This is a genomic window from Pedobacter cryoconitis, from assembly GCF_014207135.1.
GTDB classification, from domain to species: domain Bacteria; phylum Bacteroidota; class Bacteroidia; order Sphingobacteriales; family Sphingobacteriaceae; genus Pedobacter; species Pedobacter cryoconitis_D.
The window spans coordinates 41,124-98,794 of sequence record NZ_JACHCC010000006.1 but is presented as its reverse complement, the minus strand read 5'-3'; the positions used below and the strand labels follow the sequence as shown (position 1 = coordinate 98,794).

Here is a 57,671-nt window from a genome sequence, read left to right as displayed (position 1 = left end):
TTTGTTGAACAAACCTTTGTTAAGCACACGGATGCCGGTCAGTGAAATGCAGGCCTTACTTCCATCTCAAAAATTCATTCGTACCCACAGGGCATTTATTGTCGCAAAAAACGCCATTACCAAATTTGACCGGAACCAGATCTGGATTGGTGATCAGCTTATTCCGATTGGGCCGACTTACGCCCAATGTCTGCTGGATCTATAAAAAAGCAGGTTATTTGTGTACGAATCTTCACAGATGCATATTTATCAGTATTATTGTCTGGCATTTTCATTTATTTCGGGATGCTAAATTTTAACTATCTGAATTTAAAACACATATGTTTAAACTCACATTCAAACAGCAAGTCTTAACTGGCTTCGTTATTTCCTTGTTATTTGTTCTGATATCTGCAATTACTTCCAGCATCAGCATCAATAAAATGAATGAAGATTCTGCCTGGGAAAACCACACTTATGATGTCATAGATGTAGCACAGGACGTAGAATTAAAGGTACTCAACTCCGAAACCTCTTTAAGGGGATATATTCTTACGCAGCGTAGCTCCTATCTTGATATCTACAATAAGAACATACACAATATCCTGCCCAGGATCAGGGAAATGCAAAAAATGACCGTTGACAATCCATCTCAGCAGCAAAGACTTGATTCTCTGGAAATGTATGCCTCGGAGAAAGTTAAAGATATGGAAACAGTTCTTCAGGAAAATCAGACCAAAGGCAGGGAAGCCGCTGTTCAGATGATATTGACCGACAAGGGAAAAATCGCTAAAGAGAATATGCTCCGCACCAATAATAATGCGATTAAAGCAGAAAGCAAGCTCCTGAAATTAAGAACTGTGAAACGTGTTGACAGTGCAGTCCAGTGTACCGTCATTGTCATCGTCAGTTCGGTCATCATTTTTGGTTTGTTTTTATACTTGTTCAGCTTTATTAAAAGGACCTTTGATGCGCAGAAGTTAACAGAGATCACCATTCGCGAGAACAACGAGCAGCTGGAAATACTCTCTGAAGAGAACAAACAGAAAAACTGGCTGTTATCGGGTGCTTCAGTAGTGAATGAGTCGATGCGTGGCGAACAGGAAATAGAAGAATTGTCTACGCATATCATCACGGAGTTATGTAACTATTTATCTGCCCCCGTAGGTGCAATTTATCTGTTCAACCGGGTTAAACAGACTTTACAGTTCAGCGGCGGATATGCTTATCAGGAAAAGAAAGGTAAAATCAGAGAGATTGCCTTGGGCCAGGGTCTGGTCGGACAGGTAGCCTTAGAGCAGCGGATTAAACAGCTGGATGAAATACCGGCCGATTACATGAAAGTTACTTCCGGCCTGGGAGAGACAATACCTAGTACTATTGTCCTGTTACCCGTTCTTTTTGAAGAGGAGACTATAGCAGTGATTGAAATGGGTCTTGCAAAAGAACCCACAGAAATGGTTCATACTTTCTTTAGTACAATTACCGAAAGTATAGGCGTTGGGTTGAACAGCGCTATAGCCAGGGCCCAGTTGCGTGAACTGTTTATGCAGACACAGCAACAGGCCGAAGAGTTAGAAAGTCAGCAGGAAGAATTAAGAACTACCAATGAAGAACTGCTGCATAAATCTGAAGAGTTACAGGCATCGGAAGAAGAACTGAGGGTGCAGCAGGAAGAACTCCGCCAGACTAATGCAGAACTGGAAGAGAAAGCAAGTTTACTGGAAGAACGGAATATCTCTGTGAACGAAGCCAGGGAGGCTATGAGCCTGAAGGCAGAAGAACTGGAAGTATCCAGCAAATATAAATCTGAGTTCCTGGCTAATATGAGCCACGAACTACGGACCCCATTGAACAGTATATTAATCCTGGCCAGAATTTTAAAAGAAAACAGACCGGAAAACTTAAATGCTGAGCAGCTTAAATATGCCGGGGTAATTCATAACGCCGGAAGCGATCTGCTTACTTTGATTAATGATATCCTGGATCTCTCTAAAATTGAATCGGGTAAGGTTGACCTTGACTTTGAACCGGTAAGACCACAGGAGATCAAACAGAATATGGAATCGCTGTTTACCGAGATTGCCCGAAGTAAGAAAATAGATTACAAGATTCACCTGGGTGCTGATTTACCGGAACGTATCATTACCGATCTGTCAAGAGTGGAACAGATCATTAAAAACCTCCTCTCCAATGCCTTTAAGTTCACCCCCGAAAACGGAGAAATCACGCTGAACATCGATATAGCTGAAAGCACACTTAAATTTCATTCCGAAAACCTGAGAAACAATAAACAATCTGTCATTTCCTTCAGTGTGAAAGATTCGGGAATTGGTATTCCTGAAGATAAGCAGAAACTGATATTTGAAGCTTTTAAACAAGCAGATGGTACAACAAGCAGGAAATATGGGGGTACAGGTCTTGGGTTATCTATCAGTAAAGAACTGGCGAATATTCTGGGTGGTGAGATTCAGGTAAGCAGCGAGTCGAATGCAGGAAGCTGTTTTACGCTTTATCTGCCGGCCAACCATGCCATATCCGAATCGGTGATAAACCCAGAGGCTAAACCACAGCCAGAAACCCCGGTTATTCCTTTAATCCCCGAAGAGCCTATTCTGTTACCGGTAAATAAGAACAGGAAACAGACCTTATTAATCGTTGAAGACGACCTGGTATTTGCTGATGTACTGAAAGATTATGCTATAGATAAAGGATTTGATCCTATACTGGCACACAGTGGTGACACCGGATTGAAAATGGCAGAAACGAATCTCCCGGATGCTATTATTCTGGATATTATGCTTCCGGTAATGGATGGATGGAGCATTCTGAAAAGTTTAAAGGCAAATCCGAAAACCAAACATATCCCGGTTCATATGATGTCGGCTGGTGAGGTGAAAGGTGAACGCGCATTGAAAGAAGGTGCCATAGGTTTCTTAAAAAAACCCATTGAGAGTGATCAGCTTGATCATGCTTTCTCTATGTTGAATACGGGACACATCTTATATGATTTCCAGACAGTACTGATTATCGAAGATCATGAACTGCAAAGTCTTGCTGTAAAAGAGCAGCTGGTAGAAAAAGGTATTGAGGTTGCCCAGGCATTTACTGGTCAGGAAGCACTCGAAATGCTGGAAGATCAGTCCTTCGATTGTATCATACTGGACCTGAACCTTCCTGATATTTCAGGTTTCGACCTGCTGGATAAGATAAAAACACAGGACAGGTTTACCCATATCCCGGTTATCATCAATACGGCAATGGAACTTGACCAGGATAAGATTGCACATATCATGAAGTATTCTGAGGCGATGGTTTTGAAATCCAACAAATCGAATGACAGGCTGATTGATGAAGTAAGCCTGTTCATGAACAAATTGAAAAAACAGGAATCTTTTCAGACTCAGGCAAAGACCAAAACAATATCGACCATAGAGAAAGTACTGAAGGATAAAACAATTCTGATTACGGATGATGATATGAGAAATATCTTCGCCTTATCGAGTGCCCTGCAAGTCTATGACATTAATATTGTGATTGCCAATAATGGTCGTGAGGCTATAGAAAAACTGGAAGAAAAGGATACTATAGACCTCGTCCTGATGGATATTATGATGCCTGAAATGGATGGGTACGAGGCCATGCGGATCATCCGCGATCACAAGAAATATAAGAAACTGCCAATTATTGCGTTAACGGCTAAGGCGATGAAGAACGACCGCGAAAAATGTATTGAAGCAGGAGCAAATGATTACATTGCTAAACCTGTAGATATTGATCAGTTATTGTCTATGTTAAGAGTCTGGCTAAGTTAATATGAAACAACCAGACATAAATCCGGAGGAAGTGATCAGTTATGAGGAACTGGAAAGTCTGACTGCTTTTATTAATAATATACATGGTTTTGATTTCAGCAATTATTCTGCGGCCTCGCTCAAAAGAAGAGTAACCAGAATTATGCAGTTACAGAAACTGAGCCTGTTTGATTTACGTACTTTACTCACCAATGATAACGACTACTTCGAGTCATTTTTGATGGAGGTAACTGTAAATGTGACAGAGATGTTCAGAGATCCGGCTTTTTACACATCGGTCTGTGAACATATCATTCCTTACCTGAGATCTTATCAAAGGATAAAAGTTTGGAATGCCGGTTGTTCAACGGGAGAAGAACTTTATTCATTTGCGATCATGTTTGCAGAAGAAAATTTATATGACCGGAGCTTTTTTTATGGAACGGATATTAATTCGGATGTACTGGAATTTGCCAAAAATGGAATCTATGATCTGCAGAAGATGAAGCTGTATTCAGAGAATTATCAGAAGACCGGTGCAAGATATACGCTTTCCAACTATTACACAGCACGTTACGGAGCAGCTTCTATTAACCATTCGTTAAAGAAAAACATGCTGTTTTCCGCGCATAATTTAGCTTCGGATGGGGTCTTCAATGAGTTTCAGTTGATTTCATGCCGTAATGTGTTAATTTACTTTAATACAGACCTTCAAAAGAAGGTCATTGATCTTTTTTACAATAGTTTAGCTAACTTTGGTTTTCTTTGCCTGGGTTCTAAAGAGACACTGAGAAGTACAGAAATTGGTCGTTTCAGGATTGTAGATAAGAAGAATAATATATATCAAAAAATAGCTTAAGTCTTTTCAAAAAGATACCGCAGAAATTATGGAAAAGATTAACATCCTCATTGTTGATGACAGACCCGAAAATATAATTGCCTTAGAGGCTTTATTGGAACGTGATGATGTGAATCTTGTTTCGACAACACTTCCAAATGAAGCACTCAGAATGGCCTGGGAAATGGACATTGCAATTGCACTGGTAGATGTGCAGATGCCTGAGATGGATGGCTTTGAACTGGTGGAGATATTAAAAAGCAATCCCAGAACAAAAGACATCCTGGTCATCTTTGTAACGGCTATTTCAACGGATGCCAAATATGCGGTGAAAGGGCTGAATACTGGTGCAGTTGATTATCTGTATAAGCCATTAAACCCTTATGTAACGTCTGCTAAAGTTGATTCATTTTTACAATTTGTAAGAACGCAACGGGACATCGTCAAAAAGAATAAACAGCTTGAGGCTTATCAGAAAGAACTGATTAAGGCGAAAGAACTGGCAGAGCAGGGAAAGAAGATCAAAGAGAATTTCCTGGCCAATATGAGTCACGAAATCCGTACCCCGATCAACGGAATTATCGGCCTTGCCAACCTACTCGAAAAAACACCGCTTAGCCAGGAACAGATTGAGATGATTTCTCTTTTACAGATTTCTTCCAATTCCTTACTGGGCGTCATTAATGATATCCTCGATCTTTCAAAGATAGATGCAGGTAAATTTAAGATCAACCGTTCTGCAACAGATATTGCAGAAGTCTGCCATGCTGTAAATAACTTATTAAGTATAAGAGCCAAAGAAAAAGATCTTGAACTGATTACAGAATTTGATCCGGGCCTGCCCAAAAATGTGTCTGCAGACTCTTTAAGGTTAAATCAGATCCTGATGAACCTGATCGGGAATGCGATCAAATTTACCAATAAGGGCAGTGTAACCCTGAAAGTAGAAGTCATGGACCGCAAGGGAAATAACCTGCAGATTAGATTTTCGATTATTGATACAGGAATTGGTATCCCGGCAGATAAGATTGATAAAATATTTGAAACTTTTGAACAGGCGGATGATAACACAACGCTGAATTTCGGCGGCACCGGCCTGGGACTTTCAATTGTTAAGAATTTAGCCCGTTTGAAAGGTGGTGTACTTACTGTAGATAGCCTGGAAGGCAAAGGAAGTGTATTTTGCTTCACCAATTGGTATGAAGTTTTACAGGACCTCCCTGAAATTAAAGAAAAACGTACAGAGAAGCTTTTGCCATTTCACAACGTCCGGATACTGGTTGCCGAGGATAACCCGATCAACAAGTTTTTAATTGTCAAAATATTAAAGGACTGGGAAGTCATTGCCGATTTCGTGGATAACGGACAAGAAGCGCTGGATAAACTCAGGGAGAACAACTATGACCTGATCCTGATGGATACTTTCATGCCGGTAATGAATGGACTGGAGGCTACTAAACTGATCCGGACAGATTTCATACCGGGCAAAAAAGATATTCCGATTATCACGTTCTCAGCAGCAGTGATGGAAAATGATAAGAAAGCTGCTATTGATGCCGGAGCAAATGATGTGCTCAGCAAACCATTTGAGCTGAATATACTACACCAGAAAATTTCTCATTTTATAGATAAAAAGACCCTGATGCTTTAGCAAAATAAGCCTGATATTTTTATCGGGCTTATTTATTAAAAGCGGTCATTGTATGTGCGGGTCCAACAGTTACAAAACTCTGGATCAGGGCGACACTTCTGTCAATCAGCGCAGGCAATTCCGGCAGTTCATCGTTATCAAATACATCCAGAACATAGTCAGCCTGTCTGCCTTTGGGAAAATTATCACTGATTCCAAAACGTAAACGCGGATAGTCCTGCCCTCCGCAAAGTGCTTCTATACTTTTTAAACCATTATGTCCGGCACTGCTCCCTTTTAATTTGAGACGCAGTTTGCCTAACGGAAGGGCAAGGTCATCTACAATGACCAGTACATTCTCCAATGGAATATTTAATTCCTTCATCCAGTAGTTTACGGCCTTCCCACTCAGGTTCATAAAGGTAGTAGGTTTGATCACATGAAGTTTTCTGCCTTTCCATGAAACTTCTGCATAATAAGCCAGACGGATATTCGAAAATGAGCCACCCAGTTCCTTAACCAGTGCATCAGCAATATTAAAACCAATGTTATGTCTCGTATCGGCGTATTCTGGCCCGATATTTCCCAGGCCAACTATCAAGTACTTCATGTATTGTAAAAATTTCTTCCCGCAAAGATAACAGTTTCCGGCAAACCGGAATCGGGGAAATAAGACATAAAAAAAGCAGCACTGAAACCAGTGCTGCTCTTAAATCGGGCTGAAGATTCAGCTTATTTTTTACCAGCTTGTTGCTCAGCTTGTTTAAGCGCTCTTGACATACCAACAGAAACGATTGTATCTTCTGGAGTGTTTGTCACTGTGTAAGCACCTTTAGCAAGGTCACGTACGCGGAATAAATTACCTACTTCTAATTTAGAAATGCTTACTTCAACTACTTGTGGCATATCTTTAGGTAAAGATTTAACACGAAGTTTACGTAATTTCTGAACTAATTTACCACCCATTTTAACACCTGGAGAAGTACCGGTTAATTTAACTGGAATTTCCATAACGATATCCTTGTCATCAAATAACTGAAGGAAATCTACGTGTAATAACACGTCTGTTAATGGGTGAAACTGTAACTCTTTTATGATTGCTTTGGTTTTAGTACCATTCAACTCAATTTCTAAAAAGTTTGCTTCTGGAGTGTAAATAGCATCTTTCAATTCTGTAATAACTACAGCGAAATGTGCTTGTTCTTTACCACCATACAATACTGCAGGAACTTTACCTTCATAGCGAAGCTCTTTAGCATCGCGTTTCCCTACGTTCTCTCTTGGAGAACCGCTAATTGCGATTATTTTCATCTTGTTATATATTTATTTGTTATTAAAATTAAACTCTAAACAGGTCACTGATTGACCCATGCTCGTTTACATTGGCAATTGCCTTTGCAAATAAACTTGCAGTACTCAGCACCCTGATTTTCGGACTCTCCTGCTTCAAAGGAATAGTATCTGTTACAATCAGTTCGGTCAGCTGAGAATTTTCAACAGTCTCATAAGCTTTACCCGACAATACCGGATGCGTACAAACTGCTCTCACACTCTTCGCTCCTTTTTCCATGATTAAAGCCGCAGCTTTAGCCAGTGTACCTGCTGTATCACAAATATCATCAATCAAAACAATATCCATTCCGGTCACATCACCAATGATTGACATCGACTCAATCTCATTGGCACGTTTACGGCGTTTATCACAGATGACAACTTCAGCATTGAAGAACTTGGCAAAAGTACGTGCCCTGTATGACCCACCCATATCTGGTGAAGCAATAGTCAGGTTTTCCAGACCAAGGCTTTTGATATAAGGAACGAAAATCACAGAACCATCCAGATGGTCAACCGGGATATCAAAAAATCCCTGTATCTGTGCAGCATGCAAATCCATTGTCATAATCCGGTGGATACCGGCCGATTTCAACAGATTAGCTACCAGCTTCGCACCAATAGCAACTCTTGGTTTATCTTTTCTGTCCTGTCTGGCCAAACCATAATAAGGAACAACAGCAGTGATATAATGCGCAGAAGCTCTCTTCGCGGCATCAATCATCAACAAAAGTTCCATTAAATTATCAGAAGGCTGGTAGGTAGATTGGATAAGGAATACATCACATCCTCTTACTGTTTCATCATATGAAGGCTGAAACTCACCATCGCTAAACCTGCTTAAGGTTACATTACCGAGTGGTTTGCCGTAACTTTCGGCAATTTTGTGTGCTAATGCTTTTGTACCGGTGCCGGCAAAAAGTTTAACTGGGTTAAATTGCAATGGCATGATTAGACGGGTATCAATGCTGGGTTAATAAAAAAAATCGGATTGCGTTTTGAATCACAATCCGAATATTATTTAGTTGCCCGACCAGGATTCGAACCTAGACAAACGGTACCAAAAACCGTTGTACTACCTTTATACTATCGGGCAATCTTCCGACAAACCAAGTATGAGTTGTTTTGTTTGGGAATGCAAATCTACGTAGTTTTTTGATAATTGCAAATCTTAGTGAAAAAAAATTTAAAATATTTTTCAAAAGGGCCTTTAAAGCACTCTGGGAGGTTAAAATTTGTTAATGTGAATGGATATATGTACTATTATCAATCTATTTGATTATTTTCGGCTGCATTTTTAGAGCCTGTGTATAAGCAGGCCGATATAAGCCGAAATTTTATACTTAAAAAACGAAATGAACTATTCAAAAATTAACAACCTTACAGGATGGCTCTGTTTTATCTTGGCCAGCTTATCTTATATACTCACCTTAGAACCCTCGGTTAGTTTTTGGGATTGTGGTGAGTTTATAGCTTCCGCACTGAGAATGCAGGTAGTTCACCAACCTGGCGCGCCTTTATTTTTAATGATTCAGCGCTTCTTCTCCCTGTTTGCTTTTGGAGATATTCATAAAATAGCTTATTTCATGAACGTTGGATCGGCCCTGGCCAGTGGTGCAACAATCCTGTTTTTATTCTGGTCAATTACAGCCCTGGCTAAAAAGATGGTCATCAAAACTGATGCTGACCTGACCATTGGAAATATCATCACCGTAATGGGTGCCGGAGTTGTCGGAGCTATGGCCTATACTTATACAGACAGTTTCTGGTTCTCTGCTGTAGAATCTGAAGTATATGCACTTTCATCATTGTTTACCGCTATCGTATTCTGGGGTATCCTGAAATGGGAAGCCCACGCTGACGAGCCCCGTGCTGACAGATGGTTACTGTTCATTGCTTATATCATGGGATTATCAATTGGTATCCACTTATTGAACTTACTGACTATACCAGCTATTGCTTTTGTATATTATTTCAAGAAAACACCTAACCCAACTACTTTCGGTGTTTTCAAGACCTTTATCGTGGGTGTACTGATCCTTGCATTCGTGCAATACGGTATCATCCAGTATGTCGTTTCATTTGGTGCTTACTTTGACTTGTTCTTCGTGAACACACTGGGTATGGGATTCGGATCAGGTGTGATCTGTTTTGCTATCCTGCTGATTGGCGCACTGGTGTGGGGAATACGTTATTCCATCAAAAAACAAAACAAGACATTAAATCTTGCCTTTCTTTCAACAGCCCTGATTATTTTCGGCTACTGTTCTTTTGCAATGATCATTATCAGAGCCAAGGCAAGTCCTAACCTGAATAACAGTAACCCTGATAATGCATTCTCTTTCCTAAGTTATCTGAACAGGGAACAATATGGAGACAGACCATTGCTGTTCGGTCCTAACTATAATTCTGAAAAGGTAAGCCTGAAAGAGGGTAAAAACATTTACAGAAAAGGTGCAGAAAAATATGAAGTAGCCAGTAAAAAAACTGACTATGAATATGATAGAGTTACGGTATTCCCAAGGATGTATAGTGATGATCCGAGACACGTACAGGAATATAAAGGTCTGATGGGCTTTGATGACAGCCATTTTGCCGGCCTGTTCGATAATATTACCTATCTGTTTAAATATCAGATCGGAAATATGTACATGCGTTATTTCATGTGGAACTTTGCCGGTCGCCAGAATGATGACCAGGGTGCTGGTCTTTACCAGGGTCAGTTCTTAAGTGGTATCAAACCTATTGATGCCATGATGCTGGGTGATCAGTCTCATTTACCTCCTTCAATTGTTGAAAGCAGTTCTTATACCCGCTTTTTCTTCCTTCCATTAATTCTGGGATTATTAGGTGCTGTATGGCATTTTAAACGTAATGAGAAAGATGCCGGTATTGTCGGCCTGCTGTTCTTCTTTACGGGACTGGCTATCGTTTTATATTTAAATCAGAAACCACTTGAACCCAGAGAAAGGGATTACGCTTATGCGGGCTCCTTTTATGCCTTTGCCATATGGATAGGCTTCGGGGTACTTGCCCTTAGAGAATGGGTATTTAAAAAACTGACGCCTCAAAGTGCAGCAATCGGAGCAACGGTAGTTTCGTTATTTGCAGGACCTATCATCTTAGGGGCTCAGGGATGGAAAGCACACAACCGTTCAGAGAAAATGGTTGCTCATGATATTGCATTGGATTATCTGCAGTCTTGCGCACCAAACGCGATTTTGTTCACTTATGGTGATAACGATACTTACCCGCTTTGGTATATCCAGGAGGTAGAAAACGTGAGACCAGACGTTAGACTGGTTAACTTGAGTCTTTTTGATACTGACTGGTACATTGATGGAATGAAACGTAAACAGAATGAATCTGCTCCGCTTCCGATCAGCATGAAACCTTCACAGTATGTACAGGGCGTAAGGGATGTAATGTACTACCAGGATTATAAAATAGCAGGACCAGTAGAACTTAAAAATGTACTGGATGTATTATTATCTGATGCTGATGAGGATAAAATTCCTTTGCAGAACGGAACTAAAGAAAACTTTATTCCGACCAAAAACTTTAAACTGACTATTAATCCGGAAGATGTAATCAAAACCGGAACAGTTAAAGCTGCTGATGCTTCGAAAATCGTTCCTGCTATGGAATGGACTTATAACAAATCTTATGTAACCAAAGGTACACTGGCATTGCTTGACATCCTGGTTCATAATAACTGGAAAAGACCTATCTATTTCGCAAGTACTGTCCCTTCTGAACAATTTATCGGTCTGGACAACTATTTATATACTGAAGGACTTGCCATGCGCCTGTTGCCGCTTAAAGCTGATTCGGCTGCAAGCAGAGGTGATTTAGTGAATACAGATGTACTTTATAACAACATGTACACTAAATTTAAATGGGGAAATGTAAAAACTGCAAGTTATCTTGATCCGCAATCTGCTGATGACGTCTCTATCTTTAACAATGTATTCAACACCACAATCTCCGGATTGATTAAAGAAGGAAAAATCGCTGATGCGAAAAAAGTAGCTGCACGTTATTTTGAGGTAATGCCTGACAAATTCTATGGTATGCGTTCTATGATGGGCGTCTATTTCCTTGCGGAGAACTTATACAAATTAGGAGATACGAATAAGGCAAATGCGCTTATTGAGAAATCTGCTGATTATATCCAGAAGGAATTAACTTACCTGGCGGATGTTTCGAAAAGTAAAAACAGATTCGTTGGCGGACAAAATGTTCAGCTGGGCTTACAGTTCCTGAACCAAATGGTTAAAACGACTGCAGAGCAGAAGCAAACCAAGCTGTCTCAGCAACTGGCTCAACAGTTCCAGGGATTAGAATCCAGGTTCTCAGTTTACTTTGCACAGCAAGGTCCTGAACAACCGGAGCAATAATCGGATACAAAAAAGAAAGGCCCGTTGCAAATGCAACGGGCCTTTCTTTTTTACAGACAATCTGATCTGTAATTTATAGCATAGAAAAAGGTTTATTCAACGACAACACCCATTGCGCAGAATTTATCAATTCTGTTAGAGATCATTTTCTCTGTCTTCTCTTTTCCAAGTATTTTGATGTCTTTCAGGATCTGTTCTTTCAATGTTGCACCCATTTCTGCAGGATTCTGATGTGCGCCACCTAGCGGTTCTTTAATCACGCCATCAATCAGCTTGTTCTTTAACATATCTTTCGACGTCAGTTTAAGGCATTCTGCTGCTTTCTCTTTGAAATCCCAGCTACGCCACAAAATTGAAGAACATGATTCCGGAGAAATTACCGAATACCAGGTGTGCTCCAACATATATACCTTATCACCGATACCGATACCCAATGCACCACCAGATGCACCCTCACCAATAATCAGACAGATAATTGGTACTTTCAATACTGACATTTCCATCAGGTTTCTGGCGATAGCCTCACCTTGTCCGCGTTCTTCAGCTTCAATACCCGGATAAGCACCCATGGTATCAATAAAGGAAATAACCGGTTTATTGAATTTTTCTGCCAGACGCATTAATCTTAAAGCCTTACGGTATCCTTCAGGATTTGCCATCCCGAAATTACGGTACTGACGCTCTTTCGTGTTTTTACCTTTCTGATGTCCGATCACCATTACTGTTTCGCCATTAATTGTAGCAAAACCGCCGATAATAGCCTTGTCATCTTTTACTGTACGGTCTCCGTGCAATTCGATAAAATCGTCACAGATCATTCCGATGTAATCCAGCGTCTGAGGCCTTTCCGGATGACGTGACAACTGTACTTCCTGCCAACCTGTAAGGTTTGCATAAAGTGCATTCTGCGTTTTAGACAGCTTATCTTCAAGCTCAATCAGAGTAGCAGACATATCTACTTTTGTTTTATCAGCAACCTGTTTAACCTTTTCAATCTGCTGCATCAGTTCAGCAATAGGTTTTTCAAAATCAAATGATGTTTTTATCTGTTCCATAAGTGGGCGGTAAAAATAGGTATTTTATTTAAAACTTCGCAGCGACTCCGGTTTTAGGTAAAGATTTCCTGATAAATTCTCTCAGATCTTCATTTCCCTTCTGCAAATCAGTCTTTCTCAGGTACATCATGTGGCCGCTTTCATAACCTGCCCAGCTCATTCTGTCTTTGAGTTTTCCGCTGGGATCCATCTGCCACATGCTATATTTTGCATTAAAATAGTCGCAGGCGCCATCAAAGTACCCGGATTGCACAAAAAGATGAAGGGAAGGGTTCTGTGCCATCGCATCACGTAAATTCTCTGCAGTATGGTTTCCGGTATTATCCCAGGGATAGACTGAACCGAACATATTATATTTCAAATCTGTTTTATAATTCAGCTCATTGCGGATATACATATTAATAGCAGGAGTGAAAGAATGTAACCAGGAACTCAGTTCTGCGTTATAATCCGGTCCGTCTCCGGCATCTTGTTTATCTACTCCACGGTACCTGGAATCGAGACGGCCAATAGTGTATCCTTTATCACGAAGTAGTTCCTTCCAGTAAAAATCGGCCGGGACATCCAGGTTATGCTGAAGGATAACCTTTTCGCTGATTCCTGAATATACAGCCATTTTAGCTGCGATCTCTTTTTTCTGCTCCGGACTCAGCTGACTGCCTTTAGCCAGTGCAGGAATCAGTTCATTCATAGTAAACTGTTCTACTTCGGGCAAAAGATCATTTAACGTTTTAGTTTGCAGTTCGGGTTTTAAAGCTTTATGATACCAGGCTGTAGCTGCAAAATAAGGTAAACGTAAAGCAGCTGAAAGTGCGTCTCCCCTTTCGATCCCCAAAGTCGTTGGTGAAACGAGTACAACACCGTTTAAATACATCCATTGTGAATTTTGCAGTTCGAGAGCCAGTCCCGAAACACGCGTGGTACCATAACTCTCTCCGATCAGAAATTTAGGAGATGCCCAGCGGTTGTTACGGGTAACAAAGGTATTGATCCACTCGGCCAGGTACTTGATATCGGCATTAACGCCAAAAAATTTACTACCGGGTATGTCTTTATTAATTGGTCTGGAATAGCCAGTGTTAACGGGATCTATATAAACTATATCTGCCACATCGAGTAAAGAAGCATTATTTTCTTTATAACCATAGGGCTGTACCGGGTATCCTTCTTCATCAATATTAAGCAGTACAGGTCCTGTATAAGCGATATGCATCCATACAGAGGCAGAACCGGGACCGCCATTAAAGGAGATGACCAGAGGTCTGTTGCTCCGGTCTTTCACATCTGTTCTTTCATAATAGGTATAAAACAGACCTGCTATAGCTTTACCGTTTTCATCCCAGACAGGTAAAGTACCCGCAGTAGCTTTATAAGGAACGCGCTGTCCTTTAATAGTCACCTGGTGCTGGGTAACGACCATACTCTCGGTGACGATATTACGGGAATTTACGCCTTCATTAGCTGCGCTGTCAGTTTTTTTAGTGCCGGGAACGGCTTTAATAGGCTGTAGTTTCTGTGCATTCACTGTTTGAAAAACACAGATCCCCGCCAGGGCAAGGGTATAAAATAGCTTCATTTCAAAGGTTTGGTTTAGGTCCTGTAAATATCCAAATAAGATCAGAATATTAGTGTTAATCCCTTAAAAATGTTACTCTTCCATATTTTATTTTTCTTTACTCCCCTGGATATAAAGCACCGAAATGGCTCCCAGAATCATAAATACACCAGCGAGCACAATGGCATAGATAGCTTCTCCGTGATAAAATTTCTTCACAATCATTCCGCCAAAAACACCGTTTACAATTTGCGGCATGGTAATGAAAAAGTTAAATATCCCCATATATACCCCCATTTTGCGGGCAGGGATAGCACTGGACAATATCGCATAGGGCATAGAAAGTATACTTCCCCAGGCCAGACCGATACCGATCATGGAATAAATGAGGTAATCGGGATTACTGATAAAATAGATAGACAATAATCCGGCCCCTCCCGCCAGTAAAGAAAAAGCATGAGCTATTTTACGGCTTGTCATTCTCGCAATGGAAGGCAAAATCAGCGCGTAAATTGCAGATACGCCATTATATACACCAAACAGGATACCTACCCAGTTTCCGGCATCCGCAAATTTAACTGATGAGGTATCTCCGGGAAGTACTTTATAGATATGCTGTGCAATAGCCGGTGTAGTAAACACCCACATAGAAAAGAGGGCAAACCATGAGAAGAACTGAACCAGGCCTAGTTGCTTCATCGTTAATGGCATTTTAGAGAAATCTGAAAGAATGGATATTAATCCTTTGGATTCTTCTGTTTCAGGTTCTGCGGCATGGTATAAAGCCATTTCTTCCGGTGGATATTCTTTAGTCGTCAGTACTGTCCATAAGATGGTCAGGAGCAGAATCGCGGCACCTGCATAAAAAGAATAGATGACGTTATGTGGTACCTGGCCCGCAGCAGCAACTTTGGAAACGCCCAGGTATTCGGAAAATATATAGGGTAACCAGGAACCTGATATCGCCCCTGCACCGATCAGGAAAGTCTGCATCGAGAAGCCAAAACTCCGCTGGCTTTCTGGTAATTTATCTGCCACCAGGGCCCTGAAGGGTTCCATAGCCACATTAATGGAAGCATCCATGATCATCAGCATTCCAGCCCCGATAATAATAGGTGGGAGAAAACTGGCCATAGCTCCTGAATTAGGCATCAGGATTAAAGCAATGGCTGTCAAAATTGCCCCTACCAGAAAATAAGGCCTTCTTCTGCCAAAACGATTCCAGGTCTTATCGCTGTAATAACCGATAATCGGTTGTACGATCATCCCTGTTAAAGGTGCTGCCAGCCAGAATAGAGAAAGGTGTTCTACATCTGCGCCAAAGGTTTGCAGGATTCTCGAAGCATTCCCGTTCTGCAGGGCGAAACCAAACTGGATACCAAAAAAGCCTGCACTCAGGTTGAAAATCTGGGCATTCGACAGTCTTGGTTTAGTGGCAGCGGCTTTGTTTTGTTCCATAAGGATAATCTTGGTTTTTTGGTTCTGGTTTTAGAAGGCTAAAATCTGGGCACTCATTGGCAATACCCAGACAGGTATTGTATTGTCTTTAAGATCAGTTAATTTCAGATCAGACAGTTTATCTTCGGCTGTGGTAAAGGGTCTGTTTTGTAAGATCTGTGCAGGGATCTGTACCTGGCTTTCCATCCTGTAATGACGGTCAAAATTAACCAGGATCAGCAAACGCTGATTTGCTGTATAACGAACGTAACCATACATGCGTTTGTTCATATTACCACCTACAGGGATTTCCCATAATTCACCATTGGCAATAGCTTCTGAGCTTCCTGCAAACTGTAACAGTTTTACATAATAATTTCTCAATGCTTGCTGATCAGGACTTAACTGCCCACCATCAAAGGCACCGTTATTCATCCATTTCTGATGTTCTGGTATTCCCCAGTAGTCAAAAATTGTGGTTCTGTTATCCTCTCCGCCAAATCCTTCTGCCCCTGCTCCGGGTTCTCCTGCTTCCTGGCCAAAGTAAGTCATTACGGGTCCACCAGATAAGGTAGCGGAAACAACCATAGCTGGTAAAGCAAATTCGGCCTTCCCTACAAATCCGGGAGAGGCAATGCGTTCTTCATCGTGATTCTCGAGGAAACGTAACATGTGATCGCCAAAACCAGCGCTCTCCTGCTGCCATACCTTTCTGATATCATTGACATCTGCGTTGTCTTCACTTCGGATCAACCTTTTCAGGCCATCGTATAAACCAACTTTGTCATATAAATAATCGAACTGACCTGTAGTCAGAAATGATTTATAAGTAGTAGGATCGTAAGCCTCTCCAATAAAGATCAGGGAAGGGTTTATTTTTTTAACCTCGGGAATGACCCATTGCCAGAAAGCCAGTGGAACCATCTCTGCCATATCACAGCGAAAACCGTCTACACCTTTACCTGTCCAGTAAACCAGGATATCTCTCATCTTGGTCCATACCGCAGGAGTTGGGTTAAAATATTGTTTAGCTCCATTTTGCTGGTCTACGCCGTAATTTAATTTGATTGTTTCATACCAGTCATCTACCGAAGGTCTTTCTGAGAAGACATTGTTCCCGGTAGCTTTTGCCGGCGATTCTGTATAATGCTGCTGCTGTAAAACTGACAGTGGTGTTGGCTGATCAGATTTAGGTGCCGGAACGACAAGGTCTTTTCCGGGCACATAATAGTAATCATTAGCCGGACTAAATGCAACATGTACATCATCACCTTCTCCAAAGTCTTTAACTCCGGCTGGTTTCATCTTTGACTGGTACTGACGGGCAACATGGTTAGGAACGAAGTCAATAATAACTTTCAGCCCTTTGGCATGTGTTCTCTGAATCAACGCCTCAAACTCGGCCATCCTGTTTTTCACTACCACAGCGAGATCAGGGTCTACATCGTAATAATCCCTGACTGCATAAGGAGATCCAGCCCGCCCTTTGACTACCTGTGCATTATTAGCCGGTAAACCATCAGTACTATAATCTGTTAAGGTAGCATGTGAAATCACCCCGGTAAACCACACATGTGTAGTCCCGAGTTCTTTGATCCCATCTAATGCCTGACTGGTGATATCTTCAAATTTTCCACTACCATTCTGAGTGATAGTCCCATAAGGGATATTGCTCTGCTGCTTATTGCCAAATAACCTTGGCAAAAGCTGGTAGATCATGATCTTTTTGCTCTGCTGTGCCATAATTATATTCGTAAATCCCGAAAAACTTAAAAAAATTACGGTTAAAATCCAGTAACGGGGTTTCATACCAGTAATCCTTTATAGCTGATCACGGTTTCACCTGCCAGGACAGTGTGTAACTTATTAAATATAGTAATGTCCAGCGGTTCTTTGCTGTCTGTATGAATGATCATTTCATCCCTTTTGATCTGTATTTTCAACTGGATACCACGGAATCCTACCTTAAAGGCAAACGAAGTCCATTGTTCCGGCAGAAAAGGATTAAAGGAAAGTTTATCCGCTCTGACACGCATCCCTGCAAATCCTTCGACAATACTCATCCAGGTCCCTGCCATTGAGGTAATGTGAAGACCATCTTCGGTATCATTATTATAATCATCAAGGTCTAAACGTGAGGTACGCAGATAGAACTCGTAAGCTTTATCGCCATCATTCAGTTTAGCCGCTAAGATACTGTGTACACAAGGTGATAAAGAGCTCTCATGGACGGTACGGGATTCATAAAAATCAAAATTCCTTCTCAGTGATTCCAGATCATAGTCATCTTCAAAGAAGTACATTCCCTGCAAAACATCAGCTTGTTTAATGAAGCAGGAACGTAAAATCCTGTCCCAGCTCCACTTTTGGTTAAGCGGACGTTCTGATGCAGGTAAATTGCTGACCAGGATCTGTTCTTTATCGAGATAACCATCCTGCTGAAGGAAGACACCCAGTTCCTGATCGTATGGCAGATAGATATTTTCAGCAATATTTTTCCAGTCGGAAAACTCCTGATCAATTAATGTCGTTTTAGCTACAATGCGCTGATATTGTTCAGGATCATTTTCTTTGACAATATCCGCAGCTTCTGTGGCGTATTTTAAGCACCAGGCAGCTAAGGTATTCGTATACCAGTTATTGTTGATGTTATTTTCGTACTCATTAGGCCCGGTCACACCCAGCATTACGTACTGTTTTTTATCAACACTCCAGTTTACTCTTTGTTTCCAGAAACGGGCAATCCCAATCAGTACTTCCAGTCCGTATTCTTTCAGATAGGAAGTATCACCTGTGTACCGGATATAGTTGAAAATTGCAAATGCAATAGCTCCGTTTCTGTGAATCTCCTCGAAAGTAATTTCCCATTCATTATGGCATTCTTCGCCATTCATGGTTACCATAGGATATAATGCAGCTCCCTTGTCAAATCCAAGTTTCTGTGCATTTTCAATTGCTTTCTCTAAATGTTTATACCGATAGATCAGCAGATTTCTGGAAACCTCCTGTGGTGCAGTTGACAGATAAAACGGGATACAATAAGCCTCGGTGTCCCAATAGGTAGAACCTCCGTATTTCTCACCTGTAAAACCTTTAGGGCCAATGTTTAAACGGGCATCTTTCCCTGTATAGGTCTGATTTAACTGAAAAATATTAAAACGGATAGCCTGCTGAGCAGCTACATCACCTTCTATGATGATATCGCCTTCTTCCCATTTGGTTGCCCAGGCAGCAGCCTGATCTTCGAGTAATGCCTGGAAACCTCTGGCTACCGCAGCACCCAGAACCGCTCTGGCTTTTTCCGGCAGCTCTGCGGAAGCATAGTTCTGTGAAGAGAGGTTAGTTGCAATTTTATAAATGTCGATTCCTTCGTTCTGGTTCAGTGTGAATGAGGTGCTTTCTGAAAGGTACTTTTCGCGGGAAACTGAATCTGCACCTAACTGAACTGCCTGCTCATTTTTATACACCAGGGTTTTAACACCAGTAATCACGTCGAATGCCGTTTTCTTTGTTCTTAAGGTTAAATAAGAACCACTCCCGTCTTGTGCACGGCTAACCTCATCCCAGAATTTCTCTTCGTAATTGGAGTCCTGGTTTTTTACATCACCATCAATAACAGCCTTTAATTCCAGTTTTCCTGAAAAGTTAAGGGGGATCAAATGGTAATGCAGGGCTGCAATCTCGTCATTGGCAATACTGAAAAATCGTTTAGCGTTTACTTTTACTTGTTTACCTGAAGCTAATTCTGCCGTGAAAGTACGTTCCAGATAACCTTCCTGCATATTCAGGACGCGTTTGAAAGCAGTTACTTTACACAGATTTAAATCCAGAAGCTCTCCGTCAAATCTGAACTCGAGCCCCATCCAGTTGGTTGCATTCAGTACTTTGGCAAAATATTCAGGATAACCGTTTTTCCACCAGCCCACACGCGTTTTATCGGGATAATAGACTCCCGCAACGTAATTGCCCTGTAAAGTATCTCCTGTATAGGTTTCTTCAAAATTTGCACGCTGCCCCATCCGGCCGTTACCCAGGCTGAACAGGCTTTCTGATATCTTATTCAAATGAGCATCAAAACCATTTTCTATGATATTCCACTCTTCTGCTTGTATGTAATTCTTCATGTTTACCCCTTTTACGCTATGCTTTTCCTTTTTTATCTTTTACCAGCTGAATCAGCCCATCTACACTTATCGCCGACAGATCTTTACTGATCTGATCTGCTCCCGGCAGATTCACTGCTTCTCCTATTCCGACAACAGCCATTTTCGCGGCTATTGCTGCCTGCACGCCAGCCGCAGCATCTTCAAAAACGATACAATCGGCAGGTGCTGCGCCCAGCAATTCTGCTCCTTTAATAAAAACTTCAGGATCAGGTTTTGAACTGGTCACGGCATTACCATCTACAATGGCATCAAAGAAATGGGTCAGCTGAGTTCTTTCCAGAATTAAACCGGAATTCTTACTCGCTGAACCTAATGCAATTTTTATTCCGTGTGTATGCAAAGCGGTTAACAATTGCAGCGAACCTGGTAACACTTCGGATACAGTCATTTTACTGATCATATCGACGTACCAGCTGTTTTTCAACGTAGCGAGTTCTTCTTTTTCAGCAGCAGTCTTCTCAACACCTCCCCAATTCAGGATCATGTCGAGGGAGCGCATCCGGTTTACGCCTTTCAATTGTTCGTTCTGTGCTTCAGTAAAATCAAAGCCTAATGAGTTGGCCAGTTTTTTCCAGGCCTGATAATGATAAACAGCTGTGTCTACCAATACGCCATCAAGATCAAAAATGCACGCTATAGTCGTATCGTTCATATTAATTCAATTCTAGTACCAGTGTCGTTTTAGCTGGAATTTGGATAGTTTTAACTGTATTTAATTTTTCTCCGCTGATCACATTGACAGCTGAAGTTATATTTTTCATGCGTTCTTCAAATCTTGAAGTATTCAGGACTTTAGCCTTTTCTTCGCTGTTGAGGATAATCATCACATCTTTTGCCCCGTTTGCCCCAGTAATATACCTGAAATAAACATATACACCGTCTTCGGGAACAAATTGCATCATTTTTCCGGTCTGTAAAGCAGGGCTGTTTTTCCGGTAATTAGCCAGCTTGCTGACATAGTTCCAGGCCTCGTTTTCCTTTGGGGTACGACCTGTTACATTGAATTTATCAGCAGCATCCCCTGCCCATCCTCCGGGATAGTCTGATCGGACCAGCCCGTCGGGATCTGAATAATTCTTCATCAGGATCTCAGTACCGTAATACAACTGAGGGATGCCCCTCATGGTCAGTAACAAAGCCATTCCGGATTTATATTGAGCCATATCTTCTTTAACCATAGAATAGAAACGGCTCATATCATGGTTATCCCAGAAGATGACATTACGTGTCGGATCCTGGTACAGAAAATCTTGTGAAACAACATTGTATAATCTGAAAATACCGTCAGTCCACCCTGTCTTCCCATTGAGGGCTTCATAAACAGCACTTTTCATCATCGCATCGGTCACACCTGGTAAATGTGTATCAAACCCCCTGTTCACCGTGTTTCCCTGGGTGAAATAAGCCTGTGCTGGAACAGAGTTCACCAAGGTCTCTCCGAAAATTGACAGGGAAGGAAATTCAGCCTTAAGTTTTAAAGCCCAGTCGGCCATATAAGAAGGCTCATTATAGGCATAAGTATCTAATCTTAATCCATCGATTCCTGCGTATTCGATCCACCAGATATGATTCTGGGTCAGATAATTCTGGACATAAGGATTTCTTTCATTCAGATCGGGCATAGATGGGACAAACCATCCGTCCAGTTGTTTTTTTCTGTCTGCCTGGGAAGTGTGAGGGTCCATTACTGGCTCATCGCGATAGCTTGTCTGTGTATAAACCGGCCATTGATTAACCCAGTCTTTCATAGGCATATCTTTAAACAGCCAGTGTCCTGTACCAATATGATTATGTACAATATCTTTAATCACTTTCAATCCTTTGGCATGGGCCTGGTCTACATAAGTTTTATATAAAGCATTGGTACCATAACGCGGGTCTATTTTATAATGATCTGTCACTGCGTAACCGTGATAAGAAGCTAAAGGCATATCGTTCTCAATTTCCGGGGTCATCCAGATGGTAGTTACTCCGAGTGCCTTCAGATCATCCAGATGATTGATTACACCCTGGATATCTCCGCCATGACGGTAATACATGGAATCACGGTTGAGTTTGGTTTCGGCCAGGCCTTTAACAACATCGTTTGACTTGTCGCCATTAGAGAAGCGGTCAGGCATCAGAAGATAGATAAAATCTTTATTGGTTACCCCCTGAATCCTTGAAGCAGACTGGTCTCTGTTTTTCAGCTCATAGCTGTAATCGAATACTTTTTTCCCTCCCTTATCCATAAATGAAATCGGAAATTTACCTGCTTTGGTATCGGCAGCAATTTCGAGATCAATAAAGAGGTAATTCGGATTTTCAACCTGATGAACTTCAATCAGGTTTACACCTGGATAATTGAGCCTGACGGTATATCCGGAGATATCTTTCCCGTGAATTAACAGTTGTAGTTTCGGGTTTTTCATTCCAACCCACCAGAACATCGGTTCTACATGATCAAATTTAGCCTGCGCCCATCCATTTACAGACAACAGAACAAATAGTGCAATTAATAGTTTCTTCATTTTAAAAAGGATTAATAGGTAATCACAAACTGAGCCGGGGTATTGCCAAGGGTTATACTTTTAACCTTTGCGCCTTCTACCGGGTTTGCAGTTCCCTGAGGATCGAACTTTGAAATCGGTGCAAGGAATGAATTCATTTCATCCTTAATATTTTGACCATTATTTAATTGAGCATCTGTACTAAAACCATGAAAGACTAGTTTAAGCTGGTTGAATTTGGATTTAAAATTCCCTTCGGCCTTCTCAAAGGTAACATTGTGCTTTACAGCATCATAACTTATCTTTCGTTTATAAAAATCACCTTTTTCATAATTATAGCTCTGTCCGTCATCTTCATAATAGACAAAAGAATTATTCAGTTGTCCTTTGTAGATATGCAGGACCAGTGTATCTGTTGGTTTCTCCTGAGTAGACTGAACGAGCGACTGCATAGGTACAATACTGCTTTCTTTAACATATACAGGAAGTTTATTTTTTGACAGGCGAAGTATCTTTTCCGTTTCACCCTGCTGTACTTCATCGGTATAGAGGTCATACCATAATCCTTTAGGGAAATAGGCGTTTCCAAATTCTTTGGTACTTTCAAATGGCAGAACCATAAATGCTTTACCAAACAGGTACTGGTTCTGGAAAGAGGTATCAAATACTTTGGCGTCAAACGTATAATCTATAGCGAGGGTCCGCATCACGGGTAATCCGTTCTGTGTAGCTTCAAAGAAGGTAGAATATAAGTAAGGCATCAGTTTATAACGGAGATTGATATAATTCCTGGAGATTTCGAGTACTTCTTCTCCGTGGGTCCAGGGTTCTGATGACTGTGTGTTCACAGCAGCATGGTTCCGGAAATAAGGGTTAAACGCTCCTATCTGGATCCATCTTGCAAATAGTGAATTGCTGGGCGTACCGATGAATCCACCGATATCCATTCCTGTAAAAGGGACTCCGCTTAAACCTAAACTATTCAGCAGACGTACACCTAATAACATATGGTCTTCTTCGGGACGGTTATCCCCGGTCCAGATGGCGGTGTATCTTTGTAATCCTGCATAACCAGCACGCGTCAGGATAAAAGGACGTTTGTTCATCGATGCCTTTGCGCCTTCATAACTCGAACGTGCCATCTGCAATCCATATACGTTATGTGCCTGTTTATGACTGGCAAGGGCCCCATCATAATTAAACAGCACATTGGATGGCATTTTATTTCCCCAGGTCGCTATCTCGTTCATATCATTCCAGATACCGGAAACACCTGTATTGGCGAAGAATTTAACTTCATTTCTCCACCACGACCTGCCTTTTTCACTGGTAAAATCAGGGAAGTTGCACCAGCCAGGCCAAACCTGACCAGAGTAGTTTGTGCTATCCGAGTATTTGATAAATATATTTTCTTTCAGACCGCTTTCATAAGCCTGATAACCTTTTTCTACTTTAATACCGGGATCAACGATAACCGTCGTGGTAAAGCCCATATCGGCGAGCTTTTTATTCATAGCCAGCGGGTTCGGGAAACGTGATTTGTCCCAGGTGAATAATTTATACTGGTCCATATAATGGATATCCAGTGTGATTCCGTCTGCGGGAATTTTCTTTTCTCTAAGAGTCTGTGCTATACGCAAGACCTCAGTATCGGGGTAATAGGTATAACGGTTTTGCTGATAGCCTAAGCTCCACAGCGGTGGTAAGTTCATCCTTCCGGTTAAGGAAGTATAAGAAGTGATAATATCTGACAGGTGTTTATGATAGATGAAATAGTAATTCATTTCTCCGCCCTGTGCGCCAAAAGAAGAAAATCTGTTATTGCTGGCACCAAAGTTAAAATCACTCTGGTAGGTATTGTCAAGAAAGATACCGTAGTTTAAACCATGGTGGATTCCCATATAAAATGGAATGGTAGAATAGAGCGGGTCCTGCCCTGTAGAATAACCGTAAGCGTCAAAATTCCAGTTGGTGTAGCCACTGCCTTTACGGTCAAGGTTACCTGTTTTTTCGCCAAGGCCTACAAAACGTTCGCCTTCCTGCATCTTTTTGTAGGTGGTAACTTCATCTGCAACCCAGGAAGTGTTAAGTCCTTTTTCGTCCTGACTGATAATCTTTCCATCAGGTGTATAAAAAGTAATACTGTAAGGATTTTTGGTAATTTTTGCCTGAAGGGAATCGGTGGTTATGCTGATCTCCCGTTCATTCTGGCTAATAGAAACAGTAGTTTTAACAGGTTTGGAAATGACCGCATAAGAGAAATCATTACCTAGTTTCTTCTGATCTAACCGGACCCTGATAATAGATGGACTGTAAACTGTCAACTCACCATATGCATGCTCTGTTGTAAATTCTACTTTTTGTCCGGCGATATTTACAGTCTTGATATTTCCGGTATTAACGACCGGATTATTTTGCGCATGGACCAGCAGCGGAAAAGTAAAAAGGAATAGCAGTTTAGGGATCAGTTTCAGTTTTCGCATATTGATCGGAAAGGTTTATACAGAAGGAAAAGCCCTGAAAATATTTTCAGGGCTTTTCTGTTTTTTTATTGTTTAGATATACTGTAGGTATAGTTACCCGGCGTACTTAGGTTTAAGACGATTTTATAATTTCCTGCAACAGTTACAGGGATATTCGCTCCGCCGTATACTGGTTTACCATTTGCAGGAGTATTATCACCGAAATTAATATCATATGCGCCATTTGCCCTGAACTTAAGCGCACCTACTGAAAGTGGCATGGTCACTGTCCAGACTTTATTAGTTACATCATAAGTCATCGGTGTATCAGTACTCCATGATCCGGTAGCATCTCCGATGATTGACCATACTGTTTTAGTCAGTGAATAAGTTAATGCTTTGGTATCGGCTTTGATCAGATAATAGCCTGCACCGTCAACATGTAAGTTCCCGCCACTTCCCGCACTTAGTGTACCTGCGGCAGAAGTACCGTAAATAATACCGGCCCAATCTGGCGTTGAGGTAAATTTAAAGTCTGTCGATCCATCAGGGAAATTAACATATCCTTCGTAAACCTGATTACCAGCCACTGAAGAAATTTTTGCTGCGGTAGCCGGTGTCCAGTTAGGTGCTGCCTGATAAGAACCCGGAACATAAAGTGACGGATAATTGATCACAATCTGATAAGGGGTTACAGTAATCGGAACCACATTGGAATATGCAGGTGCATAAGTACTACTGATAGTAGCTACAGCTCTTACTTCCAGTTTACCAGCTACACCAACGGTCAACCCCATCTGGTTAACCAGATCATTCAGGTCAGAAACCGTATAGGCTTGGGTTAAAGCTGTATTTACGGCAATCTCCTTAGGTGCTTTAAAGCTATTCCCTGCAAGATCTATCTGGATCGCGTAACTTACACCAGCACTATAGCCAAAAGAAGAGGCTGTCCAGTTGAAAGTGACAGCATTTTGCGTTTTTTTAGTGCTGTCCAGGACCAGCGTACTTTGTGTGGCTGTCAGAACCGGAGCTGTGCCGTTACCCGCCACAACTTTAGTTTCATCCTTTTTACATGACATGAATAATAGCAGGAAAAGGCTATAGGTCATGGTTTTTATATATAATGATTTCATATCTATGATAGATTTTGATTAATAACCTGGGTTCTGTGTTAAATTAGGATTGGCAATCAAATCAGCAGATGGCAACGGGAAGATACTACGTGTCGCATCAATACCACGTCCTGCAGCAACACCACCTTTAAATGGCCATAAATATGATCCATCAGTAAATTTGCCGAAACGTACCAAATCTGTACGACGGTATCCTTCCCAGAAGAATTCTTTGGCTCTTTCTGTCAGGATATTATCTAATGTCAGGGAAGTCACATTTCCACTGCTGTTACCATAGGCACGCTGACGCAAAAGGTTAACATAAGTAAGCGCCTGGCCCATCGAACCACCGCCGCCGCCACGTAAAACAGCTTCAGCATAATTCAGGTAAGCTTCCGGTAAACGGAATAAAGGGAAATCAATAGAACAGAAGGTTCCACCAATTGATGGAGCTGCAACACCTGCCTGATTAACATTTCTGAATTTGATAGCACGTAAACCATCGGTAAATACGGCTACAGCATCATTCACAGATTTGTCACCATAGAACATTGCCCTTGAATCAGGATTAGAAGTAAAAGCACCTGAAATACCGAACATAGCCGGTAAAGTTGAACGGGTACGGATACCACCCCAACCACCATTTGGAACACCAAAAGTAGCAGGTTTCATATCACCATTGATAGACGCATTGACTATAAAGGTAGTTCCGCCATAATTCTGAGTCAGGGTTCCATCATAGTTAATAGATAAGATGGTCTCCGGGTTATTGATATTGTTATCAGCAAGGAACAAGTTTTTATAAGCTGAGTGCAGACTGAAACCACCAGCGATAACTTTGCTTGCATAAGTAATCGCATCAGTGTTTCTGTCAGTACCTGTATAAACTGACGCATTCAGATATAACCGTGATAACAACATCCATTCAGCTGCCTTAGTTGCCCTTCCATATTCATTGGACGTTAATAAAATAGGATCAATAGCTAATAATTCACTCTCTACATACTTGAATAAATCTGCACGTTTAATTTGCTGAGGTGCTGTTGTGCCAATCAGATTGTTTTCAGTGATGAACGGAGGATTACCAAATAAATCCATCAATACCCAGTATTGATAGGCGCGCAAAAATCTTGCTTCTGCTACATAGACAGCAATATTAGCTGCATCTGCTCCTGTAATATTACGGGAAGCTAATTTAGCCGGAGTACTTTCGCGCAGGAATTCATTGATCACCGTAATCTGGTATAAACTCCTTGTATATAATCCTCTCAGGAGGATATTATCTGAAGTATAGGTCTGATAGTTCAGGTCATAAACTCCCGGATCATTCCATACACAAAGTCCTTCATCAGTAGTTAATTCCTGAGCATTCCAGTATAAACGAATAAAATCGGATGTTCCTGCATCAATCCCGCCAAGGTCACTTGAACCTGAACCACCGCCACCAGTAGTAGCGAAACTTCCGTATACTTTAGCCAGTACCTGCTTATAACCAGCAGGAGTAGAATAAGCAACATCTGAAGTGATATCATTTGTAGGCTTCAAATTCAGGTCTTTTTTACAAGACGAGAAGGTGGCCATCAGGATGGCTGTTGCCGTAAATATTTTGAATAGATTTTTCATCTTTCTCTCTCTCTTAAATTTATATTATTAAAATCCTACGTTAAGCCCCAAACTGTATGTTCTTGGTCTTGGGTATAAGTTATAATCAATACCCGAACTACTCTCAGGATCAATTCCCTTGTATTTGGAAACCACAAATACATTCTGAACGTTTGCAGTGATCCGAAGATTAGCCTTTGAGTTTGGTGAGATACGACCAAAATTATAAGCAACACCTGCATTATCCATTTTAAGGAAGGATGCGTTTTTGATATAGTAGTCACTCAGGTACTGGTTATTGGAGAAATTGGTATCGTAGAATGAGGTACTTGCATTATTGATCAGACCGCTTGGGCTAAGAATATTTCTGCTTACAGCCAGGTTAGAGGCAACATTATCATAAATATAGTTACCAATGTTCGCACGCAATACAGTACTCAGCGTCCATTTTTTGTAGTTAAATGAAGTAGTGAAACCCATGATATATTTAGGTGCCGGAGATTTGTAGAAATATCTGTCCTGATCATTCACAACACCATCATGATTTAAATCAGCATATACACCTTCGATTGGTGCTCCCTGTGCATTATAAACTTGCTTGTATACATAGAAGGATCCAGGTTGATAATTAGCTGAATTCCATTTCAATGTAGTACCAGTGGCTCCGGTAATATTACCATCAGTAGTTCCGATTTTATAATCAGGGCTTGGGTTAAGAGACAGGTTGGTTACTTTACTGTTATTGTAGGTAAAGTTAAAGCCCATATCCCAGTTCACATCGGCTGACTTAATGATTCCTACATTGATACTTGCCTCAATTCCTTTATTGGTCATGTTACCAACATTCGTTAATAACAGGTTACTGAAGTTCGTTCCTACTGCAATTGGTACAGTACTTAATAAATCTTTAGTTTTTTTATAGTAAACATCTACACTACCGTATACTCTTCCTTTGAAGAAACCGTAATCCAGACCTGCATTGTAAGTCGTAGAAGTTTCCCATTTCAGATTTTTATCATAAGCAATTGGTGTATACATATGGTAAAACTGATTGCCTAACTGATACTGGGCCTCATTTACACTGGTGTAGTAATTTGGTAAATAAGTATAGTTACCAATACCATCCTGCTGTCCGGTAATACCATAACTTAAACGCATTTTCAAATCAGAAAACACTTTACTGTCTTTTAAGAATGACTCATCAATTGCTCTCCAGGTAAAACCGGCTGAAGGGAAATAACCCCACCTGCCAGACTCACTGAATTTCGATGATCCATCAGCACGCATCGTTCCTGAGAAAATATATTTATCAGCGTAGGTGTATACCAAACGACCATAGTAAGACAGTAGTCGATTTTGCTGTGTATCAAAAGGAAATACTATTGGACTCTGCAAAACACCTAAAGCATTATAGCTATTGAAATTGTAAGTAGTTGTAGAGTTGTCATAAAAACCGTAACCAGCAGTTGCATTAATATTACTTCTGATGCTTTGCAGATCCTTGTTATAGCTAAAAAACGCTTCCGCTACTTTATTATGCTGAACAGCTTCGTATTGGGAAGCTGTTCCTGGGCCTCCTATACTCTGTGCTGCATAAGCCGGAACATTAATAGCTCCATATCCTTTAGACACATCATAACCACCATTCACATTTAAATGCAGTTCAGGTAAGAAATGGAAGGAGTAATCTAATTTTAAGTTACCAAAACTACGGGCTGTTTTACCATTATTTTGTTTTTCTTCAATTAATCCCAATGGATTTTTTGGCGCATTTGGATTTATACTACCATCAGCATTTAACCATTCGAAATATCCGCCGTATTTATTATTAGCATAAACAGGTTGTGTCGGATCAAACTGAATTGCCGCAGCTACAGCATCCGTGTTGGCAAAACGTGTTTCACTTAGTGAACCTTTCAGGTTCAGATCTACTTTCAGGTGTTTATCAAAGAAAGTTGGATTCAGAGATATCCCAGCTGTTGCTCTTGTCATCTCGTCTGTACGTAACAAACCTTTTTGATCCAGGTAACCACCGGAAATCCGATAAGGAACATTTTTAAAGCTTCCTGCAATACTCAGGTTATTATCTGTAGTGAATGCATTGTTGTAGATCACATTCTGCCAGTCCGTATTAGCAGTACCTAATAAGGCTTTTTGCGCAGCAGTTCCATTCGCATTCACATAAGCACGAATCTGATCACCCGTTAATACATCTACCTTCTTAGCAACCGTAGCATAAGAATTGACTGTGCTGAAATTGATTGTAGGTTCTCCTGATTTTCCCTTTTTAGTCGTAATCAGAATAACACCATTAGAGGCTCTTGAACCATAAATTGCAGTTGCATTAGCATCCTTTAATACAGTGAAAGTCTCAATGTCGTTCGGATTAATTAAACTCAGCGGATTCGCAACCCCTGCGATTACAGTACCACTTGTCGCACCAACAGTCAGGTTACTTCCAAAAGGAACACCGTCAATCACAATCAGAGGATCGTTACTCGCGTTCAATGATGCACCACCACGAATACGGATAGTACTTCCTGCTCCAGGCTGTCCACTATTAGAAACAATGGATACACCGGCAACTTTACCAGCGATCAATTGCTCAGGCGAAGTAATATTACCTGCCTGAAAATCTTTAGCGCCTACTGTAGTCACAGATCCGGTCAGATCTTTTTTCTGTACTGAACCATAACCAATCACAACCACTTCATTTAAGTTCTGCGCGTCTGGCTTCAGTTTGAAATTTACTACCGTATTACCATTCACGGTTACATTCTGATCAATGGAAGTGTAACCAATATAACTTGCTGTCAATACAACAGCTCCCTTGGTTACTCCAGTAATCTTAAAATCCCCATTCACATCTGTGCTGGCACTTCTGCTCTGCCCTTTGATCAATACAGATGCCCCAGGAAGACCTTGTCCCGTTTCATCAATGATCTTACCAGTTATTGAACCGGTCTGTGCTTGTACGGTCAGTGCGGTTATGGTTAAAACCAGCAGCAGACAATACCTCATCACGTAAAATACTTTCATATTTGATAATTTTTTTTGGGGTATATATTTGGATAATATTTACTGTGTATCACACACATCGTAAATTCACATTTGACCTCCACATTTCAAAATTTTATATCAAATAATTTTTTAACACAATATTTAATATTTTAAAATCACTAAAATACCCTAATAAATTTTACACTACTTTTCACAATTACACAATAAATCACACAGTATAAAACTGTATATCAACACATTACAACCATTCAAACAACAATAAAAGTGTTTTTTTTACACTAAGTGTTTTTCAGCCTATTTTACGGGAACGATACCGGGAACGTTCCCGTAGTTTTAGATAGTTATTAACAATCACGACAGCAAAAAAATCTGAAATTCTGCGTATTTCGGAAGAAAGGAAAAATATTCTGCTCAAAAAGGGCAGAATTTAGTAACAAGAATTTAACGTATTTTTAACGTTTCAGCGCAGTAGAATTACGCTTCATTAACTTAGACTCAAGAACGATTTTTTCACTTACATTCACCTGCTCAGGGAACTCCAGCATTTTGAATAATAACATTGCAGCTTCGGTACCTATCTGCGTGGCTGGCTGGGTAACGGTGGTTAAAGAGGGGTTTAGTAAAGGGGCAATCTGCAGGCTAGAAAAGCCTACAACCTTAACTTCTTCAGGGATGGAGATATCCAGGTCATTACAGGCGTAATAGGTAGCAAAAGCAAGACGTTCCACTGAAGTAAAAACACCATCTGGTTTCAATCGTTTCAACATGTCTTTCAGGATGACATTATTTCTTTTATAGCTGTTCGTACAGTCTACAATTAAACGATCGTCAAATGGAATATTATATTTAGCCAGGGCATCCAGATAACCCTGCATCCTGGTTTTACCAATGGATAGATTTTTATTAATAACCAGGCAGGCAATTCGTTTACATCCCTGTTTAATTAAATGTTGTACAGCTGAGAAACTACTGGCATAATCATTCGTAATCACCTGAGGTGTAATAATATCCTCGTAAACCCTATCGAAGAAAACCAGCGGCAGTCTCTTCTGATTAAGTTCATTCAGATAGTTATGATCATTAGCCTCTCCGGAAACAGACATAATGATACCATCTGCCCTACCATTATGCAAATGCCTGATAAAGGAAACTTCTTTTTCATAATCATCGTCAGTTGCATAGATTAAGATATGATAACCTTTAGCTCTTGCAACCCCTTCAATTCCATTAATGGCCTGAGAGAAGAAGTTATTACCCAGCTCTGGAACGATGACGGCGATGGTTTTACTTCGCTGTTCCCTTAAATTGCTGGCATAATGATTTGGCTGATAATTCAGTTCTTTTGCAGCAGCCAGAATTTTGTCCTTGGTTTCTTTACTAATATCGCTATTGTCCCGGAAAGCCCTGGAAACAGTTGAAGTGGATAAATTAAGTGCCTTCGCCAGTTCTTTTATATTGATATTACGCATTTATACCGCTGCAATTATATTTTACAGCGGTAAATATAGCCGAAAATTTCTAATAAAATTAATCCTTCCATTTCCACTCACCGGCGATCTTCAAAGGTTCTTCCAGATTATTCTTGATCAGGAAAGCCTTGAGTTTATCTTCTGTTTGTTTTCCTACAGGAAGATCTGGTGTATTAGCCAGGGCGTAAGTCAGCATTGCACTGTAACGTACTGTATTTTTAAGCTGCTGTTCATCAACCAGCTTAAAGCTGTCTCCGTCAGAATGATAAAATTGTCCGGAATGGTTAGGTAACTCCCCTCCTGCGCCGCCACCGGTAGGAATCCCTTCCAGCATAAAAGGTTGATGATCGCTATGTAACCAGGCTCCAGCTACGAAAACATTCTTGAAGCCCGTATCAATTTTTACTATCTGATCTCCCCAACCTTTAAATAAGATTTTCATTTCCTCCCGGCTTGTTGCAAAACCTTTAGGGTCATTAGTCATATCATAATTCAGCATAAACTTCACCTCATCCAGCTCGTGTTTCTTTTCTGCCTGAGCGATATAAGCTTTTGAACCTAATAACCCTTGTTCTTCCCCCATAAAGAGGATAAACTCAACCGTACGTTTAGTTTTCAGTTTCAGAGTTTTAAAAGTTCTCGCCATATCCATCACAGCAAAAGAACCTATACCATTATCAATGGCACCGGTGGCCAGATCCCAGCTATCCAGATGACCTCCAACCAGGATTTTCTCTTTTGGAAGAGAATCACCCTTGACCGTTGCGATGATATTTCTCGCTTTGATCAGACCAGAAAAATTGGTCATCTTCAAACTTGCATACTGTGTTTTTGATTTCAGCTGTTCTTTGAGTTTCATCCCGTTTTCCAGGCCAATACACACTGCAGGAATGGTAATCAGCTTTCCTGTGACTGAAGCTGTTCCTGTCAATAACACTCCGCCCTTTACTCCGTTGATAAAGATGATCCCCGCAGCTCCGTGTTTAATCGCAATCGCCGTCTTTTCAGAACGGTGAAGTGAAGCTGTGCCTTTTGGTGAACCGGGTAATATGCCCAGATAAACCAGTGCAATTTTACCTTTAATCTGAGTTGCATTCTGGTAATCACTCTCCAAACCATTTCCCATATCGACCAGCGCTGCGGATACAGATGATTTTACCGGAGAATGTGCCAGTGCCACAGAAGGTATAATCCGGAGTGATGATGCTGCATCCCCAATCTGGGTTTCATTAGTGATACGGCTCCAGCTCTCTACCTCGAAGGGTTGATAACGCACATCGTAACCATAAGATTTCAATAGATTAAAAGCATATTCTTCGGCTTTAGCTCCATTAGCAGAGCCTGTTAAACGATGACCTATAGTTTCTGTAGCAGATTTTAAGGTACCATAAGCTCTGGAATGCAGCTGCACATCTGTATTGATATTGCTAAATGCTGTGTTAAAATTATCCTGGGCATACACAGTGGTAGCAAGCCCCGCCAGAAAGAGAGAGAGAAGGATCTTCATGAAAAATATATTTTGATTAAAATAAGCTTTTAATTAAAATATATCCGCATAAAAATGTAGTGTATAGGATTTGTTACTTTTTACGTTCTGTCGTATAACGGACTAATTGCTCTAACCCGGTTCTGGCTTCACTTTCTTCAAAGCTGTATAAAATATCGAATGCTTCCTGCTGATATTGTGCCATCTTCTGAGTGGCATAATGAACGCCTTCTTTACTATTCACAAAATCAATAATCTCCTGTATTTTAGCCGGCTCGTCCTTATGGTTTTTAACCAGGTTAATCATCCGCTTTTTCTCGGCTTTATCCGCCCTGTTTAAGGCATAAATTAATGGGAGGGTTACTTTTTTCTCCTTGATATCTATCCCAAGAGGTTTACCTACATCATCCGTACCAAAATCAAAAGTATCATCTTTAATCTGAAAGGCAATACCGACCTTTTCACCAAATAACCGCATTTTTTCGATGGTTTCATCATCAGCACCTGCCGAAGCAGCGCCACAAGCACAACAGGAAGCAATCAGGGAGGCTGTCTTCTGACGGATAACATCAAAATACAATTCTTCGCTGATATCCATTCTGCGTACCTTTTCAATCTGTAACAACTCACCTTCGCTCATCTGCTTTACGGCTTCAGAGACAATCTGCAGGAGACGGAATTCGTTATTATTTACAGATAACAGCAGGCCTTTAGCCAGCAGGTAATCACCAACGAGTACAGCAATTTTATTTTTCCATAAGGCATTGATGGAAAAGAAACCTCTGCGCTCATAGGCATTGTCAACAACATCATCATGAACCAGTGTGGCTGTATGCAGTAATTCTACCAGTGCGGCACCGCGGTGGGTCGATTCGATAATCCCCCCGCAAAGTTTAGCGGCAAAAAAAACAAACATAGGTCTGATCTGCTTACCTTTTCTCTTCACAATATAGTGCGTAATGCGATCCAGTAAAGGGGCGTCACTATGCATAGAGGCCTTGAACTTTTCTTCAAAGACTGCTATATCTGCGGCTATGGGTTTCTTAATCTGATTTATTCCTGGCATTCAGGTTTGAAAATATTTGCAAACTTAACTAAATTCAGCTAATTCTGCTTTAATGAAATTTTAAAATTGATAAATACGCTTATTACTTTTCAGTGATGTGTTTAAAGATCTGTTCTGCATGAACTCTGGAGTTTTCAATAAACCACTTATGCGTATCCATACCCCCGCAAACTACACCTGCAAGATACAGCCCGGGAAGATTAGTTTCCATCGTTTCCGGGTTATAGACCGGTGTTGCTGAAGATTCACCTTCCAACTGCACACCTAACTTTTTCAACATCCCAAAATCTGGTTTATAGCCCGTCATGGCAATTACAAAGTCATTCTTCTGGGTAAAGGTCTTCTCTGGTGTTCTGATCGTTACACTATCTTCCTGTATAGAGACAACTTCCGCATTAAAATAGGCAGTGATTTCACCTTCTTTGATTCTGTTTTCTATATCAGGACGAACCCAGTATTTCACATAGGAACCTATTTCCGGGCCCCGGACAACTAAAGTAACCCTGGCTCCTTTGCGGTAAGTTTCAAGTGCTGCATCAATCGCAGAATTATTTGCTCCTATCACAACGACATCCTGAAAAGCATATAAATGCGGATCTTTATAATAGTGTGCAACTTTTGGCAGGTTTTCACCTGGAATATCCATCAGCAGAGGGACATCATAAAATCCGGTAGATATAATTACATTTCTGGTTTTATAGCTTCTTTTGGAAGTTTTAACTTCAAAATGATATGCTGATGTTTTTAGAACCTCCTCTACTTTTTCAAAAAGATTGATCTGCAGATCAAATTTTTCTGCCACCCGGCGATAGTATTCTACAGCTTCATTACGGTTTGGTTTAGGACTGATACTGACAAAAGGAACCCCGCCGATTTCCAGTTTCTGAGAAGTTGAGAAAAAGGTCATAAAAACAGGGTAATTATACAGACTGTTTACCAGCGCTCCTTTTTCTACAATGATATAACTCAGTCCGGCCTTTTTTGCTTCTATACCACATGCCATGCCAATAGGACCTGAACCAATGATCAGTACATCATATTCTTCCATCAGCTGATCAGTGTTTGATTTCTTTTGCTGAAGCAGAGCTATCCGTACGTTTCAAGGCCGTTGACCGGATAGCGGCATATCCCCCTTGAACATCGATAACATTCACAACACCCCGCGCTTTTAAAATAGAAGCAGCAATCATAGATCTGTAACCGCCCGCACAATGGATATAATAAGTTTCCGTTGGACTGATCTCACCTGTCCAGTCGTTGATATAGTCCAAAGGACGCGTAAGTGTACATTCTAAATGCCCGGCTTCATATTCGCCTGGTTTACGCACATCAAGTATCTTTACATCCGGCTGGGTCAGGACTATTTCTTCAAAATCAGTCACAGAGACAGAGTCAATGCTCTCCACATCCTTACCTGCGTTGAGCCATGCTGTGATACCACCTTCAAGATAACCTATAGTTTCGTCGTAACCAACTCTTGCCAGACGCGTAATTGCTTCTTCGGCTTTGCCTTCTTCGACGATCAATAATAAAGGTTGTTTCAGATCAGTCACCAGGGCACCAACCCATGGGGCAAACTGTCCGTTTAAACCAATATTAATAGAAGAAGGAATGAATGACTTAGCAAATTCCTGAGGGTCTCTGGTATCGATAATCAGCGCTCCGGCATGATTTACTGTTGCCTCAAATTCTTCAGGAAGCATCGGGATTAACCCCTTTTCTCTGACCTGGGCAAAACTTTCGTAACCATTTTTATTGATTGCTGCATTTTTCGCAAAATACTGCGGCGGAGGTAAAATCCCGTCCGTTACCTGTCTGATAAAATCTTCTCTGCTGGATGCCTTTAAGGCGTAATTAACTTCTTTCTGATGTCCCAGTGTATCGAATGTTTCTTTACTCATATGTTTACCACAGGCAGAGCCAGCTCCATGGGCCGGATAAACCAGGGTCTGATCTGGTAGAGAAAGAATTTTTGAATGCAGGGAATCGTATAATGTACCGGCCATCTCTTCAGCTGTCTGTGCCCCTTTTTGTACAAGGTCAGGCCGGCCTACATCACCAATAAACAAAGTGTCGCCTGTAAAAATACAATAAGGCTTACCTTCTTTATCCCTTAACAGGTAAGTGGTAGACTCAGGAGTATGTCCCGGAGTATGTAAAACCTGAATGGTCAGATCTCCTATTTTAAAGATCTCTCCATCTTCAGCTATATAAGAATCAAAAGTTGTCTGTGCTGTTGGTCCGTAAATAATTTTCGCACCCGATTGCCGGGCAAGATCAACATGTCCAGAAACAAAGTCTGCATGAAAATGCGTTTCGAAAATATATTTTATAGTAGCACCGGCTAATTTTGCCTTTTTAAGATAAGGCTGAACCTCACGTAAAGGGTCAATGATTGCTGCCTCGCCATTACTCTCTATATAATAGGCGGCCTCTGCCAGACAGCCTGTATAAATCTGCTCTATCTTCATTTGTTATTTATCGGTTATGAAGCTTCCATGAATGATTAAACATCCGGCTTCCTCATCATTTATTACCAGACTCAAAAGTAAGCTAATTATCCTTCATCTCTTCAATACTATACAAAAATAGTAGTTTTAATTAAACGAATGCTAAACAGTTAACTCACCTCTCAGCGATTGTTCCATTAAAGACGCAATTTCAGTATTTGTCAGATTCTGTCCCATCAGGTACATCAATTTAGTTACTGTAGCCTCAAATGTCATATCAAATCCGCTGATGATCCCCATTTGCTGTAGCTTCTTACTGGTTTCATATTTTCCCAGTTCAACAGAACCACCCTGGCACTGTGAAATATCAACAATTAATTTTCCCTGATCGATCGCTTCCTGCAAACTGTCAATAAACCAGGAAGCAGTGGTTGTATTACCCGATCCAAAGGTTTCCAGTACAATAGCATCTACAGAAGACCTGGTGATTGCCTGTACTGCCTGGGCAGTAATTCCAGGATATAATTTTAACACACCAATATTGGCATTAAAATTTGACTGAACCTGTAAAGGTTCCAGCGGCAGCTCATTGATATAATTATTATAAAAAGACAGATTCACTCCTGCCTCGGCAAGGATATGGTAATTTGGAGACTGGAAAGCTTCAAATTTCTCTGAATTATATTTAATCGAACGGTTACCCCTGAACAACTGATAATCGAAATAGATACAAACCTCAGGTACCATGGCCTTTCCATTATTCTTGGTCGCTACAATTTCCAGTGCCGTAATTAAGTTTTCTTTGGCATCAGTCCGGATCTCTCCTATCGGGAGCTGTGACCCTGTAAGTACTACCGGTTTATTCAGGTTCTTTAACATAAAGCTCAATGCAGAAGCAGTATAAGCCATCGTATCCGAGCCATGCAGCACAACAAATCCATCATATTCATCATAGGTTTCTTCAATAATCCTGGCCAGCTCCGCCCAGATCACAGGATCCATATTAGAGGAATCCAGGATCGGATCAAAGGAATGCACAGAAAGATGATAATTTAACCGGGCCAGTTCGGGCACATTCTGCTGAATCTGCTCAAAGTCAAAAGGAATTAATGAACCCGTTAAAGGATTATTGACCATACCGATAGTTCCACCTGTATAGATAATGAGAATTTTTGTCATGTAAAGCTAAACGTTAAATATTTTGATTGAATTAGCTGTTGTTACTTCAGCTACCTTTTCTACTGGAATATGATAGATATCTGCAACTTTCTGTGCAATATGAATGAGATAACTGCTTTCGTTAGGTTTTCCTCTGTAAGGCACCGGTGCCAGATAAGGCGAATCCGTTTCCAGTACCAGATGTTCCAGCGGAACATGCGAAAGCACTTCATCCAGCCCTGCTTTTTTATAAGTGACTACACCTCCTATTCCCAGATAAAATCCTAGTTCTATAGCTTTGTTCGCCTGCTCCAGATTACCTGTAAAACAATGAAGGATTCCTCTCAGTTCATCTCCTTTTTCAGCTTCCAGTATTTCGAATACTTCATCAAAAGCTTCTCTGCAGTGAATGACAATAGGAAGTTTCAATGCCTTGGCCCATTTGATCTGCTCAAGGAAAGCTAATTGCTGTATGGCTAAAGTACTTTTATCCCAGTAAAGATCAATGCCGATCTCTCCGATAGCATAAATCTTCCTGTCAGCAATACTTTCATAGATCTCAGCAAGAATTTCAGTATACCCTTCCTTTACTTCACAGGGATGTAAACCGGCCATCGCAAAACAATTATCGGGATATTTGCTAACCAGATCGTCAATTTTAGCAATGGAAGAAATATCTACATTAGGCAGAAATAAACGCTCTATCTTATTTTCGAAGCAGCGTTGAAAGAGTAAAGCCTGTTTTTCCTCTTCTGTTTCGTAATATAAATGCGTGTGTGTGTCAGTTAATAACATAGAGCAAAGTTAATAAAAAAACCCTGTCCGGTAATCCGGACAGGGTTCTTCATTAAATTAAAATCTTACTTATTTTTTAGCTGTAGGCGCTGTCATAACCGGCGCAGCTACAGGTGCACCTGTAGGTTTTTTGATGTCAGTGATTTCAACCTCAAAAGCTAATGGAGAGAATGGAGTGATACCACCCTGAGGCATTCCGCCTTCACCATAAGCCAGGCTCGAAGGAATGATCAATGTGATTTTTCCACCTTTACCAATCAGTTTCAAACCTTCGTCAAATCCTGGAATTGCTCTTCCGATGGTGAACGGACGAGGACCATATTTTGCCATCGGGTTGAATTTACCTGATTCTTTAGCTACTTTTTCGATACTTGTATCAAAAATACTTTCTTTACCATCTGATTTTTTAGTTAGTAATTTACCAGTGTAGTTTACCATCAAAGTATCAGTTGGTGTCGCTCTTTGTGCATCACCAGGAGCTGTAATTACATATTGTAAACCAGAAGCTGTAGTTTGTACTTTCAGTTTGTTTTCTTCAATGAATTTTTTGATTTTTCCACCTTCAGCTGCTTTATGTTTAGCAACAGTAGCCTGGAAGTCTTTCTGGAAAAACTCAGTAGCTTTTTTCTGGAAAGTTGAATCAGCTTCACCTTTAGCTTTGTGCATTACTTTTTCGATTTTCACAGTGAAAACCATGTATTTATCTTTTTGAGTAGCTGGTTTCGGCTGATTTGAATATTTAGCCATTGAATCCAGGTCAATTTTGAATGTCGCACTGTCACCTTCAGCTAATAACATTAGAGCGTCAGAGATATCTCCTGCCCATTGTTTTTTAGATACAGGGAATACAGCTGGCTGCTGAATGTCATAAGTACTGCTGGTTACTGAATCTTTTTCAGTTTTTTGAATTGCATTGATTTTGATGATATCACCTTCAACGATTTTGTCTTTTCCTTCAGTCTTGTGTATTGTATACATCAGGCCTCCCGGACCTTTTTTGTAGTTGTTACAAGCCGCTAAACCAAGTGTGGCAGCAAAAAGAATTACTAATGTTTTTTTCATTTGAATTTATAGTTGTTGTTTTTTGTTTCTCAATTACGCTTCGGCAATCCTGCAATTTATACAATATATGCTTACACGCTTAATTTTATTTGATTGTTTTTTCTTTTACTGTAATAATAGTGTTTTGTAATCCGGCAGAATAGATTTAAAATAAGCTATTGTGTCTTCCAGATTTTTGTCAGAATATCCACCGGCAGCATTCCTGTGCCCACCTCCGTTGAAATACTTTTTACAGATTTCATTAGCTGGAAAATCACCTGTTGAACGCAGCGACAATTTAACTTTATCCGTCCGTTCAATAATAAAGGCAGCAAGCCTGATCCCGTTAATCGAAAGTGCATAATTAACAATGCCTTCAGTATCTCCGGTAACAATGTTGAAACGTTTGAGTTCTTCGGCAGTAACCGTGATGATAGCTGTATTCAACTCTCTGATAATTTCCAGTTTATTGGTCAGACAATTTCCCAGGAAACGCAAACGGTTTTCTGTTGCATTATCATAGACCAGCTGGTGGATACGCCAGTGTTCTGCACCTGCATCAATCAGATCAGCACCTATGCGATATACTTCGGAAGTAGCAGAAGGGAATCTGAAAGATCCTGAATCTGTCATAATTCCCGTGTATAAACAGGTTGCAATATCCTTATTCATCAGTGCTGCATCATCCAGTTCATTGACAATGAAGTCGTAAACCAGCTGGGCTGCTGCACAGGCGTTGATACTCCAGTGTCTGTAATCATCAAAATCCTCAGGATCCAGGTGATGATCAATCATGATCTTATAAGCAGAAGAACTGCGGATAACTTCACCCAGTTCATTGATACGGCTCAGTGTGTTGAAATCCAGACAAAATACAAGGGCTGCATCAGCAACCAGTTGTTCTGACTGCTCTTTAGCTTCTGTATAAATGATTACGTCAGCGTTATTAGGCAGCCAATGTAAAAAATAAGGATAGTCGGTCGGGGTAATTACTTTTACATGATGGCCTTTCTGGATCAGATAAGCATATAGCCCTAAAGAAGAGCCCATAGCATCGCCATCAGGTTTATGGTGTGTCGTAATTACAATTTTCTGCGGCGTTGCCAGCAGTGTTTTAAGTTCGGAAAGGGATAGCATAATTTTTCGCTACAAATCTAATAATTTAATGATTAAGAGCTTGTTTAAATTTGATGTTTAATATTATCAGTAGAAAATGTAGTTTTGCAAAACAAATAACACTATAATGACTACAAACAGAACATTTACAATGATTAAGCCAGATGCAGTAGCAAATGGACATATCGGTGCAATTATCAATGATATTACTGCTGCTGGTTTCAAAATCATCGCGTTAAAATACACTAAACTAACAGCTGAGACTGCTGGTAAATTCTACGAAGTTCACAAAGATCGTCCTTTCTACGGTGATTTAGTTAGCTTCATGTCTTCAGGACCAATCGTAGCTGCGATCCTTGAAAAAGACAATGCAATAGAAGATTTCAGAAAACTGATCGGTGCTACAAACCCAGCTGAAGCAGCTGAAGGTACTATCCGTCAGAAATATGCAAAATCTATCGATGCTAATGCTGTTCACGGATCTGATTCGGATGAGAATGCTGCAATCGAAGGAGATTTCTTCTTCACTGCTGCTGAACGTTTTTAGTTTTTGCTAAACAAGAATTTTTAAGCACCTCAAAAGGGTGCTTATTTTTTGCCCTGATTTTTTCCTCCGGGCAAGTATTGACCTGAATTAACAACAAAACCAATTCAATTTAATGAAGAAATTATTTATTACCGCCCTTATCCCATTTTGCGCTTATGCGGTAACTGCACAAACTAAACGTAAACCAGTAAAAAAAGCAACAGTAAAAACAGCTGTGGCCCCGGTAAAAATGACAAGTCTGACCGACTCGGCAAGTTATGCTTTCGGTCTTTCGATGGCTACGGGCCTGAAAAGTAATGGTGTAACAACTTTAAACTATGATTTACTGATCAAAGGATTAAAAGATGTCTATCAGGGACAAACACCTTTATTAAGCCAGGAAAACTCACAGAAGGCTATCGGAAATCTTTTTAAAGGAATTACCCAGGCTAAATACGCTACCCAGATTGCAGAAGGCAATACCTTCCTGGCCAATAATAAAAAGACCCCGGGCATACAAACTACCAGCAGTGGTTTACAGTACCAGGTGATTACACCTGGAGCAGGCCAAAAACCGACAGCGACAGATAACGTACAGGTAAACTACAAAGGTACCTTACTGAACGGAAAACAGTTTGATAGTTCTTACGATAAAAAAGAGCCCCTTTCCATTTCTCTTGACCACGTTATTCCAGGATGGACAGAAGGTGTACAGCTGATGTCCCCGGGCGCAAAATACAAATTTTTCATCCCTGCTAACCTGGCTTATGGTGAGCGTGGAGCCGGTCAGGACATTCCACCTTACAGTACATTGATTTTTGAAATTGAATTAATCAAGATAAACGCTAAGTAATATTTCCAAAACCATTCTGAGAATAGTTTGTTCTGAAAATATAAAGCAACCTATTATGAATAGCAAAAGATATCTTCCACTGGCACTTGTCGCTTTAGTGATGACCACATTAAGCAGCTGTCAATTGATTGAGGGCATATTTAAAGCCGGAGTCTGGTCTGGTATAATTATAATTGTGGTTATACTTGCCCTGATTATCTGGGTACTCAGCAAAATATTCGGGGGTGGTGGGAATAACTAAAACCCTAAAGGAATATAATCTCATTAATAACTTCAGAGCCGGCACGTTCATTCAGTTTTTGAATGATGCCGGTTCTAACCATCAGCAGTTCGTTTTTGATCACCGAAGATTCGATCCGGACAAATAATTTTTTATGGGCAATATAAATCTGGGTCGTCCTGTTTCCAATAGCAGTACCCATAATTTCGGGCCACATCGCTACCACGCCTGTTTCGTCAAACTTTCCTCTTAACCTGTATACAGACAGCATTTTAGAAATGGCGTCCTTTAAGGTCATATCATTTGGTTTACGCATGTTGTACAGCCCCGTTAATTACTTCAAACAAAGTTACCGGAACTTTTATCTTATCAAAAATATTCAGCACTCTTTCTTTCCCCGTATCTGTAATAAAAATCTGTCCGAAATCATGATGAGAAACCATCTCCATCAGTTTGTGCATCCGGTGTTCATCAAGCTTATCAAAAATATCATCAAGCAGCAGCAGCGGTTTGAAACCCTTATATTTTTCTACATAAGCATATTGTGCCAGTTTCAACGCAATCAGGAATGACTTCTGCTGTCCCTGAGACCCGAATTTCTTCAATGGCATATCGCTGATACTAAAGACCAGATCATCCTTATGAATCCCCGTAGTTGTTCTTTCCAGCACTTTATCCTTTTCTACAGACTGTGAGAGTAACGTTTCAAACGGAGTCTCATTCAGCTGGGACTGATAAATCAGGCTCACCTGCTCTGCATCTCCGGTCAGGAAGTGATAGTATTTATTGAATAATTCAATGTAATCTATCATAAACTGCTTGCGTTTGGCAAAAATGTTTTGCCCGCAGCTGATCAGTTGTTCATTAAATATTTCCAGCAGCGCCGGATCATAACGACGGGTAAGCGCTATCTGTTTTAACAAAGCATTCCGGTTTAACAGGTGCCTGTTATATAACATCAGCTCATCCAGGTATTGCGAATCAGTCTGAGAGATCACATTATCCATGAATTTACGGCGTTCCTCACTTCCATCCATAATAATGGTTACGTCATAAGGCGAAATCATCACCAATGGAAAAAGACCGATATGGCTGGCCAGCTTGTCATATTCCTTTTTATTCCGTTTGAATTGTTTCTTCTGGTTTTTTTTAACCCCGCAGGTAATCTTCTCATTTTTTTCCTGGCGGTCAAAATCGCCCTGGATCATAAATAACTCTTCCGCAGTTTTGATCTGCTGGCTATCAATCGGATTGAAATAACTCTTGCAAAGACACAGATAATGAATGGCGTCCAGTAAATTTGTCTTCCCGGCACCATTATTTCCTATAAATGCGTTTACCGTTTTTGAAAACCGTAAATCAGCATCAGAATAATTCTTGAAGTTGAGCAGAGTAATGTTTTTTAACCACATAATATGTGCTTGCAAAGTTACCGTTTATATTTATTGCCCTGTGCAATAATCATTATTTTAATCCTGTCCGATCCGTGATTATCCTATTCACATCTAATTCAGCGGGTTCTAAATTGACACCGCTTTAAAAAAATTATTTAAATACTGAAAAAGAGGTTGATACTTTAACCGAAAAATGTATTTTTGCAATCCTTAATTTTTTTAAATAAAATGTCCACAACAGAAAAAGAAGTAAATCATAACGTTAGAAAAGGTTCATTTCTAGAGGAAAACTCTAAAAGCCTTTTATTCATTGCCGCAGCGGTAATCGTATTAGTGATCATATACTTTTGGTATCAGAATGTATATTTAAAGGGCAGAGCTGAAGAGGCTTCTGCGAAAATGTACAAAGCAGAACAATATGTTGGGGTAGATTCTCTGGCTAACAAAGCTATTTCAGGAGATGCCGGTTACCCGGGATTCGAAAAAATTGCCGAAGAGTACAACAATACAAAATCAGCTAACTTAGCTAATCTGTATCTTGGTGGTATTTATTTACGTAAGGGTGAATACAAAAAAGCAACTGAGGTTTTAGGTAAATATTCAGAAACAGGAAGTCCTGTAGCAGATCCACTGGCATTAGGTATGTTAGGTGATGCTTACAGTGAACTGAAAGATTACAGCCAGGCAATTACTTATTACAAGAAAGCTGCTGATAAATCTAGCAACAAGTTTACTTCTCCGTTGTTCCTTAAAAAATTAGGATTGGTTTACGAATCACAAAAAGACTTCAAAAATGCAGAAGAGGCCTATAACAAAATCAAAGCTGAGTTCCCTGCAAGCCAGGAAGCTGTGATGATCGACGAATATATCGCCCGTGCTACAGCTGCACAAGGAAAATAAAATTTGCAAAATTTGACAAGGGCCTGCATTTTATGCAGGCCTTTTTTTGTTTTAATACTTACCTTTGCACTATGGCAACACAATTAAAAAACCTGTCCGACTTCTCTCATACTACTGTACCTGATGGTGGTGCTTATAAAATTGCAATCGCAGTGGCAGAATGGAATGCAGACGTAACAGGAAGTCTTTATAAAGGCGCTTTAGAAACACTGTTAAAACATGGTGTTAAAGAAGAGAATATTACTTCTATAGCCGTTCCGGGAAGTTTTGAATTAACCGGTGCAGCAGAGATTTTATTAAAGAAACATGCTGACCTTCATGCAGTGATTTGTCTGGGTTGTGTGATTCAGGGTGAGACCAAACATTTTGATTTCATCTGTGATGCCGTTGCTAATGGGGTAACACAAGTAGGGATTAAATACAGTAAACCTGTTATTTTCGGGGTATTGACAACCAACGATTTACAGCAGGCACTGGACAGATCTGGTGGTAAACATGGTAACAAAGGTGATGAAGCGGCGATTACAGCAATAAAAATGGCTCATTTACTGGAAACAGCGTAATAAGCGATTGCTTTTTTTTCCGGAATAGTGTAGATTAGCGTAGGAAAAAAATATACCGATGAAAAAGATAACGATAGTATTGCTGGGAGTATTCTTCGCAATCACAATTTTAGAGTCTTGTTCTAACCGTATCTGCCCGGCATACAGTTCGTATCCCAAAGGCAGCCGGAGAAAATAAGCCGAATATAATTTAAAATACAAATTTGATGGAGTGGAAGAACATTACTGATCCAGATCAGATCAGTGACATAAAAACGCAGGCGGGTTATAGTTTAATTTTCAAACACAGCACCCGTTGTTCAGTGAGTTCGATGGCTAAAAGACGTTTCGAAATGGATTGGGATGCCATTCCTGCCGGAACAAATCTTTATTTCCTTGACCTGATCAGCCACCGTGCAATCTCTGCACAGATAGCTGAAACATTTCAGGTTCATCATGAATCCCCTCAGATCCTGTTAATCAAAGACGGAGACTGCGTACTGGATGCTTCTCATAGTGACATCTCAGCAGACGAAGTAGCCGAACTGATTAATAGTTAAAAGAAACTGTTTTCTTCAGATCAGGGTGAAGACTGTAAAATACCGGACAGGTATTTGCAGCTCTTTCAATAATTTTTTTATCCTTATCCGTATAGTTATTTGCAGGAAACTGGAAGGCAGCAATAATCTCTGCTACTCTTCTGGGCTCTTCTGCCATAACCTTTGTGATCTCACAGGTAGCACCATCGATGTTAAATCCATGCTCCGCAGCTGCAATACCTACAATAGTCAGCATACAATTCCCTAATGATGTTGCCAGAAGGTCTGTAGGCGAGAAAGCCTCTCCTTTTCCTTTATTATCTACAGGTGCATCCGTAATGATTTCATTTCCGGAACGTAAATGAACAGAGCTGGTTCTCAGCCCTCCGTTATAAGTTATTTTTGAAGTTGCCATATTGAATTATTTAATACAAGGTTAGCATTTATTATTTATCAATTCAACGCTTTTAAGCATAACATTACACCCGGAATACATTTCATGTTTATAACAATTCAAACCTATTGCTTAACTTTGCTCCATGATCGAACTTCCGGTTGTTTCAGCAAACCCAATACAACGTAAACCAGACTGGCTTAGAGTTAAGCTTCCTGTAGGTAAAGAATATGCACAAGTGCGTAGCCTTGTAGATACTCATAAACTGCATACCATTTGTGAAAGTGGTAACTGCCCTAATATGGGAGAGTGCTGGGGTGCAGGGACTGCAACATTCATGATCCTGGGTAATATCTGTACACGCTCCTGCTCATTTTGTGCAGTTGCCACAGGCAGACCAAAGGCCGTAGATACTGACGAACCTAACCGCGTCGCTAATTCGGTTAAATTAATGCAGGTCAAACACTGCGTAATTACTTCCGTTGACAGGGATGATTTAAAAGATGGCGGATCAATTATCTGGGCAGAAACTTTACAGGCTATCCGCAGAGAAAGCCCTGAGACTACCCTGGAAACATTGATTCCTGATTTCAGAGGTATATGGGATAACCTTTACCGTGTACTGGAAGAGCGTCCTGAAGTGATGTCACACAATATCGAAACCGTTCGCCGTTTAACCAAACAAGTACGTGTTCAGGCAAAATATGACAGAAGTCTGGAATGTTTAAAAAGGATCTCTGAATTTGGTCTGAGGACTAAAACAGGAATTATGCTTGGCCTGGGAGAAACTGAGGACGACGTACTGGAAGCTATGGATGACCTGGTTGCTAACGGAGTACATATCCTGACCTTAGGTCAGTACTTACAGCCAACACGTAATCACCATCCAGTAGTTGACTGGATCCACCCTGATCAATTTGCAAAATATAAAGAAATCGGATTAGCTAAAGGTCTGAGATATGTAGAAAGCGGCCCGCTGGTACGCTCTTCATACCATGCAGAGAAACATCTTTTTGAGTTTAACGGCTAAAAAAGATGTTTGAACTTGTCAAACAATCTGTATATTAGTAAGTATTGGCACCAACTAAAAAAATATCCCTCACTGAAGAAGAGCTGGTTCGCGCACTTAAAGGTCGCGAAACTATAGCTATCCAGGCTTTATACGATATGTATTCAGGTTCACTGTTAGGTGTAATTTCAAGAATTGTACAGCATACCGAAATAGCAGAGGATTTATTGCAGGATACTTTTATTAAAATCTGGAATTCTACGGAATATTATGATAGCAGTAAAGGTCGTTTATTTACCTGGATGGTCAACATTGCCCGTAACCTCGCAATCGATAAAATCCGATCCAAAGACTTCAGGAATGCTACTAAAAACCAAGACATTGAAAATAACGTAGATTTCATTGACGCGCAAAAAGAGATCACTCTTAATGCGGATACAATGGGATTAAAGGATATGGTGACTGCGCTTAAACCCGAATTCAATAGTGTGTTGGATATGGTCTATTTTAAAGGCTATACCCATGTGGAAGCTGCAGAGGAGTTGAATTTACCATTAGGAACGGTCAAAACCCGGATCAGAATGGCTATTATGGAATTAAGAAAGTATTTTAACTAAGGTGGAAGAATCAAAGGCATATATCGAAACAGGCATACTTGAACTTTATGTTCTTGGGCAGTTGAATGCTCATGAGCAACGTGAGGTAGAGGAAATGGCAGCTAAGTACCCTGAAATAAAAGGCGAAATCAGTGCCATTGAAATTGCTATGGAACAATATGCAATCAAACATGCGATGCAACCCACAGCCGGTCTTGACAAACAGATCTTTGAAAAGATCCTCGCTGAGGAGCCTGTTATAAAGGAAACTGTTTCTGCACCTGCTCCGGAAGCTAAGATTGTTCAGCTAACACCAGATAAATCTGCTTCAACCATCAAACTATTAAGATTTGCCTTGGTAGCCTGCATCGGATTACTTGTCGTAAGTACTGTTGCACTTTATTCGGCACATGATAAATTAAATACTGCCAATCAGCAGATTGCTTCACTCAGTCTTGATAAAGAGAAGTTTGCTGCAACAGTAAGTTTCATGAAAGGCGAGAACAAAGATTTGCAGGAAATCGCAGCTATTTCTTCCGACCCAACCTGGACACTGGTTAAGCTTGCCGGAACCAAAATCTCTCCACAGGCCAATATGATGGTGTACTGGCACAAAAAAGGCCAGCATGTGATGGTCGACAATACCAAAATGGCACTGCCTAAAAATGATGCAGACCACCAGTATCAGTTATGGGCCATTGTCAATGGTAAACCGGTTGATCTCGGCGTATTTGACGCTACAGCAGAACCTAAGAAACTATTGGTAACCATGAAAGAAGTTGGAAATGCACAGGCCTTTGCGGTAACCCTTGAAAAACGTGGTGGCAGTATAAGCCCAACCATGGAAAAGATGGTTGCAATGGGCGGTGTCTCTATATAATTAATCGTTTAAGTACTTCAGAAACATGATCAGCTACTGCCGAAGCGGTTACTGAAACCCTATTTTTGGCCAGATCATCACCAGACTGTCCATGTAAATAACAGGACAGATAAGCGGCCTGATCGGCCTGATAACCTTGTGCAAGGAAAGAGGCTATTAATCCTGTCAGTACATCCCCCATTCCACCTTGTCCCATTGCCGGATTACCCGTTGAATTGATTTTCACCTTTCCTTTCTGGTCAATAATAAAAGTATATTGATTTTTAAGGACGATCACACAGTTTAATTTCACAGCCTTATCTCTCGCAGTTTCCAGGCGCGCCCACCATGAATCATGAACACCAAACAAGTGATCAAATTCTTTCATATGAGGCGTCAGTATCGATCCTTCGGGAAGTTGTTTAAATAAGTCTTCATAATCCCCAAGCAGATGTAAAGCATCCGCATCTACAATCAGCGGGACAGACAGTTTAAAAAGCTCTTCAAGTATTTTTTTACTTTCAGCTCCTGTTCCCAGGCCCGGTCCGATGGCAATTGCCTTAAACTTTTCAAACCCCGCTTCTGTAAAGTTCAGTTCAGCCCTATCCAGATACATCACTTCCGGCAGCGATGTATTCAAAGCCGTCAGCCCACTTTCAGGAATTGAAACTGTCGTTAGCCCTGCACCTCCCGATAAACAGGCTCTGGCAGCCAGTAAAGCTGCTCCCATCGTTTTTTTCTGTCCGGCAATAAGCAATGCATGTCCGTAGGTTCCTTTATGTGTAAAAGGCTCCCGCGGTTTAACCAGGATCTTAATATCCCCTTCATCCAGTAATTTATATGGAGAATCCTGGCGTTCAATAAAATCCTCATCCAATCCGATCTGAACAGTCTTAAATCTTTTTAGTGCCCCCGCCGATTCAGGAAAAAAGAAATTGATTTTTGGTCGCTGAAAACAGATGACCAGATCAGCTTTGATATAGTTATAGGTTTCATCAAGCACCCCCTCTGCCGGAAATCCTGTAGGAACATCTATGGCAATAACTTTACGGTTCAGATTATTGATACAGGTGGCTACTTCAAGATAGATACCGCTAAGCGGCTTATTTAAACCCGATCCTAAAACAGCATCTATAATAACCCCCTGACTGATTTTTTTCAGTTCTTCGACAGTCTTCACTGTGGTTAAAGGAAACCACATCTCCTTCAGCCGATTCAGATTAGTCTTGTAATCTTCGGTTTCTTTGGCAGAAAAATCAAACAGATACACCGATAAATGGTCATACCCATAATCTTTAAGGATCCTGGCAACAGCCAGTCCATCAGCACCATTATTGCCTTTACCACACAAGATAGCTATAGCCGCTTCCTTGTCACTAAACTCTCTGAGAAATTCTCCGGCAAAAGCAGTAGCTGCATCCTCCATTAATTCTATCGAGGTTATACGTTTGTCTTTAATCGTAAATGCGTCTGCCAAACGCATTTGTTCCTGATTAAGCAGATTCTGCATAGCGTAATTAGGTTAGTGTTTCATTTCTTTCTTCAGGAATTTGCCGGTCAGACTGATAGGATTCTGGATCAGACCTTCGGGTGTACCTTCAAAAATAATTCTTCCACCACCGGCACCCCCTTCTTCTCCTAAATCAATTACCCAGTCTGCCACCTTTACCACATCGAGGTTATGTTCAATAACCAGCACTGTATTTCCTCTGTCTACCAATTCATTTAATACACCCAATAACACGTTGATATCTTCAAAATGAAGACCGGTTGTTGGCTCATCCAGGATATAAAAAGTTTTTCCCGTATCTTTTTTAGATAATTCCGTTGCCAGTTTAACCCGCTGCGCTTCACCACCCGACAGTGTCGTAGAAGATTGACCCAACGTGATATAACCTAAACCAACATCTTTTAAAGTTTTAATTTTCCGGTAGATGACAGGCATATTTTCAAAAAACACACAGGCATCCTCTATACTCATATCCAGTACATCACTAATCGATTTACCTCTGTAACGCACTTCAAGGGTTTCCCTGTTATATCTCCTGCCACCACATTCTTCACAAGGAACATGCACGTCAGGAAGAAAATTCATCTCAATCACTTTCATTCCTGCGCCCTGACAGGTTTCACATCTTCCGCCTTTCACGTTAAAAGAGAAACGGCCAGGTTTATACCCTCTTATTTTGGCTTCCGGTAACTGGACATATAAATTCCGGATATCAGAAAAAACACCTGTATAAGTTGATGGGTTTGACCTCGGTGTTCTCCCAATAGGTGCCTGATCAATTTCAATAACTTTATCAATCTCCTTGATCCCGTTGATTTTCTCATACGGTAAAGGATGTTTTTTTGCCCTGAAGAAATGATGGTTTAAGATCGGATATAATGTTTCAGTGATCAGACTTGATTTACCACTTCCCGAAACCCCGGTTACAGCGATAAATTTGCCCAATGGAAAATCTACTGAAACTTCTTTCAGGTTATGTCCGCTGGCTTTAACGATAGATAATTTATGTCCATTGCCTTTTCTTCTTTTTGAAGGTACGGCTATCTCTTTCTCGCCATTCAGATAAGCAGCAGTCAGCGTTTTTGACTTCAGAATCTCAGCTGGTGTTCCTTCGGCAACAATCTGTCCGCCATGCAGACCAGCCGCAGGACCAACATCTATCACATAATCAGCTTCCAGGATCATATCCTTATCGTGCTCTACAACCAGTACAGTATTTCCAAGGTCACGCAGATTTTTCAGTGCGCCGATCAGCCGTTCATTGTCACGCTGGTGAAGCCCGATACTTGGCTCATCCAGAATGTACATGACATTCATCAGCTGTGAACCAATTTGTGTCGCCAGACGGATCCTTTGCGCTTCTCCTCCAGATAAGGTACGTGCCGTTCTATCCAGTGAAAGATAATTCAGTCCTACATCAGTCAGGAAGCCCAGCCTGGTTCTGATTTCTTTCAGGATTTCTTTGGCAATTGTATTTTGTCTTTCGTTCAAACGGCTTTCCACGTCATTAAACCAGTCTTTCAGACTGTTAATATCCATTTCTGCCAGTTCAAATATGTTTTTACCATCCACTTTAAAGTGCAGGCTTTCTTTTTTCAGTCTTGCGCCATTACAGGAAGGACAGGTCTTCAGTTTACGGAAGTTCTCCATATCATCTACAGCACCTTCACCTTTCTTCTCGTTCTGCTCTTCCAGTAACTTGATAATCCCGTCAAAGGTAATCTGGTAGTTCTGCACATTCCATTTGTTGTATTCTACAGCAACAGAAAGCAAATCCGGACTTCCGTTAAGCAGGATATTGATATTTTCCTCTCCCAGTTTTTCTATAGGCGTGGACAGCGTGAAATTATATTTTTTAGCCAGGGCCTTGATCACCTGGAACATCCAGATATCCCGGTACTCGCCCAGTGGTGCAAGTCCGCCGTTCATGATACTCAGTTTCGGATTAGGGATAACCGAGTCCCTGTCTACGACAAAAATATACCCCAGACCATCACAGCGTTCACAGGCCCCATAAGGAGAGTTAAAAGAAAAACTGTTTGGCTGTGGTTCATCGTAAGATATCCCTGTAGTCGGGCACATTAAAAACCGGCTGAAATGAGAAACATTATTCTCCTTATCACTGATTTTAATAATTCCCTTACCTGCACGCATGGCTGTCTGCACAGAATCAATCAGTCGTTTATGGTCATTCCTGTCTACCAGTAAACGGTCAATCACAATCTCAATATCATGGATTTTATATCTGTCAACCTGCATTTTGGCAGTCAGGTCCTGTATTTCACCGTCAATACGGACTTTAACATATCCCTGCTTACGGATCTGTTCAAATAACTCACGATAGTGCCCTTTCCGTCCTTTAACTACAGGGGCAAGAATATTGACAGCAATCCCTTCGTATTTATTGTAAATATTATTCAGGATCTGGTCTTCGCTCATCCGCTCCATTTTCTCTCCTGTGTTATAAGAGAAAGCATCGGCAGTACGGGCATAAAGCAGACGCATGAAATCATAGATTTCCGTAATCGTACCTACCGTAGATCTTGGGTTTTTACTCGTTGTTTTTTGTTCAATGGCAATTACCGGACTTAAGCCCGATACTTTATCTACATCAGGTCTTTCCATCCCTCCCATAAACTGACGGGAATAAGCACTGAAAGTTTCCATGTAACGTCTCTGTCCTTCTGCGTAAATAGTATCAAATGCCAGAGAAGATTTGCCACTGCCACTTAAACCGGTTATCACAACCAGTTGGTTCCGCGGAAAAGAAATGTCTATGTTTTTAAGGTTGTGAACCCTTGCACCGTATACTTCAACATCTTTTTGTTCACCCAGGTCGATGGTATTTTTGCTCATATGTATCTAAAAAACGCTATTGAAATCTTTGAAATAAAGAAAGCAAATTTGCAGCCACAAAAGTACCCATTTTTCTTTTAATAGCCTATCCCGTTTTATTAATCACGGGTATAGGCTATCTCTAAAACAGAGTTATGACATGAGCATGTTTTTAAATACTTACAACCGGGTTATTTCTTGTTTTCTGATTGATAGAAAGCAGTTTGATGTTTAGAAGAGAGATAAAAACTACATAACAAACTAAAAAACCAAACTAATGAAAGAATAAACTACATACCACAATTCCTCAACTTCTTTCTAATAAGTTCGTTTACACCAGGAAACAGATGTCTACCGAAGTGTTTATGTAATGCGTACATTTGCTTATCTCAGGCCTTAATAATTGGCTCGAATCAAGGAAACTGAGCCAAAGCGTAAAGATTTAGATAAGAACAAGCACCTTGAACATCAAATAATGCAGGACAAAATCATTGTATTCGAAACCTTTTATAACCCTATAGAAGCTAATATTGTAAAATCAAGATTAATGGACTCTGGGATCCAGTGTTTTTTATCTGACGAAAACATGGTTACTATCAACCCTCTATATACACAAGCTTTGGGCGGTGTTAAACTACATCTTTTTGAAAGAGATGCAGATTTGGCGAGAGGTATACTTGAAGAGAAGGTTCCTGCTTTAGAAACTACTGGAGAAGAAGCAGGAGAAATGATCTGTCCGAATTGCGGATCACATCATGTCGGATACGTTCAGGCCACTAAAAAAAGATTCGGCATTCTGACTATATTGATTTCATTTGCCTTATTTGTTTACCCCTTTTACGTAAGAAAAGTTCATCACTGTTTCGATTGTTTTTATGAGTATTAACCATGCCATTCTATAGAAATCACTTTTCTTTGAATAGCCTATCCCGTTTTATGAATCACGGGTATAGGCTATCTCTAAAACAGAGTTATGACATGAGCATGTTTTTAAATACTTACAACCGGGTTATTTCCTGCTTTCTGACTGATATGAGACAAATAAGAAGCTGCCATCATTTTTACGCTATCCAGATGACTGTCAATATTTGACCTTAGCTCCTTCTTCTCAATTTTACCTTGTATAAAATTCAGGAACTCCTCTACAACAGCTGTCTTAGCCTGCTCGGTCATCAGTTTCGAATCATCAAAATTATGCAGCTCTGAAAGATCTTTCATGGTGATTATTTCCAATGGTTTCTTCCCGCCCAGCATCCCGATGTTCCGGAAAACATAGATATCAAAATGGTTATTACCCCCTGGTTTATAATCTCTCTTGCTGTTATGTTTATGTTTATCCTTAGCCTGGTAAGAATGGATCTGTATATTTTGAAACGGGCCCTGCTGAATATTATGGTATTCATGTTTTACACGGCCGTTTCCTTTATAAAGATCTTCCCCTGGCTTGAGCCAGTTTCTTCTGCTGAAACTGTTATGTAACAAGTTGATCGTTATATTAGCAATGTTTTTTTTGTCTTTGAGCATGCGTACCAGAATACTCGCATCAATCTCACCATAATCCTGAAACATTTCCATCAGTTGCGCATCATCATATACTTTTACCTTTTCGTAGTCAGCATTAAAATAATTTTCATAGTCCTGCTCATTAAGCTGCGTGATGAAACCTGCCGGCTGGATCAGGGAACTGAACACCTCCATAGTGTCAGGTAATTTCGCAGCTATTGCCGGTGCATTATAAAACTGGCTGACCATATCAAATATATGATATCCACTATGCGACATCTTTCCATGTCCTTTATTATAGGAATGATAATCCTGCAAAACAATCTCCGTAGGAAGGCGCCACTGGCCGTCACTATGACTGGAATGAATACCGGTTACCGGACAGTTGGTCGCTTCACTAACTTCCTTTATTCTTTCTATCACATACTGGAAACCAGGATGATATCTCCGCTGGACATTTACGCAGAAAATAGTGGATTTTTCTTCCTGAATATGATTATAAAGTTCCAGCAGATGCAGATAATCTGATAGGATTCCATTGGCCTCGGCCAGATCGGAGACCGCATTTTCACGCGTACTGACAGGCTTATCCATTAGGATATGCAATTTTAAACTTAAGGCCCACTCGGCATAAGTATGATGAACAGAAGGTTCAGTGGCAATAATTACTGCATCTATTTTATTTTCATGCACAAAGTGGGTTAAGGTCGCTTTGACATCATCCGGTAAAGTCCCGGTAAAAGGATCGATAAAAAGCGTATCTATAGCATAATCACGTTTTTCAAAATGTCGCTTTATCTTTTCTTCTTCGGGTTTAACATCTACCGCCAGGGAGACCTCCACCTGGAACTTTTCTTTCAGATTTGCCAGTGCCGGCAGATATACGCGTTTGGAATGAGGGCCAATACCGATTAAAACTATTCGTGTAACTATTTTCATTAGGAGTTCAGTTTTTAAACTCGCTAAATATATACGTTTTGAATTACGCCAGAATCCTATCTGAATTAAATGAAAGTAAAAGAATTATTAATTCGTCAGATAAAATTTTATCATAAAAAAAGCCGGCAAATTTGCCGGCTTTTTTTATGATAATTCAGTATCGTTTTTACTCTCTGTTCGTATTCAGCGCCAATATTCCTTTCGAAGGACGGTAACCATAACGTACAGGATCGGTAATAATCTGTTTCATAGAAATGAGCTTATAAACATACCCTCCGGTTTCCCGGTTAAGTTTCATTTTGAAATAATTATCCTGATTTTGTCTGTCGATCTGTTTCCTCATGTGGTTGTCACCCACATTGTAAGCAGCAGCTACCAGCGTCCAGCTCTCAAAAACACCATATAATTCTTTGATGTATTTGCAGGCAGCGATAGTTGATTTACGTAAGTTCTTACGCTCATCAACTTCTGAATTTACTTTTAGCCCATAAGTTCTTGCAGTGCCCGGCATAAACTGCCAGAATCCATTTGCACCTTTGGGAGACATTCCACCCTGCAAACCTGATTCAACAAGGGGCATGTATTTAAAATCATCAGGGATACCATATGCAGCCAGAATTGGTTCTATAACAGGAAACCATTCTGCGGCCATTCTATGTAAACGATTTGTTTGAATGTTACTGTAGTTAAACCCAGCAAGAACCCTTTTCATTTTTTGCTCCACCCTGATGTCACCCAGAGGTAAAGATTCTTCTGCGAAATTTAGCTGAGCCAGCAGATTAACAGGCTCTTCTGTGATTGTAGTGGTAGTAGTGGTAATACTTTTTGTAGTGGTGTTATTTACTTTTTTTTGACTTCTAAATGCTTGGGGCATGTTGTAAGCAAACACTTTTGCCATAACCAATAATCCTAAAATTACTGAACATGTTATTATGTGTTTCTTTATCATTTTCCTCCTTTTTTTGGTTAATAATTATAAACAGCCTGCAAACGTACAATATATTTACCTAAATATCAAGCTTTTACACAAACAAGAGATAAAATCGAGGTTTAAACACCAATAGGCCATGATTTTATTTTCAACACCCTGATTAAAAATATAAATGACGAATTGCGCGATTTTTATTAAATTTGCACCCCGCATTAATTATGTGGTTAACAGCGTATCATGACAAATAACAACAACAGGAACAGTCGGGATGACAAGTCCAAACCGGGAAACCGAAGCACAACAGGAAAGAGCCGTAGTGGAACAGATAGTTCTTACAAAGGCAAAAGCAAGTTTGGAGATAAAGAGGGGAACGATAAAACTAAGTTTGGTGCTGGAAAAGATAATTTCAGACCAAGAGCCGGTAGAGACGGTGATGCTAAAGATTTCAAAGCAAGACCTCCAAGAGACGGAGAAGGTAGTTTCAGACCAAGAGCCGGAAGAGATGGCGATGCTAAAGACTTCAAAGCAAGACCTCCAAGAGACGGAGAAGGTAGTTTCAGACCAAGAGCCGGCAGAGACGGTGATGCTAAAGATTTCAAAGCAAGACCTCCAAGAGACGGAGAAGGTAGTTTCAGACCAAGAGCCGGAAGAGATGGCGATGCTAAAGA

45 protein-coding genes, 1 tRNA gene and 1 pseudogene (1 of these 47 only partly in view) are annotated in these 57,671 nt (G+C 40.5%); 16 read left to right on the top strand and 31 right to left on the bottom strand.

Going from position 1 to position 57,671, the window contains the following annotated elements:
* The 4 genes from HDF25_RS12120 to HDF25_RS12105 all read left to right on the top strand — a co-directional run.
* Positions 1-205, top strand: partial view of a LytR/AlgR family response regulator transcription factor gene (locus HDF25_RS12120; protein WP_184625043.1) — the 3' portion only. 479 nt of this gene lie to the left of the window's left edge; the window shows 205 of its 684 coding nt (coding positions 480-684); its start codon lies beyond the left edge, outside the window; its stop codon occupies positions 203-205.
* 115 nt (positions 206-320) lie between these two features.
* Positions 321-3,794, top strand: a complete 3,474-nt coding sequence (locus HDF25_RS12115) for a response regulator (RefSeq protein WP_184625041.1) — start codon at positions 321-323, stop codon at positions 3,792-3,794.
* 1 nt (position 3,795) lies between these two features.
* Entirely contained in the window at positions 3,796-4,632 is an 837-nt protein-coding gene (locus HDF25_RS12110) for a CheR family methyltransferase (RefSeq protein ID WP_184625039.1), read from the top strand.
* A gap of 28 nt (positions 4,633-4,660) precedes the next feature.
* Positions 4,661-6,262 carry a response regulator gene (locus tag HDF25_RS12105; protein ID WP_184625037.1) on the top strand — a complete coding sequence of 534 codons (1,602 nt, stop codon included), beginning with the start codon at positions 4,661-4,663 and terminating at the stop codon, positions 6,260-6,262.
* A gap of 28 nt (positions 6,263-6,290) precedes the next feature.
* Here the strand turns inward: HDF25_RS12105 and pth are convergent, their stop codons facing one another.
* The 4 genes from pth to HDF25_RS12085 all read right to left on the bottom strand — a co-directional run bounded on the left by pth (position 6,291) and on the right by HDF25_RS12085 (position 8,669).
* The gene (gene pth, locus HDF25_RS12100) at positions 6,291-6,851 is read right to left on the bottom strand and encodes an aminoacyl-tRNA hydrolase (RefSeq protein WP_184625035.1); all 561 of its coding nucleotides are present in this window, start codon (positions 6,849-6,851) and stop codon (positions 6,291-6,293) included.
* Between the two features lie 122 nt (positions 6,852-6,973).
* A complete protein-coding gene (locus tag HDF25_RS12095) occupies positions 6,974-7,552 on the bottom strand; it encodes a 50S ribosomal protein L25/general stress protein Ctc (protein WP_184625033.1) in 579 nt (192 codons plus the stop codon).
* A 28-nt stretch (positions 7,553-7,580) separates the two neighbouring features.
* Complete coding sequence (locus HDF25_RS12090) at positions 7,581-8,522, bottom strand: ribose-phosphate pyrophosphokinase (RefSeq protein ID WP_184625031.1); 942 nt, start codon at positions 8,520-8,522, stop codon at positions 7,581-7,583.
* 76 nt (positions 8,523-8,598) lie between these two features.
* Positions 8,599-8,669: transfer RNA gene (locus HDF25_RS12085), tRNA-Gln, on the bottom strand.
* Positions 8,670-8,928: 259 nt separating this feature from the next.
* On the opposite strand from HDF25_RS12085, the gene HDF25_RS12080 reads away from it, so the two are divergent.
* Positions 8,929-11,973 (top strand): protein O-mannosyl-transferase family, encoded by a 3,045-nt coding sequence (locus HDF25_RS12080; protein WP_184625029.1) that lies wholly within the window; start codon positions 8,929-8,931, stop codon positions 11,971-11,973.
* Positions 11,974-12,065: 92 nt separating this feature from the next.
* On the opposite strand, the gene HDF25_RS12075 is transcribed toward HDF25_RS12080, so the two are convergent.
* The 20 genes from HDF25_RS12075 to HDF25_RS11980 all read right to left on the bottom strand — a co-directional run bounded on the left by HDF25_RS12075 (position 12,066) and on the right by HDF25_RS11980 (position 41,474).
* Positions 12,066-13,028, bottom strand: coding sequence for an acetyl-CoA carboxylase carboxyltransferase subunit alpha (locus HDF25_RS12075; RefSeq protein WP_184625026.1), 963 nt, complete (start codon positions 13,026-13,028; stop codon positions 12,066-12,068).
* A gap of 28 nt (positions 13,029-13,056) precedes the next feature.
* A complete protein-coding gene (locus HDF25_RS12070; RefSeq protein WP_184625024.1) occupies positions 13,057-14,604 on the bottom strand; it encodes a S10 family peptidase in 1,548 nt (515 codons plus the stop codon).
* A gap of 87 nt (positions 14,605-14,691) precedes the next feature.
* A complete protein-coding gene (locus tag HDF25_RS12065; RefSeq protein WP_184625022.1) occupies positions 14,692-16,041 on the bottom strand; it encodes an MFS transporter in 1,350 nt (449 codons plus the stop codon).
* Positions 16,042-16,071: 30 nt separating this feature from the next.
* On the bottom strand, positions 16,072-17,763 hold the full coding sequence (locus HDF25_RS12060; protein ID WP_184625020.1) for an alpha-amylase family protein: 1,692 nt from the start codon (positions 17,761-17,763) through the stop codon (positions 16,072-16,074).
* 62 nt (positions 17,764-17,825) lie between these two features.
* Positions 17,826-20,144, bottom strand: coding sequence for a glycoside hydrolase family 65 protein (locus HDF25_RS12055; RefSeq protein WP_184625018.1), 2,319 nt, complete (start codon positions 20,142-20,144; stop codon positions 17,826-17,828).
* A 16-nt stretch (positions 20,145-20,160) separates the two neighbouring features.
* Positions 20,161-20,838, bottom strand: a complete 678-nt coding sequence (pgmB, locus tag HDF25_RS12050) for a beta-phosphoglucomutase (protein WP_184625017.1) — start codon at positions 20,836-20,838, stop codon at positions 20,161-20,163.
* Between the two features lies 1 nt (position 20,839).
* Positions 20,840-22,696, bottom strand: a complete 1,857-nt coding sequence (locus HDF25_RS12045; protein WP_184625016.1) for a glycoside hydrolase family 13 protein — start codon at positions 22,694-22,696, stop codon at positions 20,840-20,842.
* Between the two features lie 11 nt (positions 22,697-22,707).
* Positions 22,708-25,158 carry a TIM-barrel domain-containing protein gene (locus HDF25_RS12040; protein WP_184625015.1) on the bottom strand — a complete coding sequence of 817 codons (2,451 nt, stop codon included), beginning with the start codon at positions 25,156-25,158 and terminating at the stop codon, positions 22,708-22,710.
* 65 nt (positions 25,159-25,223) lie between these two features.
* Positions 25,224-26,270, bottom strand: coding sequence for a SusE domain-containing protein (locus HDF25_RS12035; protein WP_184625014.1), 1,047 nt, complete (start codon positions 26,268-26,270; stop codon positions 25,224-25,226).
* Positions 26,271-26,288: 18 nt separating this feature from the next.
* Positions 26,289-27,872, bottom strand: a complete 1,584-nt coding sequence (locus tag HDF25_RS12030; RefSeq protein ID WP_184625013.1) for a RagB/SusD family nutrient uptake outer membrane protein — start codon at positions 27,870-27,872, stop codon at positions 26,289-26,291.
* A gap of 27 nt (positions 27,873-27,899) precedes the next feature.
* Entirely contained in the window at positions 27,900-30,890 is a 2,991-nt protein-coding gene (locus tag HDF25_RS12025) for a SusC/RagA family TonB-linked outer membrane protein (RefSeq protein WP_184625012.1), read from the bottom strand.
* 434 nt (positions 30,891-31,324) lie between these two features.
* The gene (locus HDF25_RS12020; protein ID WP_184625011.1) at positions 31,325-32,341 is read right to left on the bottom strand and encodes a LacI family DNA-binding transcriptional regulator; all 1,017 of its coding nucleotides are present in this window, start codon (positions 32,339-32,341) and stop codon (positions 31,325-31,327) included.
* Positions 32,342-32,399: 58 nt separating this feature from the next.
* The gene (locus HDF25_RS12015) at positions 32,400-33,848 is read right to left on the bottom strand and encodes a M20/M25/M40 family metallo-hydrolase (RefSeq protein WP_184625010.1); all 1,449 of its coding nucleotides are present in this window, start codon (positions 33,846-33,848) and stop codon (positions 32,400-32,402) included.
* Between the two features lie 73 nt (positions 33,849-33,921).
* Entirely contained in the window at positions 33,922-34,893 is a 972-nt protein-coding gene (locus tag HDF25_RS12010; protein ID WP_184625009.1) for a polyprenyl synthetase family protein, read from the bottom strand.
* An 82-nt stretch (positions 34,894-34,975) separates the two neighbouring features.
* Entirely contained in the window at positions 34,976-35,941 is a 966-nt protein-coding gene (locus HDF25_RS12005) for a YpdA family putative bacillithiol disulfide reductase (RefSeq protein ID WP_184625008.1), read from the bottom strand.
* Positions 35,942-35,948: 7 nt separating this feature from the next.
* The gene (locus tag HDF25_RS12000; RefSeq protein ID WP_184625007.1) at positions 35,949-37,364 is read right to left on the bottom strand and encodes an MBL fold metallo-hydrolase; all 1,416 of its coding nucleotides are present in this window, start codon (positions 37,362-37,364) and stop codon (positions 35,949-35,951) included.
* Positions 37,365-37,505: 141 nt separating this feature from the next.
* Entirely contained in the window at positions 37,506-38,522 is a 1,017-nt protein-coding gene (locus HDF25_RS11995) for an asparaginase (protein WP_184625006.1), read from the bottom strand.
* Positions 38,523-38,528: 6 nt separating this feature from the next.
* Positions 38,529-39,296 carry a TatD family hydrolase gene (locus HDF25_RS11990; protein ID WP_184625005.1) on the bottom strand — a complete coding sequence of 256 codons (768 nt, stop codon included), beginning with the start codon at positions 39,294-39,296 and terminating at the stop codon, positions 38,529-38,531.
* A gap of 69 nt (positions 39,297-39,365) precedes the next feature.
* Positions 39,366-40,358 (bottom strand): FKBP-type peptidyl-prolyl cis-trans isomerase, encoded by a 993-nt coding sequence (locus tag HDF25_RS11985; RefSeq protein ID WP_184625004.1) that lies wholly within the window; start codon positions 40,356-40,358, stop codon positions 39,366-39,368.
* A gap of 105 nt (positions 40,359-40,463) precedes the next feature.
* Complete coding sequence (locus HDF25_RS11980; protein WP_184625003.1) at positions 40,464-41,474, bottom strand: DHH family phosphoesterase; 1,011 nt, start codon at positions 41,472-41,474, stop codon at positions 40,464-40,466.
* 106 nt (positions 41,475-41,580) lie between these two features.
* Between HDF25_RS11980 and HDF25_RS11975 the strand changes: the two genes are divergently transcribed.
* The 3 genes from HDF25_RS11975 (at position 41,581) to HDF25_RS11965 (ending at position 43,073) form a co-directional block, all read left to right on the top strand.
* Positions 41,581-42,000, top strand: a complete 420-nt coding sequence (locus tag HDF25_RS11975) for a nucleoside-diphosphate kinase (protein WP_184625002.1) — start codon at positions 41,581-41,583, stop codon at positions 41,998-42,000.
* Between the two features lie 112 nt (positions 42,001-42,112).
* On the top strand, positions 42,113-42,832 hold the full coding sequence (locus tag HDF25_RS11970) for an FKBP-type peptidyl-prolyl cis-trans isomerase (RefSeq protein WP_184625001.1): 720 nt from the start codon (positions 42,113-42,115) through the stop codon (positions 42,830-42,832).
* A gap of 55 nt (positions 42,833-42,887) precedes the next feature.
* Positions 42,888-43,073, top strand: coding sequence for a hypothetical protein (locus HDF25_RS11965; protein ID WP_184625000.1), 186 nt, complete (start codon positions 42,888-42,890; stop codon positions 43,071-43,073).
* Between the two features lie 4 nt (positions 43,074-43,077).
* Here the strand turns inward: HDF25_RS11965 and HDF25_RS11960 are convergent, their stop codons facing one another.
* Positions 43,078-43,368 carry a DUF721 domain-containing protein gene (locus HDF25_RS11960; RefSeq protein WP_184624999.1) on the bottom strand — a complete coding sequence of 97 codons (291 nt, stop codon included), beginning with the start codon at positions 43,366-43,368 and terminating at the stop codon, positions 43,078-43,080.
* Complete coding sequence (recF, locus tag HDF25_RS11955; RefSeq protein ID WP_184625559.1) at positions 43,361-44,464, bottom strand: DNA replication/repair protein RecF; 1,104 nt, start codon at positions 44,462-44,464, stop codon at positions 43,361-43,363. Before recF ends, HDF25_RS11960 begins: the two co-directional genes overlap by 8 nt.
* A 210-nt stretch (positions 44,465-44,674) precedes the next feature.
* On the opposite strand from recF, the gene HDF25_RS11950 reads away from it, so the two are divergent.
* The 3 genes from HDF25_RS11950 (at position 44,675) to ytxJ (ending at position 46,448) form a co-directional block, all read left to right on the top strand.
* Positions 44,675-45,346 (top strand): tetratricopeptide repeat protein, encoded by a 672-nt coding sequence (locus HDF25_RS11950; protein WP_184624998.1) that lies wholly within the window; start codon positions 44,675-44,677, stop codon positions 45,344-45,346.
* A 71-nt stretch (positions 45,347-45,417) separates the two neighbouring features.
* The gene (gene ribH / locus HDF25_RS11945) at positions 45,418-45,909 is read left to right on the top strand and encodes a 6,7-dimethyl-8-ribityllumazine synthase (protein WP_184624997.1); all 492 of its coding nucleotides are present in this window, start codon (positions 45,418-45,420) and stop codon (positions 45,907-45,909) included.
* 206 nt (positions 45,910-46,115) lie between these two features.
* Positions 46,116-46,448 carry a bacillithiol system redox-active protein YtxJ gene (gene ytxJ / locus HDF25_RS11940; RefSeq protein WP_184624996.1) on the top strand — a complete coding sequence of 111 codons (333 nt, stop codon included), beginning with the start codon at positions 46,116-46,118 and terminating at the stop codon, positions 46,446-46,448.
* On the opposite strand, the gene HDF25_RS11935 is transcribed toward ytxJ, so the two are convergent.
* Positions 46,438-46,842 carry an OsmC family protein gene (locus tag HDF25_RS11935; protein WP_184624995.1) on the bottom strand — a complete coding sequence of 135 codons (405 nt, stop codon included), beginning with the start codon at positions 46,840-46,842 and terminating at the stop codon, positions 46,438-46,440. The two genes, ytxJ and HDF25_RS11935, sit on opposite strands and share 11 nt — an antisense overlap.
* Before the next feature lie 124 nt (positions 46,843-46,966).
* Here HDF25_RS11935 and lipA point away from each other — a divergent pair, with 124 nt between their 5' ends.
* Genes lipA through HDF25_RS11920 form a run of 3 tightly spaced genes read left to right on the top strand, consistent with a single transcriptional unit; the run spans position 46,967 to position 49,306 of the window.
* Complete coding sequence (gene lipA / locus HDF25_RS11930) at positions 46,967-47,851, top strand: lipoyl synthase (protein WP_184624994.1); 885 nt, start codon at positions 46,967-46,969, stop codon at positions 47,849-47,851.
* Between the two features lie 44 nt (positions 47,852-47,895).
* Entirely contained in the window at positions 47,896-48,447 is a 552-nt protein-coding gene (locus HDF25_RS11925; RefSeq protein ID WP_184624993.1) for an RNA polymerase sigma factor, read from the top strand.
* A gap of 1 nt (position 48,448) precedes the next feature.
* Entirely contained in the window at positions 48,449-49,306 is an 858-nt protein-coding gene (locus HDF25_RS11920) for an anti-sigma factor domain-containing protein (protein ID WP_184624992.1), read from the top strand.
* Here the strand turns inward: HDF25_RS11920 and HDF25_RS11915 are convergent.
* Together HDF25_RS11915 and uvrA are read right to left on the bottom strand one after the other, a co-directional pair.
* Positions 49,299-50,795 (bottom strand): NAD(P)H-hydrate dehydratase, encoded by a 1,497-nt coding sequence (locus HDF25_RS11915; RefSeq protein ID WP_260409366.1) that lies wholly within the window; start codon positions 50,793-50,795, stop codon positions 49,299-49,301. The genes HDF25_RS11920 and HDF25_RS11915 overlap by 8 nt on opposite strands.
* Positions 50,796-50,807: 12 nt before the next feature.
* Positions 50,808-53,651, bottom strand: a complete 2,844-nt coding sequence (gene uvrA, locus HDF25_RS11910; protein WP_184624991.1) for an excinuclease ABC subunit UvrA — start codon at positions 53,649-53,651, stop codon at positions 50,808-50,810.
* Positions 53,652-54,105: 454 nt separating this feature from the next.
* Here uvrA and HDF25_RS11905 point away from each other — a divergent pair, with 454 nt between their 5' ends.
* On the top strand, positions 54,106-54,516 hold the full coding sequence (locus tag HDF25_RS11905; RefSeq protein WP_184624990.1) for a DUF2007 domain-containing protein: 411 nt from the start codon (positions 54,106-54,108) through the stop codon (positions 54,514-54,516).
* Between the two features lie 104 nt (positions 54,517-54,620).
* Here the strand turns inward: HDF25_RS11905 and HDF25_RS11900 are convergent, their stop codons facing one another.
* Positions 54,621-56,072 (bottom strand): Gfo/Idh/MocA family oxidoreductase, encoded by a 1,452-nt coding sequence (locus HDF25_RS11900; RefSeq protein ID WP_184624989.1) that lies wholly within the window; start codon positions 56,070-56,072, stop codon positions 54,621-54,623.
* A gap of 166 nt (positions 56,073-56,238) precedes the next feature.
* Positions 56,239-56,946: a lytic transglycosylase domain-containing protein gene (locus HDF25_RS11895; protein ID WP_260409365.1), complete on the bottom strand. Its 708-nt coding sequence runs from the start codon at positions 56,944-56,946 to the stop codon at positions 56,239-56,241.
* 294 nt (positions 56,947-57,240) lie between these two features.
* On the opposite strand from HDF25_RS11895, the pseudogene HDF25_RS11890 reads away from it, so the two are divergent.
* A pseudogene (locus tag HDF25_RS11890) lies at positions 57,241-57,671 on the top strand (pseudouridylate synthase); the annotation flags it as partial.

Coding starts and splice junctions, on each gene's coding strand:
- HDF25_RS12060 (WP_184625020.1), bottom strand. CDS start 17,763: ATGGCACAGCAGAGCAAAAAGATCATGATCTACCAGCTTTTGCCAAGG.
- HDF25_RS11960 (WP_184624999.1), bottom strand. CDS start 43,368: ATGCGTAAACCAAATGATATGACCTTAAAGGACGCCATTTCTAAAATG.
- ribH (WP_184624997.1), top strand. CDS start 45,418: ATGGCAACACAATTAAAAAACCTGTCCGACTTCTCTCATACTACTGTA.
- HDF25_RS12045 (WP_184625016.1), bottom strand. CDS start 22,696: ATGAAGAAACTATTAATTGCACTATTTGTTCTGTTGTCTGTAAATGGA.
- HDF25_RS11975 (WP_184625002.1), top strand. CDS start 41,581: ATGACTACAAACAGAACATTTACAATGATTAAGCCAGATGCAGTAGCA.
- ytxJ (WP_184624996.1), top strand. CDS start 46,116: ATGGAGTGGAAGAACATTACTGATCCAGATCAGATCAGTGACATAAAA.
- lipA (WP_184624994.1), top strand. CDS start 46,967: ATGATCGAACTTCCGGTTGTTTCAGCAAACCCAATACAACGTAAACCA.
- HDF25_RS11985 (WP_184625004.1), bottom strand. CDS start 40,358: ATGAAAAAAACATTAGTAATTCTTTTTGCTGCCACACTTGGTTTAGCG.
- HDF25_RS12095 (WP_184625033.1), bottom strand. CDS start 7,552: ATGAAAATAATCGCAATTAGCGGTTCTCCAAGAGAGAACGTAGGGAAA.
- HDF25_RS11990 (WP_184625005.1), bottom strand. CDS start 39,296: ATGTTATTAACTGACACACACACGCATTTATATTACGAAACAGAAGAG.
- HDF25_RS12075 (WP_184625026.1), bottom strand. CDS start 13,028: ATGGAACAGATAAAAACATCATTTGATTTTGAAAAACCTATTGCTGAA.
- HDF25_RS11905 (WP_184624990.1), top strand. CDS start 54,106: ATGCAGGACAAAATCATTGTATTCGAAACCTTTTATAACCCTATAGAA.
- HDF25_RS12020 (WP_184625011.1), bottom strand. CDS start 32,341: ATGCGTAATATCAATATAAAAGAACTGGCGAAGGCACTTAATTTATCC.
- HDF25_RS12000 (WP_184625007.1), bottom strand. CDS start 37,364: ATGAAGATAGAGCAGATTTATACAGGCTGTCTGGCAGAGGCCGCCTAT.
- HDF25_RS12055 (WP_184625018.1), bottom strand. CDS start 20,144: ATGAAGAATTACATACAAGCAGAAGAGTGGAATATCATAGAAAATGGT.
- HDF25_RS12025 (WP_184625012.1), bottom strand. CDS start 30,890: ATGAAAGTATTTTACGTGATGAGGTATTGTCTGCTGCTGGTTTTAACC.
- HDF25_RS11970 (WP_184625001.1), top strand. CDS start 42,113: ATGAAGAAATTATTTATTACCGCCCTTATCCCATTTTGCGCTTATGCG.
- HDF25_RS12035 (WP_184625014.1), bottom strand. CDS start 26,270: ATGAAATCATTATATATAAAAACCATGACCTATAGCCTTTTCCTGCTA.
- HDF25_RS11900 (WP_184624989.1), bottom strand. CDS start 56,072: ATGAAAATAGTTACACGAATAGTTTTAATCGGTATTGGCCCTCATTCC.
- HDF25_RS12010 (WP_184625009.1), bottom strand. CDS start 34,893: ATGCCAGGAATAAATCAGATTAAGAAACCCATAGCCGCAGATATAGCA.
- HDF25_RS12070 (WP_184625024.1), bottom strand. CDS start 14,604: ATGAAGCTATTTTATACCCTTGCCCTGGCGGGGATCTGTGTTTTTCAA.
- HDF25_RS12065 (WP_184625022.1), bottom strand. CDS start 16,041: ATGGAACAAAACAAAGCCGCTGCCACTAAACCAAGACTGTCGAATGCC.
- HDF25_RS11965 (WP_184625000.1), top strand. CDS start 42,888: ATGAATAGCAAAAGATATCTTCCACTGGCACTTGTCGCTTTAGTGATG.
- uvrA (WP_184624991.1), bottom strand. CDS start 53,651: ATGAGCAAAAATACCATCGACCTGGGTGAACAAAAAGATGTTGAAGTA.
- HDF25_RS11915 (WP_260409366.1), bottom strand. CDS start 50,795: ATGCAGAATCTGCTTAATCAGGAACAAATGCGTTTGGCAGACGCATTT.
- pth (WP_184625035.1), bottom strand. CDS start 6,851: ATGAAGTACTTGATAGTTGGCCTGGGAAATATCGGGCCAGAATACGCC.
- HDF25_RS12080 (WP_184625029.1), top strand. CDS start 8,929: ATGAACTATTCAAAAATTAACAACCTTACAGGATGGCTCTGTTTTATC.
- HDF25_RS11895 (WP_260409365.1), bottom strand. CDS start 56,946: ATGCCCCAAGCATTTAGAAGTCAAAAAAAAGTAAATAACACCACTACA.
- recF (WP_184625559.1), bottom strand. CDS start 44,464: ATGTGGTTAAAAAACATTACTCTGCTCAACTTCAAGAATTATTCTGAT.
- HDF25_RS12105 (WP_184625037.1), top strand. CDS start 4,661: ATGGAAAAGATTAACATCCTCATTGTTGATGACAGACCCGAAAATATA.
- pgmB (WP_184625017.1), bottom strand. CDS start 20,838: ATGAACGATACGACTATAGCGTGCATTTTTGATCTTGATGGCGTATTG.
- HDF25_RS12115 (WP_184625041.1), top strand. CDS start 321: ATGTTTAAACTCACATTCAAACAGCAAGTCTTAACTGGCTTCGTTATT.
- HDF25_RS11995 (WP_184625006.1), bottom strand. CDS start 38,522: ATGACAAAAATTCTCATTATCTATACAGGTGGAACTATCGGTATGGTC.
- HDF25_RS12015 (WP_184625010.1), bottom strand. CDS start 33,848: ATGAAGATCCTTCTCTCTCTCTTTCTGGCGGGGCTTGCTACCACTGTG.
- HDF25_RS12005 (WP_184625008.1), bottom strand. CDS start 35,941: ATGGAAGAATATGATGTACTGATCATTGGTTCAGGTCCTATTGGCATG.
- HDF25_RS12030 (WP_184625013.1), bottom strand. CDS start 27,872: ATGAAAAATCTATTCAAAATATTTACGGCAACAGCCATCCTGATGGCC.
- HDF25_RS12040 (WP_184625015.1), bottom strand. CDS start 25,158: ATGCGAAAACTGAAACTGATCCCTAAACTGCTATTCCTTTTTACTTTT.
- HDF25_RS11980 (WP_184625003.1), bottom strand. CDS start 41,474: ATGCTATCCCTTTCCGAACTTAAAACACTGCTGGCAACGCCGCAGAAA.
- HDF25_RS12110 (WP_184625039.1), top strand. CDS start 3,796: ATGAAACAACCAGACATAAATCCGGAGGAAGTGATCAGTTATGAGGAA.
- HDF25_RS11935 (WP_184624995.1), bottom strand. CDS start 46,842: ATGGCAACTTCAAAAATAACTTATAACGGAGGGCTGAGAACCAGCTCT.
- HDF25_RS12090 (WP_184625031.1), bottom strand. CDS start 8,522: ATGCCATTGCAATTTAACCCAGTTAAACTTTTTGCCGGCACCGGTACA.
- HDF25_RS11950 (WP_184624998.1), top strand. CDS start 44,675: ATGTCCACAACAGAAAAAGAAGTAAATCATAACGTTAGAAAAGGTTCA.